A 48,407-nucleotide genomic window follows, 5' to 3' on the forward strand; every position below is an offset into this window, starting at 1 on the left:
GAGTTTCTAGGAGGCGACACTAGACAAGCGTCTCGAGGGGCTAGGAGCTGGATTAAGAATTGTTTATGTGATAATCCACAACTAATCATTTTATCATCTCTTTAATGACGATCAAAATGCCCGGGAAACGGTTCCCGGGCATTTTTTATTGGCATTCATTTTTAGTACCGTTAGAAGAACGGCAATATAAAGATGCCGACTAGAATTGAGATTGTCCCTATCCCAATTGCCCAGCTTCCGATAGCGGATCCTCTTCTGCGAGCCATGAAGCCAAGGACAATTCCGGCAGCTCCGAAAAGAACAGGTAAAATAAACAGCGACAAGATCGATAGGGCAAGAGCTGAGAAAGCAAGCCCTCGTCCACCAGTTGTACTTTCTTCTTCTGACCTTCTTGTAATTGCAGGTGGTGCAGGAGCAGCAATCTCCGCCGCAGTTTCTTCCTGGTACTGTTCCTTACGTCCAGGTCGGCCGATTGCAGTCATCTCCTGGTAGTGCTCATCACGCCCAGGGCCAGCGATTGCAGTCATTTCCTGATAGTGTTCCTCACGTTCAGGTCCGGCTATTGCAGTCATTTCCTGGTAGTGCTCATCACGTGCAGGAGAGTACAGTTCAGTTGCTGTTTCTTCCTGGTAAATTTCATCACGCGCATCCCTGATTGTGATGACATCCTGCTTAGGTTCAGTGATATATTCGGTACCTCTCTGTTTTCGCTCTTGGTCTGCCACTTTAATCCCTCGCTTTCTTAAGTGGAGCATTTATTATTGTTTACGAGTAGTGAGGATTTCATCATGGCAATGTTTGACTAACTTGAGAAAGTAAATCTTTTGCGGGCCTTCCATATTTGGTAAGATTAAAGAAAGATCAATGTTTAAGGAGCAGATTGATGAGAAAACGTTTTGGAATAGACATCGATGGTACAGTCACTTGTCCGACTACATTTGTACCCTATTTAAATGAAGGATTCGACTTAGACATTACTCTTGATGATATTAAGCAATATGATTTTATGCCTCTAGTATCTGTATCTGAAAGAGAATTCGCTGCCTGGTTCAAAAAAATGGAACCAGTAATTTACTCCAACTCACCTTTAGCAGAAGGAGCTAAGGAAATTTTAAAGAACTGGGAGAAACAGCACGAATTATATTTCATCAGCGCAAGGGGAACACATTTACTAGATCTGACTAAAGAATGGTTTTCTGTCAATGAACTTAAATATCATGACATCCATCTGATTGGCTCACATGATAAAATCGATGCTGCTCGTAAATACGAAGTGGATATATTTTTCGAGGATAAACACGATAATGCAGTCAACCTGCATGAAGAGCTAAGGATTCCGGTCATCCTTTTCAATACTCCTTACAATCAGGAACCGATTCCTGAAGGAGTTATCCGCGTGAATAACTGGCAGGAAGCAAATCAATGGGTAGAAAACTGGTTTAAAAATAGTTAAAAACGGCCACTTGCATGGCCGTTTTTTTTTAGCGCTATTTTTTATATCTTTGATTTAATGAACACAGTCAGGACAGCGACCGTATATTTCGAATTTATGCCCGGAAATATCATAGCCTTTGAAGCTTGCTTCAATATTCCTCATTGGACAAGTCTCAATTTCCTTCGTTTTGCCACAGTCAAGGCAAATGAAGTGATGATGGTGCTCCTTATGCGAGCAGGTGAATCGGAAATGCTTTTCACCTGATAACTCTGTCATTTCGAGAATACCTAGATCGGCAAAAACACTTAAGTTCCGATAGATGGTATCGAAGCTCAAGCCAGGATAATTCCCCTTCATCTGTTCAAGTACATCGCGAGCAGTCAAGTACTTGTCATTATCGGAAAACAGCTGGAGCATATCTTCGCGTTTTCCGGTATGTTTATATCCTTGTTCCTTCAACAAGTTCATTGCTTCATTCACATTCATGATATCACCCCGTTAGATGGATCTTGTTGCTGCGCGTTTTTTTAGCCAAATGGCCAGCACAAGGATGAGCACTGCAATCATCACAATCGTTCCGCCTGGAGCAAGGTCCAGGTAGTAGGACAGGAACAAACCGCCCAATACTGATACCTCACCGAACAGAATTGAAAAGAAGATGGTTTGCTTGAAACCTTTTGCGAACCGGATGCTTGCTGCAACTGGCAGGGTCATCAAAGATGAGACCAGCAGGATACCAACAATTCTCATCGATGCTGCAATCACTAATGCCACCATAATGATGAAAATGAAGTGAAGTGTCTTTGCGGCAATACCAGTTGCTCTTGCATATTCTTCATCAAATGATAAAAGGAAAAGTTCTTTATACAACAATACAACAAGTGCTATAACCAGTATGCTAATAATCAGGATTGTCCATAGGTCAGCCCTGCTCACCGCACTCACGCTGCCAAATAAATAACTGAACAAATCTGTATTGAATCCATCAGCGAGCGAAATGAAAATTACCCCGAGGCCGATTCCGCCAGAGAGGATAATCGGAATCGCCAATTCCTGGTAATGTTTATAAACAGTACGCAGCTTTTCGATGAACAATGAGCCGCCAACTGAGAAAGCCATTCCCATGTAAAGTGGATTCAGGCCGCTGAAAATCATAAACTTTTTCTCAAGGAGCAGGCTAGCGGCAATTCCCGCCAATGTAACATGGCTGAGGGCATCAGCTATAAGCGAAAGTCTTCTGACTACGATAAAAACTCCTAGAAGCGGAGCGATTACGCCAATGATCATACCGGTCAAAAAAGCATTCTGCAAAAATTCATATTGCAACAGTCCGCTAATCATGAAGGTGCCCTCCTCCGTGATGGTGATGATCGTGTGTCAATACATGGACATCATGACCATAAATCTCCGACACATCATTTATCTTCAGTTGTTCGAATTCCTCGGCACTTCCATGGAAATGCATGTTTTTATTCAAACAAGCAACATTTGTGACCTTTTCTGAAATCGTACCAATATCATGAGTGACCAAAAGCAATGTGATGCCCTTCTCCTTATTTAGTGTTTCGAGCATCCCATAAAAGGAATTGACGTTTTGAACGTCTACACCTACCGTTGGTTCATCCAAAATCAGCAATTCAGGCTCACTGACTAGAGCCCTCGCGATGAATACCCTCTGCTGCTGTCCGCCGGATAGTTCCCCTATATTCCGGTCGAGGAACTTCCCCATCCCGACGGACTCGATCGCTTGCTTTATTTTTACATGGTCAGTCTTCCTCAAAAAATTGAAGAGTCCGAGCTTCTTCGTCAGTCCACTTGCCACTACTTCAAAAACGGTAGCAGGGAAGCCTGTATTGAAAGAGTTGGCCTTTTGGGATACAAAGCCAATTTTATGCTGTTCCTTAAATTTGTTAATATCTTGTCCAAACAGGCGGATCAAGCCTTGTTGCGGCTTGATCAGCCCAAGCATAAGCTTAAGCAATGTTGACTTGCCGGAACCGTTTGGGCCGACAATCGCTAAAAAGCTACCCTTCTTGATAGACAGATTTATATTCTCAAGAACATTTTCTTTATCATATCGATAATAAAGATCCTGCACCTGGACGATGTAATCATTCGTGTCCATTATTATCACCCGCAAAAATAAGAATCATTCCGATTTACTTTTAGTAGTATATCTCTTACTGACGATAATGTAAATAAAAGAACTCGTAATCCAAGAAAATTGTCACGAATCCAGTACTGGGCACATACCCTACTATGAAGGAGTGATGATCTTTGGCTATTTTTGAAAACATCATTAACCATAAAATAGGCAACATCTCGGCAGATGAACTGCTGAAATACGCCTCTCAATTTAACATTTCCATTACAAAGGGGCAGGCAGAGAAAATCGCCGGATACTTACGCGGTAAAAAAGTGAACATTTTTATTGATTCAGAGAGAACGGCACTGGTCAAGCAAATCGCCAGAATCACCAGCCCTGAAACAGCAAAAGAAGTTAATAAGTTATTTGTTAAATTCACTAAATAAAAGGTGTGTCCGTCATGATTTATGACGGACACTTTTTCCTTTTTCCCGGCTATTTCTGTCCGTCAACACACCCATGACGGACACTTTCTCCTTTTTCTCTGCCATTTTTGTCCGTCATGAATCTTATGAGGGACACTTTCTCTTCGTTTCCGGCCGTTTCTGTCCGTCATCACACCTATGACGGACACTTTTTTCTTTTTCCCAAGCCATTTCTGTCCGTCATGACTCTTATGACGGACACTTTTTCCTCTTTCCCGGCTTATTTCTGTCCGTCATGCCTGTAACTATCATTCCACCTAGGGGTCACTCATAACCGGTCACCTATTTTTACCGCAAAAAAAGCTGTGGAATGTTCCACAGCTTCTGCTTTGTGATTTAATTTAGCTATTCCTAATGATATCAAGTAAGTTCTCTTCGAATTGTTTGCTTTTCAGCATTTCGATTTCATGTTTGTAAGGCGCCTTTTTATTGTTCTTGTCTTCACCGACAAATGGAGTTTCGAGAATTTTTGGAACATGTGTCAATTGCGGGTGGTGGACAATGTAGCTTAATGCGTCAAAGCCGATATGTCCGAATCCTATATTTTCATGACGGTCTTTCCTCATCCCGACCTCATTTTTGCTGTCATTGATGTGAAGTACCTTCAGTCTATCAAGACCGATGATCTTATCGAATTCATTCAGCACACCATCAAAATCTTCAACGATTGGGTATCCTGCATCATGAGTATGGCAAGTATCGAAGCAGATGGAAAGCTTGTCGTTATGGGTTACTCCATCTATGATCATTGCGAGTTCTTCGAAAGATTTTCCGCATTCCGACCCTTTTCCAGCCATCGTTTCAAGAGCGATTTGGACCTTATCTTCGCTGCTTAGAACCTCGTTCAGGCCCTCAATGATTTTTTCAATCCCTTTTTCTGTCCCTGCTCCTACATGTGCACCCGGATGCAGCACGATTTGTCTGGAACCAATTGCTTCAGTCCTATCAATTTCACTCCGTAAAAACCTTACTCCTAAATCAAAGGTATCAGGATTTTGCGAGTTCCCGATATTGATGATATAAGGAGCATGGACGATGATTTCATTGATACCGTTCTGCTCCATATGCAGGCGTCCTGCTTCGATATTCAGGTCCTCGATTTTTTTCCTTCTTGTATTCTGAGGTGCCCCTGTATAGATCATAAAAGTATTTGCACCATATGAGACAGCTTCCTCACTAGCAGAAAGCAGCATATTTTTTCCGCTCATGGAAACATGTGATCCAATTAACATCTTGATCTCTCCCTAAACATTTACAATTTGATTATTTTCTCTTGTTCAAACGATTTTCACGCTTTTTTATTTTGTCCATTTCCCACTGCATCTTTTTCTTGTATCCTGGTTTTACCTTCTTAGGTTTGGAAACGAGCGACTTTGCCTTTGCCTCGCCAGTAGTTTCTTTTTTCTTTCTGTTCTGGCGTCTGTTCCGCTCTTCGATTTCGGTGAATTCACCTTTTTTCAGATCAATGTTTTTAAAAGTGATGCCCATTTTTTCAAGACGGATCAGTGCATCTTCATCGCGCTGCTCATAAACCGTCAAGGCAATACCTGAAGAACCAGCACGTGCCGTCCTTCCTACCCTGTGAATATAAAAATCAAGATCGGTAGGCAGCTCATAGTTGATGACATGGCTGATTCCCTGAATATCAATTCCTCTTGCAGCCAGGTCAGTAGCTACAAGATACTGGAATTCAAGATCTTTGATTTGCTTCATGACACGTTTACGTTCACGTGGGCTCAGGTCTCCATGGATACGGCCAACCTTCAGTCCTTTTTGGATTAAACCATCGGCTATTTCGTCAACTTTCTTCTTCGTGTTAGCAAATACAATTCCCAAATATGGGTTGTATGCAACAAGAGCCGAATGAACAAGCCCGATTTTATCGCGGTGCCTTGCCGGTAAAAGGATATGTTCTATTTTTTCTGCCGTAGCCTGTTTAGGGTCGATTTGTACATATTTTGGGTTTTCCATGTACTTTTTCAAGAATGGTTTTAATTTTTCAGGAATTGTCGCTGAAAATACAAGCATTTGAAGCTTTTCTGGCATACGGGAAGCAAACTGGTCAATGTCCTCGATGAATCCCATATCCAGCATTAAGTCTGCCTCATCGATCACGAGCATGTTCGCTGTATGCACAAATAGCGCGTTCTCCTTGACCAGATCATTAATCCTCCCTGGAGTGCCGATAACGATTTGCGGCTGTGTCTTCAGCTTTTCAATCGTTCTTTGCTTGTCAGTCCCGCCAATATAGCAACGAGCTGTGATTTGCTTTCCGTGCGGAGCGTGTTCAGCAATTTTAAGAACTTCATGGTAAATCTGATTGGCAAGCTCACGTGTCGGTGCAGCGATTACTGCCTGCACCTCATTGCGTGATGAATCAAGCTTATCCATAATTGGCAGTACATAAGCATGCGTCTTACCTGTACCGGTCTGGGATTGACCTATGGCACTCTCACCCTTCAGGATTGTAGGAATAAGACGTTCCTGGATTTCAGTCGGCTCATGAAAACCTAGTTTATTGATAGCATCTATAATGAACGGTTTCAATTCATAACGATTAAATTTTGTTTCACTCATTGAAAATCTCCTTCTTTCGCCCTGTTTCCCTGGATAATCGGGGATTACAGCTCGTTCCGTAAGCTGATCTCTTCAGGTTCATCCTGTAATTATAATAAAGATTGCAGAAAATCTCCAATCAGTACTATCTTAACCTTTCCTTATAAAAAAACAAACCTGTTTCGCAAACATACTTTTTTCTTAAACCAATCCTGATGATATGCATACTCTAGTAAGAGATGAAATATTGGGAAAGGAGGGGTCACGATGCTACAAGGACCCCGTATGAACTCACGCGGGATGCGGAACCGGTTTTATGGTCCTGGCATGATGGGAGGTCCCGGCATGGGACATCGCCAAATGTATTCCAACCCATTCGGTCCTGGACCCAGAATGCCACATGGCCAAATGCCAAGGATGATGGGTAGAAATCCGCAATCAAGACAGGGTGGAGGATTGCTATCAAAAATCCTTGGAAAAGGAAGCAGGGGACAGGGAAATGGTATCTCAGGTTTATTAGCAGGAGGAAGTGCGCCAGCGCGTGGAGCCTCAGGCGGAGGAATCCTGAAAACGCTCGCTGATCCATCTGCGTTAAATGGATTTCTCTCCAACACGCAAAAAGTTCTTAACACCGCACAGCAATTCGGACCGATGATCCAGCAATACGGTCCTCTCGTCCGCAATCTCCCTTCAATGTGGAAACTGTACAGAGGATTGAAGGACCTTCCGGATGCTGATGAACCCACAGCAGAAGAAGAAAAGAACAATACGAACGAAACAATCGAGAAAAAGAAGAAACCAAATAAAAACAGAAAATCTGGTTCCATTTCCCCAACACAAAAAAAGCCGGTCAAAAAGCAACGCAATAACGCAGCTACTTCTCCAAAATTGTTCATATAAATAGGCTCTTTTCTCAAACTTTGTTGCTATTGACTACAGAATAGGATTGAATTACCTGAGATTCTCCACAAAATTCACGCTTATTATGAGAAAAGAGCTTGCAAACTGAGTACCGACTTACAAAATGGCTTTTATCACGTTAAAATCGGCTTTAGGATTTTAACAACAATTTTTACGTAAACAGACCTATAAATACGATAACAGTTAATTCATTCCTTTTGGAAAGTCGCTTTTGTATTCTTTCTACAAGTCTTATATAATAAAAGAAAGAATCAGAGGTACTCTTAGGAGGATGACTCAATGAATGTAATTAAAATATCGCCACGCGGTTATTGCTATGGTGTTGTCGATGCCATGGTCATTGCACGAAATGCTGCATTGGATAAAAGCCTGCCGCGTCCAATATATATACTTGGGATGATTGTCCACAATAAGCATGTCACTGATGCATTTGAAGAAGAAGGCATCATTACTTTGGATGGAAACAACCGCAAGGAAATTCTTGAAAAAGTTGAAGGTGGAACAGTTATTTTCACAGCACACGGCATTTCACCAGAAGTCAGGGAGCTTGCCAAGCAAAAAGGGCTTGTCTCGATTGACGCGACATGCCCTGACGTAACAAACACCCATAACCTAATCAGGGAAAAAGAAAAGGAAGGTTTTGAGGTTATTTACATCGGTAAAAAAGGGCATCCCGAACCTGAAGGAGCAGTAGGTGTCGCACCAGGGATTGTTCATCTAGTTGAAACGGCAGCGGATGTAGAGGCATTGAATCTGCAAGCTGAAAAATTAATCGTAACCAACCAGACAACGATGAGCCAGTGGGACGTTGCTGATATCATGAAGAACGTAAAAGAAAAGTACCCTCACGCGGAAGTTCATAGAGAAATCTGCATGGCTACACAAGTCCGCCAGGAGGCTGTCGCCGAGCAGGCTAAGGAATCAGATGTGCTAATTGTGGTTGGCGACCCTAAAAGCAATAACTCAAATCGTCTAGCACAGGTATCAGAAGAAATAGCCGGAACAAAAGCATATCGAATTGCCGATATTAGTGAACTTGATATCGAGTGGATAAAAGATGCTGACACAGTCGCAGTCACATCTGGAGCATCGACTCCGACACCAATCACAAAAGAGGTCATTACCTTCCTCGAACAGTTTGACAAGGAAAATGAAGAAACATGGGTGAAAGAGAAAAAAGTACCTCTTCATAAAATCCTGCCAAAGGTTAAGAAGACCGAGGCAAACGTATAATATGAAAGCAGCCTGAAATTCAATTCAGGCTGCTTTCTTGTTTTCTTCGAATAAACTTATATCACACTCGGTTTCTAAATAAAGGTGAACGGATCTGTCCCTATTTCAGATGGAATGAACTTTACATCGTACCCTTTCTCTTTACATAGTCCTTCCATCACCGTGGCGACTCCTTTTTTCATGATCTTCTCGACATTATGTCCTGGATCAACCATATTCAATCCTGCCATGAGCGCGTCGTGTGCTGTGTGATAGTAAATATCCCCGGTAACGTAAACATCTGCGCCGCGGAATTTCGCCTGCGAGTAATACTTATTTCCATCACCGCCAAGGACAGCTACCTTTTTCACCTTAGCGTTTAAGTCTCCGACAACACGGATTTTATCCACTCCCAAAGCTTCCTTAACTACTCTGGCATATTCAGACAAGGTGGTCTCTTCGACTTGCCCGATTCTTCCAAGTCCAAGTTGTTCTCCGGTATTTTCAAGCCGATATATATCATAGGCGACTTCCTCATAAGGATGGGCCTTGATCATAGCCTGGATGACCTTTTTTTCGATACTCTGCGGGAAAACAGTTTCTACACGCACTTCAGTGACTGCTTCAAGCTTTCCTTGTTCGCCGATATGAGGATCCGTATTTTCCCCCGGCAGGAAACGTCCCTCTCCCGCGCCTGAGAATGTACAGTGGCTGTAATTGCCGATTGCACCGGCTCCAGCATTACCTAACGCATTTCGCAGACCCTCAGCATCTTCCTCAGGTACGAAAACGACAAGCTTTTTCAACTCGTCCTCATAAGTTGGCACCAGCACTTGAGGGTTCTTTAAACCGAGTGCAGCAGCCAGCAGGTCATTTACGCCTCCTTTTGCCACATCGAGGTTCGTGTGCGCTGCATAAACGGCAATATCATGCTTGATCAGCCTGGCAATCATTCGTCCGGCAGGAGTGTCAGTTGCGATCTTTTTCAATGGTCGGAATATCGGCGGATGATGCGCAATGATTAATTGAACATTATTGGCAATTGCCTCCTCCACCACTTCTTCTGTTACATCAAGAGCAACCAGGACGTTTTCGACCGATTGGTTCAACGCACCTATTTGCAGGCCAACCTTATCGTCTTCCATCGCAAATGCCTTAGGCGAAAATTGTTCAAAAAGCTGAATCACTTCATGTCCATTCACTTTTTTCACCGTAACGCCTCCTCTGCCATCTTTAGTTTCGTTTTCAGTTCCTGTCTCTTGCTTTCTGTATCCTCATTCTGCACAGCCTCATCGAGCTGCTTTAAGATACGCTCCCAATTTCGCTTTTCAGCATTCCACTTTTCTTTGAACACCTCAGGCTTTTCCTTCAGCAAAAATGGGCCAAACAATATTCCATTTTCAAAATTGATATGCTGATACGGCTTCATTGGTTCACCCTTCTCAGCGACAAGGATTTCGTAAATTTTCCGATCTTCTTCAAGGATCTCTTCTTTGATCAGTTCCCAGCCATTGCCAATCAACCACTTGCGCACCGCAAAGCTTCCAACATTAGGCTGAAGGACAAGCCTGCTGACTCCTTCTAGTTTCGATTTCCCTTGTTCAAGAATCGTTGAAATCAATGTGCCGCCCATACCAGCGATGGTAACGCAATCAACCTCTCCAGGTTGAATTACTTCAAGTCCATCACCTTTTCTGACTGATATTTTATCTATGAGACTTTCCTCCCGAACCTGCTCAAGTGCAGATTGGAATGGTCCTTCAGCGACCTCGCCTGCAATCGCCATTGAAACAGTACCCTTCTTTACAACATTACAAGGAAGGTAGGCATGGTCGGAACCGATATCGGCCAGCCTTGTACCTTCAGGAATATTATTTGCAACGGCTTCAAGCCGGTGTGATAGTTTTTCAGCATTCATACAAGTCACCTACTAAATCTTATTTTGCTTTTATAAGTATATGAAAACAGCGGGCCTCTTGTCCAATTATGGAACAAAAAGCGCAAGCGCCTCGTTCAGCCCCGACAAGCGCTGGAGGGCCGACCGGTGAAGTCGTTCTTTGACTTCATTGGGCGGACCGAAGCGACTCGAGGGGCTAGGCGCTGGAGCTAGATTAAGAAGACTACATGTAGTTAACCACAACAAAATAAATTTTATAATTTCCTAAAAGATAAAAAAGCTCTTTGCAAAAGCAAAGAGCCTTTCAATATTACTTCAATTCATTAACGATCCATTCTGCCATTTGATCTTCCTTGCCAGCAGCCAGACCAGGAGGCATAGCTCCTTTACCATTAACCAAAATGTCTTTGATCTCATCCTGTGAGTACTTGCTGCCTACGCCTTTCAATGAAGGACCTGAAACGCCTTCATACTGGTTTCCGTGGCACATTGCGCAGGATTGCTGGTAAAAATCCTCAGGGTTTGCTTCAGCAGTTTCTTCCGTCTTCTCACCGCCGCCTTCTTTTTCCTTTGCAAGATCCTTGGAATCCCCAACACCCTTGAAAGAAAGCAGGAACATCAAGCCGATCCCCATTACCATGATCAATACGAACGGGATAATTGGATTACGATTCATCATATACCCTCCTTTATGTACAACATCTACTTAAATAATGATTTCACACAGATATTATTTTACTTGAAAAACGTTTACAGGGAAAGTAAAAAAGCAAACTTTGTCACACTTGTTCACAATTTAGACAAAAAACTTCATCGTATGATGAAGTTTTTGCGGACAAAGCATATTTAGGATACCCTTTTAGCAGCCAATTAATCTTGCAATAACCATTCTTTGGACTTCTGATGTGCCTTCACCAATTTCCAGAAGCTTTGCATCCCTCATGTAACGTTCCACTTCATATTCCCTCATATAGCCATATCCGCCATGTATCTGGACTGACTGATCAGCTACTTCCATCGCAATTTCAGAAGCATAGAGCTTGCACATTGATGCTTCCTTTGAGAATGGACGTCCCTGATCCTTCAGCCAGGCGGCCTTATAGACCATATTGCGGGCAAGTTCAATCTTCATTGCCATGTCAGCAAGCTTGAACTGGATAGCCTGAAACTGTGATATTGGTCTGCCGAACTGCTGTCTTTCTTTGGCATACTGTAAGGCTTTTTCATAAGCGGCCTGAGCCACTCCTACAGCCATTGCGCCTATGCCGATCCTGCCGCCGTCCAATGTCACAAGGAATTGCTTGAAGCCCTCCCCTTTCTTGCCAAGCAGGTTTTCAACCGGAACATGTACATCCTCCATCACCAGCTGAGTAGTATTCGATGCATTTAATCCCATCTTTTCATAATTATCAATGACAGAAAATCCTGGTGCATCGGTTGGCACTATAATCGCACTGATTTCCTTTTTCCCGTCGACATTACCTGTGATCGCCGTCATTGCGAGATGTTTGGCATAGCTTGCATTCGTGATAAAGTTTTTGCTGCCATTGATGATGTATTCTCCATCCACTTCTTTGGCAGTCGTCTGGGTACCTCCTGCATCCGAGCCTGCATTCGGTTCGGTCAGTCCGAAAGCTCCCAGTGATTCTCCTGAGCAGATTGGTGCGAGGTATTTTTGCTTCTGCTCCTCTGTGCCGAATAGATTGATAGGCGCTCCTCCAAGAGATATGTGGGCAGAATATGTAATCCCTGTTGAGGCGCAAGCCTTGCTCAATTCCTCGGTGACAATCGCAAAACTAACCGTATCAGCTCCAGCTCCGCCATATTCCTCGGGGAACGGCAAGCCCAGCATTCCTAGTTCTCCCAGTTTTTTGAAGATTTCTGTCGGGAATTGTTTTGTTTTATCTCTTTCAATCGCTCCTGGAGCAACTTCTTCCTCCGCAAACTCTCTAATTGTCCTTTTAATCATTGCTTGTTCTGATGTTAAATCAAAATTCATTTCCATCCCCCTTAAAACATTGAATACGTTTACATTCTTCATTATAAAGGGGAATAAACAATTTTCTCAACATTTAAAACCTTTTAAATTGTTAAAAATTATATAAATATAGTAATTAACAGGACGAGAAACCCTATGATACCTGATATTTTGAAGCTCACCAACTTCCACCTAGTCCCTACTGTAACCCACAATAAACAGTTTAGGCCCGCTACGATATAAAGCATGCCGGGATGGTCTGGAAATATTATTTCAGCTGCCTGAACAGATGTGATTAATAAAAGAAGTGCAGAAGCGAGTAATGGGATCAAATCAAAAAAAGATTTTTTTAACATGTAAAAGGCTACTAAAAGGCTAATTACTCCAAAAAAAATAATAAGGGCAGTTTGCAAAAAGAGCGACAATTCAGTAAAATAAAATAAAAAAACTGAAAGCGATAACAATCCAATTAGAATTAAACCTAATATTCCCTTAGTGCGGCTATTTCTTCGAGTCGAGTCATCTTCAGAGCTACCCTCTGTATACAGGTTCAAGAGGAAATCACAATAGTGCTCAGGCAACAGCCTGTTTTGTTTCCAGTACTTAATCTCATTGGTGATGATTTTCTTGCGATGGTCATCCATAGGTAGGCACATCCTGTCTTATTGGTTATCCGTGTTAATAGTCGGCGGAAAGAAAGTAAAAAAGGAATAATTTACTTTTATTTTAAAAAGTAAATTATTCCTTGGCAATCCTATTCTAAAAAGTCTTTCAATCTTTTGCTGCGACTTGGGTGTCTCAGCTTACGAAGTGCCTTTGCTTCAATTTGGCGAATACGTTCGCGCGTAACGCCAAATACTTTGCCCACTTCTTCCAATGTGCGAGTGCGGCCATCATCAAGACCGAAACGGAGTCGAAGGACGTTCTCTTCACGGTCAGTAAGCGTATCAAGGACATCTTCAAGTTGTTCCTTCAAAAGCTCATATGCAGCATGTTCAGAAGGAGAGGTAGCATCCTGGTCCTCAATGAAATCACCAAGGTGGGAGTCATCTTCTTCCCCTATCGGAGTTTCGAGGGATACCGGTTCCTGGGCAATCTTAAGGATTTCGCGCACTTTCTCAGGTGACAGGTCCATGTCTTCACCAATCTCTTCAGGCGTTGGTTCGCGGCCTAAGTCCTGAAGGAGTTGTCTTTGTACACGGATCAATTTATTGATGGTTTCCACCATATGGACAGGGATCCTGATAGTTCTTGCCTGGTCAGCGATAGCACGAGTGATAGCCTGACGAATCCACCAGGTAGCATAGGTACTGAATTTAAAACCTTTGCGGTAATCGAACTTTTCAACAGCTTTGATCAAACCCATATTCCCTTCCTGAATCAGGTCAAGGAATAACATACCACGGCCTACATAGCGTTTCGCAATACTTACTACGAGCCGTAGGTTTGCTTCGGCAAGACGTCTTTTGGCTTCTTCATCGCCTTGTTCGATTCTTTCTGCCAGGTTGATCTCTTCTTCTGCTGAGAGCAAGTCAACTCGGCCAATTTCCTTTAAGTACATCCTTACAGGGTCGTTGATCTTGACTCCCGGCGGGACACTTAAGTCATTCAAGTCGAATTCTTCATCGTCTTTTGCAAGCTGTTTGATGTCAGGGTCTTCTACTTCATCGCTTTCACCTACGAGCTCAATCCCTTGTTCACCGAGGAACTCATAGTATTCATCCATCTGATCGGAATCAAGTTCAAAGCTTGATAGCCTTTCCGCGATATCATCATAGGCAAGGACACCTGTTTTCTTGCCAATTGCCGTTAACTGGTCTTTCACTTGTTCAACTGTCACTTCATTTTCAGTGACTTCTTTAGAACGGGCTGACTTTTCAGCCATATGTCCCCCTCCTTCCAAAAATCAAAAACAATCAGCATAAGCTTTATAAGGTCTTGCGCAATTGGATAATTTCCGTTGCGATAGCCGCAGCGCGCAAGAAGTCGTTTTGTCGTTCTGCCTGTTTTTGTTCTGCCATTTTTTCCTTTATTTTTAACATTTTTTGATAATTCAAGACCTGCTTGATATAATCAGATAATTCCTGGTCACTGATCTCCTCGTTAAGAGGCATCATCTCTATATCAGCAACAACCCTTTTTAGCTTATTATCCAGGAGATAATTTAAGAACGCGCTTGGGTCAGGATCATGTCCTTTTTCATAGTATGCAAATAAATAAGTAATAATAGCCTGATGTTCATCAATGTTCAGTGTACTTCCTGCAAGCATTTCCTGTACCTTATATGCGACATCGGCGTCTCTCATCATATGAAAGATCATTCGCCTTTCCGCAGTGTGGTATGCAGGCTTCAGTTCTGATTTCCTAGCGTAGCTTACAGGTTTTGATTCCGCTCGAGGTTGATTTTGCCTCTTTGGGCCCGACGCATGAACCAGCTGATTGAGCTGTTGGGCTAATGCATCTAGTGATAGCGAAAACTCATTCGCAAGCTGCCTCAAGTAAAGGTCTTTTTCTACTGCTTTATCGAGCGTGCTGATTTCTTTAAGTACTTCTTCGATATATTGAAGGCGATCTCCTTCATTCTGAAGGTTTTTCCCTCGACGATAATATATTAATTTAAAAGCCATCAAGGTGGCGCTGGAGCCAATAATATCGTTCCTGAATTTCTCCTCGCCATGCACCTTTATGAAATCATCAGGATCCATGCCATCTGGCATTGTTGCAACCCTGATAGCGAATCCCGCTTTTGACAGCATGTTAGATGCCCTGAAAGCCGCTTCAATACCGGCTCTGTCCGAGTCGTAGCAAATCGTTACAGCTTGCACATTTCTTTTCAGCAAGGAGATATGTTCTTCAGTCAACGATGTCCCCATCGTGGCGACACCGTTTTCTACGCCTGCCCGGTTAGCCGAAATAACATCGGCGAATCCTTCGAAAAGTACAGCTTGCTGCTGCTTACGGATCACGCCACGAGCAAGGTGAAAATTATATAGAATTTTACTTTTGTTGAAGATTTGCGTTTCGGGACTATTTAGATATTTGGGTTCTTCGCCCCCTAGCGCCCGCCCTGAAAACGCAATTGTATTTCCCTGATGGTCGAGGATTGGAAACATAATCCTGTTCCTGAACCTGTCAAAGTATGTCCCATCGTTTTCCCGCTGGATGACCAGTCCTGCTTTCGAAATGAGGTCCAACGAGAACCCCCGTTTTTCAAGCAGTTTAACTGCAAAGTCCCATGAAGGCAGTGAATAGCCTATTTGGAATGTGTCAATAGAGTCCTGTGTAAATCCCCTGTTAAGAAGATATTCCAGTGCCTCTTGACCCTCTTTTGTGTTTACAAGCAAATGATGATAAAATTTACGCAATAGTTCATGCGCTTCGATCATTTGCTTCGAGCCTTCAGGCAGTTGTGGGTTTTTACCCGAAGCCGTTCCTTCCAGCTTCAGTTCGATGTTTGACCTATCAGCAAGCTTCACTGCAGCTTCTTGAAACGACAGGCCATCAATATCCATCAGGAATGAAAATACATTCCCGCCGGCACCACAACCAAAGCAGTGATAAATCTGCTTTTCAGGTGAAACTGAAAATGATGGAGAGTTTTCCCCATGAAATGGACAAAGCCCAAAATAATTTCGGCCTTGTTTTTTCAATTGGACGTAATCACCAATGACATCGACTATTTCAACCGCCTGCCGGATTTCATTTACTTTTTCCTCGGCAATCCTCTCTGCCATAAGCATGACCTCTAATTAGTTGTGATTACTTGAACATATCTTAAAATTCGACAAAAGCATGTTCAATTCCTTTATAAACTTTTCCCTGTCTTTTTCTGTAAAGGGTTTTGGTCCCTTTCCATAGGATCCCTGCCTTCTAGCCCTGGCAGAAAGATACCTTAAGTCAAGGGCAGTCTGAATGTCCTTTTCTTCAAATAAATTTCCCCTTGGAGAGATGGCATAAACCCCTTTCGCAATGAGGGTAGATGCAAGACCGATGTCCTGCGTCACCGCAAAATCACCTTTCTTAACGTGATTCATTAAATAAAGGTCTACAGCCTCCTTATGAGAATCGACAAAAACCCAGTTCTGCCCTTGAAGGTCGTTCTTCATATGGGCATAAGAAGCCACAAAAACAGCTTCGATGGAAAACTTCGAAGCAATTTCGACAATTTCCTTAATGACCGGGCAAGAGTCTGCATCAACAAAAAGGGTCTGACTGTTGATTTTACTAGTATTAATTCTACATCACTCCGCATATTCCTTCTTAAGGATTGTATTTTTTTAAGGGAATTTTGTCGAATTTTTTCGCGGTCAACATCTTGACAACTGATAGTAAATAGTTTATTCGTAATCTGTCCAGTCTAAACCTAAACAGATACATTTTTATCACAATTTTTTATTATAGTATAAGAAAGCCTATTTTTCCATTATTATTTCTCGACTAATGCATTAATTTGCAAAAGAACTGTCAAAAAGAAAAGCACATACAAAATATGTGCTAATCGTCCATTTTCTTATTTCGGACCATATTCAGAATGACATTTGCGGTTTCTTCCACCGCTTTATTGGTTACATCGATGACTGGACATCCTATTTTTTCAACAATTCCATCAAAATATTCTATCTCTTCCTTGATTCTTTCGATATTGGCATATATCGCCTGATCGTTCAATCCAAGTGAGATTAACCTCTCACGGCGTATTTGGTTCAATTTATCCGGAGTTATCCTGAGGCCGAAGCATTTTTCCTTGGGAACAAGGAATAATTCTTCTGGTGGGTCGACTTCAGGCACTAGAGGTACATTCGCAACCTTATATCGCTTGTGGGCGAGGTATTGTGATAATGGTGTCTTGGATGTTCTCGAGACACCCACAAGGACGATATCCGCTTTCAGTATGCCTCTTGGATCGCGGCCATCATCATATTTTACTGCGAATTCGATTGCTTCAACTTTTTTGAAGTAATCTTCGTCCAGTTTACGGACAAGGCCAGGTTCGTATAGTGGTGTTTCACCACTGAGTTGTTGAACCTGCTGCATGAGCGGCCCGATGATGTCACATGCATAGATCCCCTCTTTGGAAGCACATTCTTGAAGATAGTTGCTTATATCTGGCTTGACCAATGTGTAGGCGATCATCCCGCCATCATGCTTAGCAAGTGAAATGACTTCATCAATATGTACTTTATCCTCTACGTAAGGAAACCTTTTAAGTGAAACATCCAAGTGTTCGAATTGGCTGATGGCAGCCTTCGTAACGAGCTCTGCTGTCTCGCCGACAGAGTCAGAAACCACATAAATAATAGGTGTTTTATTCATCTTTTAACCAACCCCTTCTCTATTTGCTTCTTATTCCTCTGCCAAGGCTACAAAAGCCTTTGTAATGTTTGTCTTGGTCAATCTTCCTACTAACTCGTACCCATCATCTGCATCTTTGATGATTGGAAGGGCATCAATCTGCTTTTCAATTAATTCCTTGGCAGCATCAATGAGCAGGTCATCCCGACGGCACACGGTTATATTTGGCATCCTTGTCATGATGATATTAACTGGCAAAGTAGTCAGCTCCTGCTTTCCAATGCTTGCTCTCAATAAATCTTTGCGAGAAAGGACACCTACTAGCCTTGATGCTTTATCGACTACAAATAAAGTGCCTACATCTTCAAGGAACATCGTAACGATTGCATCGTAGACAGATACATTTTCAGGAACAACAACAGGAATGGATTGATAATCCCTGACGAGGATTTTTTTAAGATTCTCAGAAAGCAGCTGATTCCCAGATTTTCCTGTGTAGAAATAACCCACACGAGGTCTGGCATCCAAATACCCCGACATCGTCAGGATGGCAAGGTCAGGCCTGAGGGTAGCCCTTGTCAGATTTAATTTTTCAGCAATATGCTCTCCAGTGATCGGTCCGTTATCTTTTACGATTTGCAGAATATGCTCCTGGCGTTTATTCAGTTCGATTGTCCTCACCACCCATCGGGAGATTTTTTAAAAAAACTGTTCTCGCATTGGTATTAAGTATGAAGCTATTTATCTCTTTCACTATTTGGATCATGTTGCTCATGGTTGTACTGATCCATGGAAGCATTAATCCAGTAAGCAGCCTCTATGTAAAAAACCTAATAAAAATATTATATACTACACGAGGTAATAAAAAGGAATAAATATTCTATACTTATTACCATTTCATGAAGATTTATGAGCGTATGTTTTGCCCATGCATAAAGTACTTGCTTAAGTGCCTTCCTGTGGAGGAAGGCACTCAAATCAAACATTCTATGCTACTGGTGCTTACTTTACGACGATATCATTTACTTTCGCAAGCTTCATGATCAAAGCTGCCAGTGCAGCCATCTGATTTAGGCGGTTTTCACGGACATCCTGTTTATCAGACATGACCATTGTATGCTCAAAATAATCATTGATTTCAGGTTTAATGTCAACCAAAAGCTGATAATATGAAGCGGCATCCATGCCGTCCTCGGCCTTCTTTCCGAGTTCAAGATACTTTTCATACAACCTTTGCTCATACTCGTTTTCGAATCGTTCTGGATCGATATCGCCCTGCACGTCTTTCTTGCTAGCGATATTAAGAACCCGGCTCAATGCTTCCATGCTTTCTTTAAAGCCCTCATCACTACTGGCAGCCTGGAGCGCTTCTGCTTTTTCAATCAGTCCGGATACAACACTGATCTCTCCTCCAAGTACGGCATCAATTAAATCGTAACGGATTCCACGTTCCTGTAACAAGTGCTTGATTCTCAATTTAAAGAATTGGATAAGGTCATGGTAAACTTCTTCGTCAGTGCGCTTTGTAATTCCTGCTTCTGATATAAGGTTAAGTGAAAGGCCGACTAGATTTTCAAGTGAGATGTTCCATTTCTTTTCAATCAGGGTCTGCACGATTCCAGTCGCCTGTCTTCTCAATGCATATGGATCCTGAGAACCGCTAGGAATGATGCCGAGCGAGAAGAACGCAACAATTGTATCGAGTTTATCGCCAATTGCAACCAACGCACCCGCTGGTGATCCTGGGATTGAATCGTCTGCATTACGAGGCATATAATGCTCATTGATAGCCACTGCCACTTCTGGGCTTTCACCTTTTTGCAAGGCGTATTTTTCTCCCATTATTCCTTGTAATTCCGGGAACTCGTATACCATCTGTGAAACAAGATCGAATTTGCTGATTTGGGCCGCCCGATCTGCAAATTTTATAACATCAGACGCGAATTCCAATCTTTCAGCAACCAAGCCCACAAGCTTGCGCACCCGTTCTGATTTTTCAACAATTGTTCCGATCTCTTCGTGGTATACAACATTCTTCAATTTTTCCAATGCTGCATCTATCTGCATTCTCTGGTCTTCCTTATAGAAAAATGCCGCATCCGCCAGTCGCGCTCTTAAAACTTTTTCGTTTCCGCGGGCAACCTTTTCAATATGGAGATGGTCACCGTTCCTTACTGTGATGAAATGAGGTAACAAGGCTCCGCTTCTGGATTTTACAGGAAAATACCTTTGGTGCTCCTTCATGGAAGTAATCAGGACTTCGCTGGGAATTTCCAGGAACTCTTCTTCGAAACGGCCATATAACGCAGTTGGATATTCAACCAGGTTATTGACTTCTTCCAGCAAATCTTCATCCACCGGAATTACCCAGCCGTTCTCTTCCTCGATTTTTTCAAGCTGAGAAGTAATTGCGTTCTTTCGCTTTTGCGCATCAGCCACTACATATTGCCCTAACAATGCTTCTTCATATCCCTGTGGATTAGATAATTGTATTTCACCTTCTCCAAGGAATCGATGTCCTCTGGTAACATTGCCAGTTTGTACACCAGCAATCTCGAATGGAATGATATCATTTCCGAACATCGCAACAAGCCATTTGATTGGCCGGACATAGCGAAGATCAAGGTCCGCCCAGCGCATGTTTTTCGGGAATGTCAACCCAGAAAGGATTGCTTTCAATTCAACGAGCAGCTCAAAGGTTTCCTTGCCTTTGAAGAATTTCTTTACGTGAGCATATTCAACACCGTTGATTTCTTTAAAATAAATATCCTCCACCGTCAGCCCCTGGCCGCGTGTAAAGCCGATCGCTGCTTTGGACCATTCTCCGTCCTCAGCAAGAGCGATTTTTTTGGCAGGACCTTTCGCTTCTTCCTCGCTGTCTTCCTGACGCTCATCAACATTCAGGACTAGCAACGCAAGCCTGCGCGGCGTGGAATAAAGCTTGATATCTTCGAAACCAATATTATTCGTTTTTAGCCAATTCTCCACCTTGGAAGCCAGCTGGTTAATGGAATCAGTAATAAATCTTGCAGGCATTTCTTCCAAACCGATTTCAAGCAATAAATTCCGTTTAGTCATTTTCCACCTGCTCCTTCCGTTTAATGATTGGGAAGCCCAATTTTTCTCTTTCTCCGTAAAACGTTTTCGCTACTTTCTTGGCAAGATTACGGATACGGGCAATATATCCTGTCCGTTCGGTTACGGAAATGGCTCCTCGTGCATCAAGAATGTTAAAAGTGTGAGAACACTTCAGGACAAAGTCATATGCAGGGTGGACAAGCCCTTCTTCCATCTGTCTATTTGCTTCTTTTTCATAAATATTGAAAAGGTTGAAAAGCATGTCTTTGTCAGACGTTTCGAAAGTATACTTTGAATGTTCATATTCTGGCTGCCCAAAAATGTCCCTTACGGTAAAACCGTTTGTCCATTCAAGATCAAAGACATTTTCTTTATCCTGAATATAAGACGCCAGTCTTTCAATTCCGTATGTAATTTCAACGGAAACTGGTTTGCAGTCGAGTCCGCCTACCTGTTGGAAATAGGTGAATTGCGTGATTTCCATGCCATCCAGCCATACTTCCCACCCTAGTCCTGCGCAGCCAAGGGATGGATTCTCCCAGTTGTCCTCTACGAAGCGAATGTCGTGCTCAAGTGGGTCAATTCCTAATGCTTTTAAAGAATCCAGATAGAGTTCCTGAATATTGTCAGGGGAAGGCTTCATGATTACCTGGAATTGATGGTGCTGATAAAGCCTGTTTGGATTTTCTCCGTAGCGACCGTCAGCTGGGCGGCGTGATGGCTCAACATAAGCGACATTCCACGGTTCAGGGCCAATCGCCCGTAAAAACGTATATGGACTCATTGTTCCTGCACCTTTTTCGGTGTCATAAGCCTGCATGAGAACGCATCCTTGTTCAGACCAGTGTTTTTGCAAAGTTAAAATCATGTTTTGGATATTCATCTTTACACCTCCGAAAATTTTAAATCGATTGTTACTTACTTCTTTTATTAAGTATTGGCTTTCTTGCGCACTGGCAAATTCATTTCGAAATCACCAAACAAAAAATCCTAATTTAAAATCAAAAAACTCCCGCCCCCTATGCATCTTTTCATGCATAGGGACGAGAGTTTACCCGCGGTTCCACCCTATTTGCTGCAAATAGCAGCCTCTTTAAAAGTGATGTCGCTCCGGAACGCCTTCCTTAATTTCTGCAATCCGGCTCACACCATTCCCGGACTCGCTTATACAGAGGGATTTAAGTACTCTTTTCCTTCAACGCAACATATGTAATTTCCATCAACCCTTTCAGCGATGCGAATGCTTTCCGCATATGGGTTGAAAGCTACAAGCTTTTGATTTTGATAATAGCGAAAAGAAGTAGCAATGTCAATAGTTACAGTTGGTCCCTGAATGAATCCATTTGATCAAGAAATTTTCTTGTTTTTAAATACAATCCTGAGTACTCATCATAATAAGCCGAAATCACCTTTTTCAGCTCAAGCTTTGTCTCTGGCTTCACTGAAATATTGCCAAGACGGCTTAGGTCGAGTAAATAAAATAATCGAAGCAGCCTGACCGTTCCTGGCGAGGTTTTAATCCTGTACGGATCCATTCTGAAGCATCGATGGCAGAGCAGCCCGCCCTCTCTGATCGAGAAGTTGAAATCACCCTCTGTACTCCCACAGTTTGCACACTTGTCCAAAACTGGATACAGCCCCTGGACATTCAGCATTTTCATTTCATAAATAAAAGTGAGAATCTCCATATCGTAGCCTTCATTCAAAAGTTTTAGCGTCTGGAGTAGCAATTCGAACAAAAATGGGTTGGACTTCTTGTCCTCTGTCACTTTATCAGTCAAATCAACAACATAGCTGGCATGGGCTGTAAGGAAGATATCCTCTCGAATCGACCTCATCGAAGAAATCATATCCCCCTGCTGAAGACCGCCGAGCCCAGAACTTGACTGGAAAAGGAACTGTCCATAAGTAAAAAGCTGGGTGACAGCAGCAAGCCTGCTATTAGGCTTTTTAGCACCTCTTGCCATCACACCAACTTTTCCGAATTCCCTGGTATATAAGGTAACAATTTTGTTGTTTTCGCCATAATTAGTCGTTCTAATGACAATGCCTTCGCATTTCTGCAGCATCTTCTGTCACCATCCATTACTACAGACAAACCTATGAGATTGGAAAATCAATTCCTGCTAGTTCTTCCTCCTGATAACCGGGTATTTCTTGATCGTCTTTCTCTAATTCCTTAAAGAGAAGATATGTGTCAATGTTACCTGTCTGAGAAAACACCTTCCAGGTAAAATCCAACATCGAAAACCCCACCTTTCAATTTTTCACTAGCAATTTATTTATCCCAAATCCTTATGAATATCATAGCCTGTCAATCAGATTTTCATGTTATATAAAAATTGTTAATCCTTTTAATGAATAATATTTGCAACCCATTAATATGTTAATGAGGGAGCATTTGCCAAACAGGCTTAATACTCATCTTCCCTGAAACCAAAATCACGAAGCTGTGTGGCTTTGTTTCTCCAATCCTTCTGAACCTTCACCCATAATTCCAGAAACACTTTTGTACCGAGCAGATTCTCGATATCATGACGTGCCCTCTTGCCAATTTCCTTCAACATACCGCCCTGCTTGCCGATGATGATGCCCTTTTGCGAATCCCTCTCGACAATGATTGTAGCCATGACATGCACCATTTCTTTTTCAGGCTGGCGTTCCATTTTTTCAATTACAACAGCAAGTGAATGTGGAATTTCTTCCCTCGTCAGATGCAGCGCTTTTTCTCTGATCAGTTCGGAAACAATAAAACGTTCTGGATGGTCCGTTACCTGGTCAGCGGGATAAAACTGTGGCCCTTCCGGCATTTTCTCCTTGATTTGCTCCAGGAGCTTTTCGATATTGTTTCCTTCAAGAGCAGATATCGGCACAATTTCAGCGAAATTGAACTTTCTATTGTAGGACTCAATTAGTTTTAGCAACTCATCTGGGTGGATCAGGTCGATTTTATTGATGACAAGGAAAACCGGTGTTTTTACATTTTGAAGTTTCTCAATGATAAATTCTTCCCCGCGTCCATATCCTTCCTGAGCATTGACCATAAACAAGACCAGATCGACTTCTTTTAAAGTATTCTGTGCAACCTTCATCATGAAATCGCCAAGACGGTGCTTTGGTTTATGGATCCCTGGAGTGTCAATGAAAATTAGCTGTGAATCATCAAGTGTTAGGACACCCTGAACCTTATTCCGGGTCGTTTGCGGCTTATCGCTCATAATCGCAATCTTTTGCCCGATTACCCTGTTAAGAAAGGTTGACTTTCCTACATTAGGCCTTCCAATGATTGAGATGAAGCCAGATTTGTGAGATTCGTTGTTATTACCTTGATTATTAATGTTCATACTGTATTTCCCTTCTCCACTTTATTTTAACTTATTTTCAGTGTTATTTCACCGTTTGTAGCAAAAATGAAATATAAAATTTTAAATTTTCTAAAAACATACAAGCACTGTTTATACACTGTGATGATATTTTACTTAAGTTTTCCCCTGTTTTCAAATTGGTTCAAACATAAGCGCCGATTTTGTATTGTCTTCTTGCTGATAGCTCGCCTCTAATCGTGCTTCTCATGGATGAAAAAACAAACAAATTTAATAAGTCCATTCCAAAAAAAAGTTGCCCTGTATGGACAACTAACTAAACCACGCAAATATTCTTGGCAGAAAAATAATTATTCCTATCATGACACTGGCTATCGCAAACACCAGGACGGCACCGGCCGCGATATCTTTTGCCTGTTTTGCAAGCGGGTGGTATTCTTTCGTGTACATATCAACCGTTCTTTCAATTGCCGTATTTATCATTTCCATTGAGACCATTCCGCCAATGGATAGGATAATTGCAATCCATTCGTACTTATTAATCGAAAAAATAAACCCTGATAAAATGACGATAACGGAGATAGCCAGATGGATTTGCACATTTCGTTCCTTTGCTGCCGCTGCCGCAATTCCCTCGAAACCAAATTTGAATGAGGAAGCAAGTGGATGCTTCCTCTGTTTATCAGCGGCCAAGCCCATATCCATCCAGAATTTCTTTTTGTCTGTCAAACATCTGTTTTTCGTCCTGCTCATTCATATGGTCATAGCCTAATAAATGCAGGAGACCGTGTACAGCAAGGAAACCAAGTTCCCGCATGAAGGAATGGTTATATTCTTCAGCCTGCTCCCTTGCTTTTGGAATGGAAATGATGATATCACCAAGAATCCTCGGTATACCATCCCCGACTATTTCAAGCTCCCCTTCGCCCATCTCCTCCAGTGCGAAAGAAATGACGTCCGTTGGGCGATCCTTGTCACGATATTCACGGTTTATCTCCTGTATCCTTTCATTCGACACGAAGGTAACGGATAGTTCGCTCCCCTCCTGGACATTCTCTTTCTCTGCCGTATAGTTCAACAGTTTTTCTATTTCATTTATTTCTTCCTGTTTTAGTTCATTTATCTCATCCAAAAAATCGATCTCTATACTCATGCCTGCTTCACCTTCTGCTTATTCATTTCTGGATATTCAATTCTCGAGTGGAATATTCCCTTTAGCGTTTCACAAAGTGTATCAGCGACGGTATCCAGCTCCTTCAACGTGATATCACACTCACCCAGCTGCCCATCCTGCAGCCGGTCCCCTATAATATTGTGTACTAGATTTTCAATTTGCTCATGTGTTGGGTGCGCCATTGATCTCACAGCGGCTTCCACACTATCCGCAATCCCAATGACAGCAGACTCTTTTGTTTGCGGCTTTGGCCCCGGATAACGGAAATCCTCTTCTTTAACCTCATGCCCGCTTTGCTTTGCCTTATGGTAAAAGAATTTTAATAACGTTGTGCCATGGTGCTGTTCTGCGATATCAATGATCTCTTTTGGCATCCGGTGCTTACGGAGCATTTCGGCGCCATCGGTAGCATGGGCGATAATAATGTTTTTGCTGGTCAACGCCGGCAATTTATCGTGCGGATTATCCATGTTAATCTGATTTTCAATAAAGAATTGCGGACGTTTTGTTTTTCCGATGTCATGGTAATAGCACCCAACCCTGGCAAGAAGCCCGTTAGCCCCGATCGCCTCACATGCCGCTTCTGATAAATTAGCCACCATGACACTATGATGGTAAGTTCCTGGAGCTTCCGTAAGTATCTTCCTTAAAAGCGGGTGGTTTGGGTTGGATAGCTCGATTAACCTTAAAGTTGAAAGGATGCCAAACCCTGCTTCAAAAAATGGCAGCAAACCGATCGTCAGGACTGCTGAAACGATCCCTGACACAAACGCTGCGATAAAATAAAAACCGTATTCAAGTCCGGAATATTGACTGTTCCTTAAAAACAGAATCGAAAGGATAACAATCAGATTTACGACCGACACACTCAGACCCGCCTGCAGGATCTTTGAGCGTCTACTCTGTTTCTGTAAAAATAAAATTGCCGCCAGTCCACTGATTAAAATATAAACTCCTATGGTGACATTCAAGGTTCCAGTAATGCCTTCATTAAAGATGATCGTCCCGCTGACCGCAAGGATTGCCATCTGAAACAAAGCCAGTCTTTCATTTATTAAAATCTTGATCAACATCGCTCCCATTGCTGCAGGGAAGATATAGCCGATTTCCGAGTATTCGAATTCGTCAAAAAGACTGACCATCTTCATCAACAATATGGAGGTAATAAAAATGATGCTGAACATCAAAAGGTTCTTCTGCTTTTTATCGGCGTTTTCCATTTCATTGAATATAACAAACAGCGCAAATAGTATTAACGCCACAAGCATAGCCAGCCCGATAAAAGGTTTATAGGAATTTTCACTTTCTAACAGTCCGACCAGCTGGAGTTTTTTAAAGACGTCCCTGCTGATCAACTGACCCTCATCCACCAGAATTTGTCCCTCGAGAATCCTTACTGGTTCAACATTGTCCATAGCCTTTTGCCGCAGGTCTTCAGTAGCTTCTGGATCATAAAATTCATTCTGGACGACTGCATATCGGCCGATATCAATGACTGCTTTCTTTAAACTGCTGCTTAAACTTGTATACTTTAATTCCTCCTCTACATTCAGTTTTGCATTCTCTACTTCATCTGCAGGAACACTTCGTTTCATCGTATTGTTGATCGCTGTAACAGTGAGGTCTTTAGCAACCAGCAGCTCTTCCTTCGGAGCTTGAAGTAAAGTAATGAATACTTCGTCAGAAAGACTTTTCGTTTCATTCTCAGTCAATTTCGTTTTTAACTGTGCCAGCTTTTCCTCAATTGTGGGCTCTTCAGGGGCGGGTGCATCTTCCACTTCTGCCTCTTCTGCTGTTTTTTTCTTTTGGTCGATCTCTTCCTGCACTTCCGCATTGACTTCTGAAACTGAACCGAATATGGAAGTGACTAAATCAACCCTGTTCTGTGCATATTCACTCTTGACTCTGTATACATCGTTGACTTGCTCGACCGCTTTCCTGCGGTTTGCTTCTGTGCTTTCTTTATCCTCTATCGTAATAGGCGACCGGATGGTTCGCTCTGCCACAGAGAATAGCTCCAAATTAAGCTTTTCAGGCTTTACATTACTGTACATCGCAGAATACATCACGACACCAATCAGCAAAAATAATAAAACCCGAAAGATTTTTATATTCAACAAGTTCAAAATGGCAGTTAATTGGACCTGCAGCTTATCCATTTACAACCCTCCTATTTGAAAAGCGTAAGCGCCTCGTTCAGCCCCGACAAGCGCTGCCCGCCTATAACGCCACATCGTGTGGCTGGCGGGTTGGCACGTCGTGTTCCTCAGAGGGCCTGACAGTGAAGTCGTTCCTTTGACTTCATTGGCAGGACCGAAGCATCTCGAGCTGCTAAAAGCTGACGCTTATCGCAAGATATTCGAGGAAGCATTCTCGGGGATGAAAACTGGCTAGGCGCTGGAGCTAGACATTAATCTAATTTCAAAAAAACACACTTTTATAAAGTGAAAAGCGCAAGCGCCTTGACATAAATATTTATTAAACAAATCGAGCCAGTTTGAGAATAACTGGGAAATACACCTAACTTTATGTACCATCATATCAGTTTTTCTCTAAACTTTCACCTCTATTTAAAATTAGTCCCACCTGCTGGAAAAGCCAAGATAGGAATCCAAGAGTCTTAGATTCCTTTTATTGCTTTCATACACCTTCGGAAGCAAAAGTCCGCTCTCGTTTACCAAGAGCGGACTAAGATGTTTATTCATTTTTACCATATGCTTCAATAATCCGGCCGACAAGCGGATGCCGCACAACATCAGCTTGTTCGAGGTGCACCATGGAGATTCCAGAGACATCCTTCAGTATTTTTTCAGCCTCAACCAATCCAGATTTTGCACCTTTTGGCAAATCAATCTGGGAAGTGTCTCCAGTAATGATCATTTTTGATCCAAATCCCAGGCGAGTCAGGAACATCTTCATCTGGGCCTGAGTCGTATTCTGCGCCTCGTCCAGGATCACAAATGCATCATCGAGTGTCCTTCCCCTCATATAGGCAAGAGGTGCAATTTCAATTGTCCCTCTCTCAATCAGGCGCAATGTATGTTCAGTACCAAGGATATCGTGCAGGGCATCATATAATGGGCGGAGATAAGGGTCTACCTTCTCCTTCAAGTCCCCTGGAAGGAAGCCAAGGCTTTCTCCTGCCTCTACTGCTGGTCTGGTTAAGATAATTTTGGACACTGTACCACTTTTAAGTGCCGTGACTGCCATAACGACCGCAAGATACGTTTTACCAGTACCAGCAGGCCCAATGCCAAAAACAAGATCTCGGCTTTTAATGGCATTAACATAGTGCCTTTGGCCAAGAGTCTTGACCCTGATCGATTTACCCTTAACGTTTTTACTGATTTCTTCATCATATAAATCCTTGAAATATTCCAAGGTACCCTTTTCGGCCATTTGTATCGCGTAAACAGCTTCTCTCTGGCTGACGCTGATTCCTTTCCGGATAACAGCAAGCAGATTGTCCAAAACAGCCTGGGCTAACTCAACCTTGTCCTCAGGTCCTGAGATTCCTACTGCCTCTCCCCGGGTCACGATCGAGACACCCAGCTCCTGTTCAATCAGCTTAAGGTTCATATCTGCATTGCCGAATAATGAAATGGCTTCAGTTGGGTTCGCTAGTTGTATTTCCATCGTTTTTAAGTCTTCTGTCATTCTCAGTCTCCTTGATAATTGGTTGTCCTTCTGCTATATCTTCAATGATTGTAAAATGTGTGGTTAGCTTTACTTTATCATTCTCAATTGACTGATGTAAAATTTTTTCCCCTTTAATTATAGCATTTTCAGGAAGGTAGTTTTTTATATCCTTTCTCGCTAATTCTTTTGCACTTTCTATTGCTTCTTTCCTCGAATAGATGCGTGTTACCTGTTCCCTCTCCCTGATGGTCTTTTTTTCAACCTTTACAGGAAGTTCCCAATTGAAAAATCTTACAGGCTGTTCAGTCACTTCGAGTTCATATTCACTGAAATCAGGTTTTCCGAATCCCCAGACAGGTAAGGCTTTACCGGCGATCATGAGGGAATATTTCTTTTTTTCATTGCCATTGTAGACCTGGAAGGTACTCTTCAAAGGCAACTCCACCTTTGTTGAATACCAAGTCTCTCCAAGGATTTCACCTTCAGCCGCCACAACTTTCAGATCATCTTCTTTTCCATACAGACCGGAAACAAGAAGCTGGCCTGGCATAACATAATCATTCACCTCAACAACCGGTTCCCCTTTTTCCACAAAGATTTTGACGATGGCTGCTTTCCTTTTTGCTACCAGGTTCCTCGGCCCAATTACTTCTGCTTTTTCCGGTTCACTCTTTTCAACTGCCTGAAAATGATAGGTCGTCCCTTTCAGCTCCACACCTATCCAGGTCAGGGCTCCTACTTTATCTGTCAGTTCCTTTTGGATACTCTCCACACTATCTATAGAAAATTGCAATTTCCCGACGCCAATCCCCATCCTGTCCAATTCCTTGCGAATCTGGTGTTCGGTCGCCGGGCTCGCCCCTTTTATTTCTATACCCCAAACCATGTTTGAAAGAAGCATCATTAAAGCAAAAAATAAAAATGCACCCGCCAAAAAACCACTGTTTGTCCATAATTTCCTTAAAAAGAAAGGGCCACCTGCCCTCTCTAAAAACCTGATTTTGCAATTGCTGTCCCTTGCTGGAATTCTCAGCTTTTTTACATCCTGAAGATTAACATAAAAGGTGACGGCCTCGGATCCATGTTTTTTCACGTTCCATATCGAAACACCACTACGCGTCAACTGATTTAAAAATCTTTCAATACCCTTTCCAGTCAATTTCACTTTGACTGTGCCAGAAAAGGTGTGAATCCATTGGTTTTTCATTCGTCTCCCCCTCAATCACTCATTTATATAAATAACCTGATCTATTTTTCCTTCGAGTAAGATTTCTTCAGGCAATATCGTCTTGATCACAAATGCTTTTCCCTTGACGAGAAGCTGGCCCCCTTTAATCATCAATCGCACTTCTCCATCTGAAAAAGCAAGCAGACCTCTGTGATTCTCTATATAAATATGGACATGCCCAATCATCGTGATTCTAGGGAGATCCATCATGACATCTTGAGGAAGATCCATTTTTTGCGTCATCCATTTGCGTACATACTGGCCCCATTTTTTTGCCATAAAAAAAAGAACCCCCTTTCATCTCATATGTATGAGAAAAAAGGAGGTTCTAGCACCATTTTTAACTTTATGGATACGCATTCTTCCAAAACGATAGCCAATTACTATGCCTAATATCTTCTGAGCGGGTTGTATGGTCTTTTGGCCCTCGGTTTACCAAGGACTTCAGCCCAAATCAAACCCTCTATTAGGGTGTCCCTGTCTGGCTGGAAGACGACTTCTGGTTCTTTGTGTTCCCTTTTTTGCTTTAATCGTCCTGATGATTCACCAGCAGACATGCGCCCTTTACTTGAGCTCTGTTTGTTCATCTGCTCCTCAGACTGAAGCTTTCTTTCCAGATAAACCTTCTGAAGATCATTAATGATTTCAACTCCGGTTTCACCTGGGTCGTGCTTCGCTGAACCCCGGCTTCGTTGTGTGTCCCTGCCAGTATCATAACGAGGTATGGGATTTACTTCGATTTCCTGCCAAGGCTCAACCCTGGCCTCTGCTGGCTGCCTACTGGCAGGAGCAGGACGAGGTTGCCTTGCTGGTCCAGGCTGTTGCTGTTGCATCGGTCCGGGCGGTCTTACCGGACGGCGCTGCGGCGGCTGGCCGTCCGACTTCTTTTTATTAAATAGACTGGAGATAACCCCGATTAGAATAAACAGGGCTATAGGATTACTGAACAATTCAAATAAAATTTCCATGAGGAGCCCCCCTTTCTTTTAACGGGTTCTCGCATCAGTTATTATTTTTGTCATCTTTTTTATTGTTTGAAAGGTTGCCAATGGATCCTCTCATATCTGTGTCCGCTTCGATATTCTGGATATTCATATAATCCATCACACCAATATTTCCTTCACGCAGCGCTTCCGCCATTGCCAATGGTACAGTTGCTTCGGCCTCGACGACCTTCGCTCTCATTTCCTCGACGCGGGCCTTCATTTCCTGTTCTTGAGCTACGGCCATAGCACGACGCTCTTCGGCTTTTGCCTGGGCAATTTTCTTGTCCGCTTCCGCCTGCTCTGTCTGAAGCTCGGCACCGATATTTTTACCGATATCAACGTCCGCAATATCAATCGACAGAATTTCAAAAGCTGTACCTGCATCCAGTCCTTTAGAAAGAACCGTTTGTGAAATCATATCCGGGTTTTCCAACACTTTTTTATGGTTGCCAGAAGAACCGATTGTTGATACAATCCCCTCACCTACACGGGCAACGATCGTTTCTTCACCAGCACCCCCGACAAGTCTGTCGATGTTTGCTCTTACGGTAATTCTTGCTTTAGCTTTTACTTCGATTCCATCCATAGCAACACCTGCGATGAATGGTGTTTCAATTACCTTTGGATTTACACTCATTTGTACCGCTTCCAATACATCACGGCCGGCTAGGTCAATTGCTGCCGCTCTTTCGAATGAAAGCTCAATATTCGCACGGTGTGCAGCAATAAGGGCATTTACCACCCTGTCTACGTTACCTCCAGCAAGATAGTGGCTTTCAAGCTGGTTCGTTGTAACATTCAACCCCGCTTTGTGCGCCTTGATCATCGGATTGATGACCCTGCTTGGGATAACCCTTCTTAACCTCATACCAATCAGCGTGAAAATACTGACCCTGACACCTGCCGCTAATGCTGAAATCCATAGCATTACCGGTACGAATGTCAGCAAAACACCAAGGAAAATGATTCCAAGTGCGATTGCTACTAAAACAAATGCTGTACTTGCATCCATATGAACTGCCTCCTAAAAAATATTATTCCATGTTCTTTGAATCATCTTTATTTTACCAAATAAACTCAAAGACCATTGGTATTTATCTCTACTTGTTGCTTCATCGATTCGTCTTGGCAAGAATACCTCAATGAACAATACAATGAAAGAACAAATTAGATCTCTGTAATCTCTCTAACCACAATTCTCGAGCCTTCCGTTTTTACAATTCTAACTTTCTTGTCTTTTGCAATAAATCCACCTTCACTGACTGCATCAATGCGTTCGTCCTCGACAACGATGGTTCCTGAAGGTCTGAGGGGAGTCAATGTGATACCTTCTACGCCAATCAGTTCAAGGCGGTTTTTATTGGATACATAACCCTTTTCAGTGCTTGTTGAATCTGTCAGTATGATTCTTCTGAAAAATTTCATCTTTTTTCCAAACACCCTTATCATTAAAATAGATAATACGATCGACGCAGTCAAGGCGATCAGTAACGAAATCCCCATATGCACCACATTATCAGATGCCATAAAAAAGCTTGCAAAGATAGCTAATAAACCAATACTTCCAGCTATTCCTCCTGGGATGAATAACTCCAGCAATATAAGCCCAACGCCAAGCGCGAACAAAATCAGCGTTTCAAACCCAGCAAGACCAGCAACCATATGTCCGTAGAAGAATAGGAGCAAAGCTGACAAGCCTGCAATTCCTGGTAGACCAAATCCTGGAGAGTACAACTCAAGCACCAACCCTAAACTTCCAATCGTCATTAAAATCGGGATAACGACTGGATGCGTTATGAATCTCGCTAGCTTTTCAGCGAAAGTTTCATTCACATTCCTGATTTCGGCATTCTCATAGCCCAGTTTTTGCAGCAACTCATCGAGATTTTTAACAGTTCCCTCTGAATAACCAACTTCAAGAGCCTGCTCAGCCGTCAGTGTAAGAAGTTTTCCCTTGCCTGCATCCAGCTCTGGAAGATCGATGCTTTCATCGGCCATTGCCTGGGCATATATCGGATCCCTTCCACTTTCAACGGCTGCTGCTTTCATGGCGGCAAACCAATAAGATTCCGCTTTTTTACCAGCGGTATTGCCCTGCTGGTCTATGATCGCAGCCGACCCCATGGTAGCTCCGGGAACCATATAAATCTCATCTGTATTCAGGGAAATATATGCACCCGCGGATAACGCTTTTTTATTGACAAAGGCAACTGTTTTTAAATCAGTGCCTGTCAAAAGTTTTCCAATCCCGTCAGCGGCATCAACGACTCCACCGGGTGTATGCACATCAAAAATGATTGCTTCCGCACCAGCCTCTTCCGCCTCCTCCACCGCTCTTCCCAGGAAGGCAAGCAAGCCCTTTTCGACTGTTTCTGCAATCGGTACCACGTAGACAACTTTTTCATCCGCATCTGCAGTGAACGGATTGATCAGACTGGCCAGTGACAAGAGGATGATGATGCTCGCAATCACTGATTTGATTTTCAATTCGGCACCTCCATTCTATAAAATAAGGCCATAATGGTAATACGCATTTGTACACCAAAAGGTTTCATTGATTTTTTACAGATTTCAAAAAGAATCCTTCTGAAAGTGTAAAAAATTATGTATTTAATTTCAATGAAACACAAAGTACTATGTGAAGATACTTTTATTATACGCTAAAAAGGCCGCAAGAATATCCCGCGGCCTTCGAGCTTTTTATGAAAGGTGTTGTTGTACAAGTTTATTAACGAGAGATCCGTCTGCTTTACCTTTTACTTTAGGCATAAGGACAGCCATTACTCTACCCATATCGGCTTTCGATGCCGCACCGGTCTCCGCGATAGCTTCTTTGACAATTGCCGTCACTTCTTCTTCGCTAAGCTGCTGGGGCATGTAAACTTCGACATGCTTTAATTCTGTTTGTATCTTTTCAACGAGGTCTTGTCGACCTGCTTTTTCAAATTCCTGGAGGGAATCTTTGCGTTGCTTCACTTCACGAGAAAGTACAGTTAACTCTTCTTCTTCGGATAATTCCTGCTTGCCGAACTTGATTGCTTCGTTCTGCAGGGATGCTTTGACCATCCGAATCGTCGTGAGTCTGTCCTTTTCTTTGTTCTTCATCGCTTGTTTCATATCAGTATTTAAACGCTCGAGTAGGCTCAAGTAGATTCCACCCTCTCTTAGAACTTGCGTTTTCTAGCAGCTTCAGACTTTTTCTTACGCTTCACACTAGGTTTTTCGTAGAATTCGCGCTTTCTAGCTTCTTGGATAGTACCTGATTTAGATACAGTACGTTTGAAGCGTCGAAGAGCATCTTCAAGCGATTCGTTTTTACGAACGACAGTTTTAGACATTCTCTTTCCCTCCCTCCGAGCACAACACACTAACACCAAAACACATGGAAACCATGTACCTTGCAATTATAATATAACACTGGCATGAGGTCAACTGTAATTAGCCCTTATTTTTACATTATGTACTTTTGCAGGATAACATACAGGCAACAAATTTTGTTAGCATGTCCTGCCCACCTTTTCATACATTTAAATGGGAGGGGGAGTCCAATGGTCTATCTATTATTTTTCCTATTATTTCTCGCTGTTTTCATCGGCGGCATGACATTGCTTCGAAAAGGCTTGTTCGAGCTTTCCGCCAGCAGAATGAAGAACTGGTTGGCCGTCATGACAGATACACCACTAAAAGGGTTGATTGCCGGAGCGGTGGTGACCGCACTATTGCACAGCAGTTCAGCTGTCATGGTCATCACGATCGGATTGATTTCTGCCGGCCTGCTGAAATTCTCGCAATCAATCGGAATCATTCTTGGATCAAATATAGGGACAACCTTCACTCTTGAGATCATCACTTTCAACATCGACGCTTTTATCGTGCCGTTTGCTATTATTGGTGCAATTTTAATGGTATCAAGAAACAGAACATGGCAAAACATCGGTGCAATTTCTTTTGGGATGGCTGCTGTTTTTGCTGCAATGCGCGGCTTCACCTTCCTCGCTGACCCTGTGACCAGCCTGCCAATTGTGGAACTAGCACTTACCAACCTGAACAACAGCCATTTAATCAGCATTTTTACAGGCACAGTTGTGACCGCTATGATCCAATCCAGTACAGCGATGACTGGAATCATCATGGGCTTTCTATCTGAAGGAACATTAAGCATGGATTCAGCAATTGCTGCGATGCTTGGTGCCAATATAGGAACTTGCATTACCGCCATGCTAGCATCCATTGGTGCAGGCAAAGGAGCCAGGCTCACAGCGTTTGCTCACGTATGGCTGAATATCGCAGGCGCGGCAGTCTTCTACCCTTTCATCGAGCACATAGCTGCACTCGCTCCGATGACAGCCGCAAGACCAGAAGTCCAGCTGGCGCATGTCAGTGTCGTATACAACATCATCGCTTCGTTGCTGGTACTTCCTATGTCCGAGAAATTCGGCAGGATGATTGAATTCATTCATGGGAAGGAAGAACATAGTTAGTGGTCGAAAAGCGGAAATGTGGTTGAAATAATTTGAAATGCGGTCGAATTATCTTGAGATGTGGTCGATATATCTTAAAGTGTGGTCGATATATTGTAAACCCTGGGTCGATATATTTTATTTTCCGATGATATACTCTAAAACATGGTCGATATCTAACTAAATCGACCCTTAGATTTAAAAAAAGAGCTGGCATTTTGCCAGCTCTTTCACATTTAACTACATAACAGCTTGTTCAGCAACAATTTCATCCTCAAGTACTCGGACAAATTGCCCTTTGTTGTACGGATAGCCTGCTTTAGTAATCTTGACCTTCACAATTTTACCGATCATTTCTTCAGTAGCAGGGAAAACAACTTTCAAATAGTTGTCTGTATAACCTACATAAAGTCCGCTATCTGGCTCTTCCTTGTAGACTTCTTCAGGAATCACTTCAAGCACTTCATTTTCAAACTGGGAAGCATATTCCTTTGCAAGCTGGTTGGAGAGCTCAATCAATCTGTGAACGCGTTCGTTCTTCACGTCTTCGTCCACCTGGTCCTCCATTCTTGCAGCAGGAGTGCCTGTCCGTTTTGAATATGGGAAGACATGCAGCTCTGAGAATTGGTGCTTCTTGATGAAATTATAAGTTTCTATGAACTCATCTTCCGTTTCACCCGGGAAACCAACGATAATATCAGAAGTAACCGCGAGACCTGGCAATACTTCCTTAAGCCGATCAAGACGCTCACCGAAAAACTCCATCGTGTATTTGCGGCGCATACGCTTCAACACTGTGTCAGAACCAGATTGAAGCGGGATGTGCAAGTGGCGGACGATAATATTGGATTGATCAATTACCTCGATTACTTCGTCCGTAATCTGGCTGGCTTCGATAGAAGAAATGCGCAGACGCTTAATGCCTTTAACTTGTGCCTCTAGATCCCTAAGCAGTGAAGCAAGGTTGTAGTCTTTCATATCTTCACCGTAGCCACCTGTATGGATGCCTGTAAGAACGATTTCCTTATAACCCGCATCAACAAGCTGCTGAGCCTGGCGAATTACTTCCTGTGGGTCACGGGATCTCATCAAACCGCGTGCCCAAGGTATGATGCAGAAAGTACAAAAGTTATTGCAGCCTTCCTGTATTTTCAATGAAGCCCTTGTACGGTCTGTAAATGCAGGTACATCTAGCTCTTCATATACACGGTTCTTCATGATGTTGCCAACAGCATTAATTGGCTGGCGCTCTTGCTTGTACTGTTCGATATACTGTAGCATTTTTACGCGATCCTGTGTCCCGACAACAATATCAACTCCAGGAATCGCCATGATTTCTGCTGGCGACGTTTGCGCGTAGCAGCCGGTAACACAAATAACAGCGTCCGGATTCTTACGGACAGCCCGGCGGATGACCTGACGGCTTTTTTTGTCCCCTGTATTCGTTACCGTACATGTGTTAATGACGTATACATCTGAAGTAGATTCGAACTCTACTCTTTCGTATCCTTGTTCCTTAAATAACTGCCAAATGGCTTCTGTTTCGTAATGGTTAACCTTGCAACCTAATGTATGAAAAGCAACTGTAGGCATTATCTTCACCCCAATAATTCAAAATGATAGGAAACAGCAGACAAGGCATATAGCGGTGCTGTTTCTGTACGCAAGATGCGCGGCCCGAGACCACAAGCTAAAAATCCATTCTTATATAAAAGGTCAACTTCCTCCGAGGTAAGTCCTCCCTCGGGACCAAATACAATCAGGAGGCTGTCGCCTTTCCCCAATTTCGCGAGAGTAGAAGAAAGGACCGAAGCTTCGCCTTCCCTCGCTTCTTCCTCATAAGCAACCAGCTTGTAAGTATAATCATCGCTTGCTTGGATCAGTTCTTTGAGACCGACCGGTTCTTTCACTTCTGGAACATAGCTCCGATGGGACTGCTCAGCAGCTTCCTTCGCAATCTTCTGCCAGCGTTCAACCTTTTTGGCAGCTTTTTTCCCGTCCCATTTAACGATTGAGCGGGATGCGGTAAAAGGGACAAATTCATAGGCACCGAGTTCGGTACCCTTCTGAATAATCAATTCGAGCTTATCCCCTTTGGGCAGACCGCTTGCTATCACGACATGGACCGGAAGCTCCGTAGTCCCTTCCTCCCATTTTACAACGTTTGCCACAACGGTTTCATCGGTAATTTCTTCAATCTGGCAAACAGCACTTTTGCCCTTGGGCGTGACACAGATGATTTCGTCCCCAGCCTTCATCCTCATAACACGAACAATGTGATGGTAATCGTCGCCGCTAATATTGAATTGTTCCATATTTCCATGTTCATCAATAAAATAACGCTGCACCACAGCACCTGCTTTCGAATAAAGCTGTTTTTTTAAAAAAAGACAGAAAAAAGGGGTTATGCTCTTCCCCTTTTTTCCACATTATTTCTTTTTACTGATGATTGCAACCCAGTCTTCCATAGAAATAATCTCTTCTATTTCAAAACCTGCATTGATCATTGCATCTTTGACGACTTCTTTCTTCTGCTGAATGATTCCAGATGTAATGAAATACCCGCCATTTTTCACGACCTTGCCTGCATCGTCAGCAAAACGCAAGATAACTTCCGCCAGGATATTCGCAACCACAATATCCGCTCCTTCTGCAACACCATCCAGAAGGTTGTTTTGTGAAATGGTTGCAACATCGTGGACTTTGTTCAGTTTGAGGTTGAGTTTTGCAACCTGCACTGCTACATCATCCAGGTCCATCGCTTCCACTTTTCCCGCACCCAGCTTAGCCGCTGCAATACTGAGTACACCTGAACCTGTTCCAACATCCACGACGCGATCGCCAGGCTGGACTTTTCTTTCCAGCGCCTGGATACACATTACCGTTGTTGGGTGAGTTCCTGTACCGAATGCCATACCAGGGTCAAGCTCAATGATCAATTCATCCGTGTTGACTGGAGTGTAATCCTCCCAAGTTGGCACGATCGTGAATTTCTTGGAAATTTTAACAGGATTATAGTATTTCTTCCAGGCAGTTGCCCACTCTTCTTCATTCACTTCACTGATTGATACTTTATTCAACCCGATATCAATATTATAGATAATCAGGTTATTGATCGCTTCTTTTATTTCATCTACTGTCTCACCAAGGAAACTATTTACCGATAGATAAGCTTTTACAATGACTCCTTCTTCCGGATAATCGTCTGGATTAAGCTGGTATATTTCTCCGAACTGGTCCTCTCTCTCCTTTTCAAGCTCTAGCGGATCTTCGATAACAACTCCGCTCGCGCCTGCTTCGTGCAGGATATTGGAAATCGGCTCAACCGCTTCATTTGTAGTTAAAATGCTGATTTCAGACCATTTCATTTATACCAACTCCATTCGATTAATCACCTTTAAAGGCACGTTTTACTTTTGAAAAAAAGCTTTCCTCCTGTTCTCCAATAGGAGACTGTCCGCTTACTTCGGCAAACTCGCGCAATAGCTGCTTTTGCTTTTCAGACAGCTTTGTCGGAGTAACGATTCGAACCAGAACATGCTGGTCTCCAGTACCATATCCCCGGACATTCGGAACACCTTTGCCCTTCAGGCGGAATTTTGTACCTGTCTGTGTCCCCGCAGGAACTTTTAATTTTACTTTGCCATGCAGTGTAGGGACTTCAACTTCATCACCAATCGCTGCCTGAACAAATGTGATTGGCATTTCACAATAGATATCATCGCCGTCACGCTCAAAGAATTCATGCGACCTTATATGGAAGACAATATAAAGGTCACCTGCAGGTCCGCCATTGATACCGGCTTCTCCTTTTCCTGCTACTCTCAGCTGCTGGCCATCATCGACACCAGCCGGGATTTTAACATGAATCTTGTTCCTTCTGGTAACCTTCCCAGTACCTGAGCATGTTGTACATCTTTCTTTGATTTCTTTACCAGTTCCATTACAGTAATGACACACACGGCGGTTCACAATACGTCCAAAAGGCGTATTTTGTTCTACACTTATCTGGCCGCTGCCATGACAATGTTTACATGTATCGACTTTAGTACCTGGTTTTGCACCAGTTCCGTCACAAGTGTCGCATTCTTCTTCTCGAGGAATCTCGATATCTGTTTCCTTGCCGAACACAGCTTCCTCAAACTTCAATGTCATTGTGTACTGAAGGTCGGCACCCTGTCTTGGTGCGTTTGGATCACGTCGTCTGCCGCCCCCGCCGCCAAAGAAGGAATTGAAAATATCTTCAAAACCGCCAAAACCGCCGCCGAAATCGCCTCCGCCGCCAAATCCCTGATTAGGGTCGACATGGCCGAACTGGTCGTAATGAGAGCGCTTTTGATCGTCACTCAATACCTCATACGCTTCTTTTACTTCTTTGAACTTTTCATCTGCTCCCGGATCTTTATTGATGTCCGGATGGAATTGTTTAGAAAGCTTGCGGTAAGCCTTCTTTAATTCATCCTTCGTAGCCGAATTACTGACTCCGAGGACTTCATAGTAATCCCGTTTACTCATGATTACCACTCCCGAATCTTTTCACATAAAGATAATTCTAACATTCCCGTACATTCATACGCAATATTTAAAATATCTGGATATGCGTTATTTTGTTTCTCTAACGAACGTTTTCATTACCGCTCATACAAACAAAAAGCCAAAGCCAAGTATGACCTGACTTTGACTTTTTGGTGTTATGATTGTTTATTTATCGTCATTTACTTCTTCGAATTCTGCGTCTACGACATTGTCGTCTTTCTTCGTTCCTTCTTGACCTTCAGCGCCTTGCTGTGCCTGCTGTTGCTTGGCAGCTTCTTCGTAAAGCTTCACGCTCAGGTTTGTAACGATCTCTTGAAGAGCATCCTTCTTAGTGCGGATTTCTTCAATTTCACCTTTTTCGATTGCAGCCTTCAGCTCATCTTTAGCTTCGTTTGCCTTCTTGACTTCTTCTTCATCTACCTTGCCTTCAAGGTCCTTCAAAGTCTTTTCAGCAGTGAATACTAACTGATCAGCTTCGTTGCGAAGTTCTACTTCTTCTTTGAGTTTTTTGTCGGCTTCAGCGTTTTCTTCCGCTTCTCTTACCATGCGGTCGATTTCATCATCAGACAGACCTGTAGATGACTTGATTGTGATTTGCTGTTCTTTGTTTGTGCCAAGGTCCTTCGCACGTACGTTTACGATACCGTTTTTATCAATATCGAATGTTACTTCAACCTGAGGTACTCCACGTGGAGATGGTGGAATATCAGTCAATTGGAAACGTCCCAACGTCTTATTGGCAGATGCCATTGAACGCTCACCTTGAAGCACGTGAATATCAACAGCAGTCTGGTTGTCAGCAGCAGTTGAGAATACCTGTGACTTTGAAGTAGGGATTGTTGTATTGCGATCGATCAGCTTTGTGAATACGCCGCCCATTGTTTCGATACCAAGTGAAAGCGGAGTAACGTCAAGAAGAACTACATCCTTTACATCACCAGAGATAACGCCGCCCTGGATTGCTGCACCCATAGCAACAACTTCATCAGGGTTTACGCCTCTGTGAGGGTCTTTTCCAGTTTCTTTTTTGATTGCTTCTTGTACAGCCGGGATACGTGTAGATCCGCCGACAAGGATGACTTTATCCAGTTCTGATGGGCTTAAGCCTGCATCTTTAAGCGCCTGGCGAGTTGGGCCCATTGTACGTTCTACCAAACCTGCAGAAAGCTCTTCAAATTTAGCGCGAGACAGGTTCACTTCAAGGTGAAGCGGTCCAGCTTCTCCAGCAGTGATGAATGGAAGGGAAATCTGTGTAGAAGTTACGCCAGAAAGATCCTTCTTTGCTTTTTCAGCAGCATCTTTTAGACGCTGAAGAGCCATTTTATCTTTTGAAAGGTCAATGCCATTTTCTTTCTTGAATTGATCTACCAAGTAGTCAATGATCACCTGGTCAAAGTCGTCACCGCCAAGACGGTTGTCACCTGCAGTTGATTTAACTTCGAATACGCCATCGCCAAGTTCAAGGATGGAAACGTCGAAAGTACCGCCGCCAAGGTCATAAACAAGGATTGTCTGGTCTTCATCCATTTTATCAAGGCCGTAAGCAAGTGCTGCAGCTGTTGGCTCGTTGATGATACGCTCAACTTCAAGACCTGCGATTCTTCCAGCATCCTTAGTTGCCTGACGTTCTGCATCGTTGAAGTAAGCCGGAACAGTGATTACCGCTTTTGTCACAGGCTCACCAAGATAGTCTTCAGCATAAGACTTCAAGTATTGAAGAATAACTGCTGATAGTTCCTGTGGTGAATATTCTTTGCCTTCTGCTTCAACTTTATGGTCTGTACCCATGTGACGCTTAATAGAGATGATTGTGTTAGGGTTAGTGATTGCCTGGCGTTTTGCCACTTCACCTACCTGGCGCTCACCATTTTTGAACGCGATAACAGAAGGAGTCGTTCTGTTTCCTTCTGGATTTGGGATTACCTTTGGTTCGCCGCCTTCTAGTACGGCAACACAAGAGTTAGTTGTTCCTAAGTCAATACCGATGATTTTACTCATTTTCAAATACCTCCTGGTTCATTTATGTAGACTCTTTACTGTTATTGGTTCACTTTCACCATTGCCGGACGAATAATGCGGTCCTTTAGCATATAGCCTTTTTGGAACTCTTCAACAACAATGTTAGGGCCGAAATTTTCATCTTCAGCCTGCATAACAGCCTGGTGAAGATGCGGATCAAATTCCTTTCCAACAGCTTCTATTACTTCAACGCCTTCATTTTTAAGGGCATCAAGCAAGCTGCGGTACACCATTTCCACTCCCTGTTTAAGGGATTTAGCCTGTTCATTATCTACATCCATCTTCAAAGCACGCTCGAAGTTGTCGATTGCTGGAAGCAGATCGGAAATAATGTTTTGGGCTCTATATTTAGCGCTCGCTTCAAGTTCAATTCTTGATCGGCGGCGGAAGTTGTCAAAATCAGCCTGAAGGCGCAAGTAACGGTTTTCGGCTTCCTCAAGCTTCCCTTGCAGTTCAACCATTGGATCTTGTTCTCCCTCTTGAGCTGGCTTCTCTTCAGTATTTTCAGAAGCTTCATTTTCAGCAAAAACTTCCTCAACCGTTTCTTCTTCCGTCTGGCTGTTCAATTCTTGCTCAGTATTTCTCTCTTCTGTCACGTTAACTCACCTCCCTCAAAGTAACGCGGCAACTAATGCCACACTGTTCCAGAATGCCTGGATGGGTTTTATATTTCAACGAAGCAAACATGCTTCAGTAGAAAACACATAACTATTCAGGATGGAACAGGCTGCTCCACCCTTAATCAATATTTCCATGCCTATTTATTTTGATACAGGTCAGTCAGCACCTTGGACAAATCTGTGCTGATCAATTGCAGCAAGCTGATGACACGTGAATACTCCATACGTGTTGGACCTAAAACCGCAATTGTTCCCAATTTCTCTTCGCCAATTGCATAGGTTGCAGTTATGAGGCTGCAATTTTCCATCGCTGAGTTATCATTTTCCGTGCCAATCCTTACGTTAATCCCTGCCGGATTTTGTTTGATCAGTTGATATAAACCGTCCTCATGCTCAATCATGTTCATAAGGCTGCGGATTTTCTCAACATCGTTGAATTCTGGCTGGCTTAGGATATTGGTCTTGCCGCCAAAAAATACTTTTTCATGCGAAGGCAGATTGAGTGTGTCCGCAATCGAGTGCAGGAGAGTATCATAGCTGCTAATATGCTGGCGCAACAGCATTGCGATCTCCTTGTAAATCTTTGAGTTAAGACTTGTGAGTGGGACTCCTGCCAAGCGTTCGTTCAGGATGTTGACCATTTTCTCAACATCAGAAGGATCGACACTCGTAGGGAAATTGAACATCCTGTTTTCAACATGCCCAGTGTCTGTCACGATAATGGCTATCGCAGTGTCCTTTGTCAACGGAACGATCTGAAGCTTCCTCAATCTATTGTCCTTAACAGCCGGACCTAACACAATTGAAGTATAATTCGTCATTTCAGACAGGATTTTTGCTGACTTCTGCACGATTTTTTCTAGCTCGTATATCCGTTCGGCAAAAATCGATTTAACCGCCGCCATATCTGAATGATTTACTTTTTGCGGCAGCAGAAGGTTATCCACATAGAAACGATATCCCTTTTCGGACGGAATCCTTCCTGAGGATGTATGGGTTTTTTCAATGAATCCCATATCCTCCAAATCCGCCATTTCATTTCGGATTGTCGCCGAACTGAAATTAATTTCTTCCTTTTTCGACAAGCTCCTCGAACCTATCGGTTGAGCTGAACGAATAAAGTCATCAACAATCACCTGCAAAATGAGCACCTGACGATCTGTTAACAACATCATCACCTCTGTTAGCACTCTATAAGAACGAGTGCTAATTCTAAAAATAATTTATCAATAAACGCTGAGGATGTCAATGATTTGATACCCCGATGAATGATTGAAAAACTTCATTACCGAGAAGGCGCCCTTGTCTTGTTAGTGAGATTTTATCTCCATCACTTTTCAGAAGGCCTTTCTCAGACCAATCCTTGATTTGACCCGCAAATAAACTCAGCGGATTCTGGCCAAATTTTTCCTCAAAGTGTCGAATCGAGACACCTTCAGTCTTACGTAGTCCGAGGAACATTTCCTCTTCCATTTTTTCCTCAAGGGTCACTTTATGCGCATCCATGATCGGAAGTTCCCCTTTAGATAGAGGCTCCATATATTTTTTTAATGGTCCAAAATTGGACTGCCTGATTCCATCGACATACCCATGAGCCCCGGCACCGAATCCGTAATACTCTTCGTTGTTCCAATAGGTAAGGTTGTGTCTGCTTTCGAACCCTTGGACGGCGAAATTGCTGATTTCATATTGCCTCAGACCGGCGATTTCCATTTGCTCCATTAGTGTTTCATACATTTCTGCTTCCGCATCCTCTCCTGGCAGTGGGAGCTTGCCTTTTTGAAGTAAGTTGTAGAACACTGTTTTCGGTTCAATGATTAACGAATACCCTGAATAATGAACCAGTCCTAATCCGAGGGCTGTTTGGATTGATTCTATGAAATCTTGCTTTGTCTGGCTCGGAAGGCTGTATATCAAGTCGATGCTGATATTATCGAAACCTGCTGTTTTCGCATTTTCAATTGATTCAAATACATCCTTCGCCCGATGGCTGCGGCCGATTTTTTTCAAAAGTTCATCATTAAAGGTCTGTACTCCAAAACTCAGACGATTCACACCAGCATTCTTTAGGATGGCCAGTTTTTCTTTTGACAGGTCGCCCGGATTCGCTTCAAAAGTATATTCCGTATTGGTGTCTATATTAAGCTGTCTGTTGATGGCTGAAACTAGCTTATCCAATTGTTTTTCATTCAAGGCAGTTGGTGTGCCACCACCGACAAATACCGTCTCCATTACCTGTTTGTTTAACGGCAGGCTCATTTCCTTTTCTAGCGCCTTCAGGTATTCATCGACAGGCTGTCCCTTCATGAATACCTTGTTGAAATCACAGTAATGACAAATATGGTGGCAGAAAGGAATATGGATATATGCTGCTTTCACTTTTGTTCACTTCCTAAGTGGCTTTCCAGACCAGGATTTAACTCCAATTATCTAAAGAAGCCTTGAGTTTATTGAAAAAAGAGGCCAGAATCGCTTGCTTTAACAAGCACATCCAGCCTCCCCTGCTATTTTACTTCTTCGTATTGTTGTCGTCCATTTTCAAGACTGCCATGAAGGCTTCCTGTGGAACTTCTACTGAACCGACTTGCTTCATGCGCTTTTTACCTTCTTTTTGCTTCTCAAGAAGCTTTCGCTTACGAGAGATATCTCCACCGTAACATTTTGCCAATACGTTTTTACGCATTGCCTTGATTGTGGAACGGGCAACGATTTTCTGCCCGATTGCTGCCTGGATTGGCACCTCAAACTGCTGGCGTGGAATAAGGTCCTTGAGCTTATCTACAATAACCTTTCCGCGCTCGTAAGCAAAATCATTATGGACAATGAAGCTCAAAGCATCAACTTTTTCAGCATTAAGCAAGATGTCCATCTTCACAAGCTTCGAAGTCTTGTACCCAATCAGCTCGTAATCGAAAGATGCATAGCCTTTCGTGCTTGATTTTAGCTGATCGAAGAAATCATAAACGATTTCTGACAGCGGAATTTCATACACGATGCTGACACGTGTTTCGTCCATATATTGCATATCGATGAAGATGCCGCGCTTTTCCTGGCAAAGCTCCATGATCGCCCCAACATAGTCATTCGGAGCCATCATTGTAGCTTTTACATAAGGCTCTTCAACACGGTCTATTTTTTGAGGATCAGGCATGTTAGAAGGGTTATCTACCTTCAATTCAGTACCATCAGTCATGATTACATCATAGATTACACTTGGCGCTGTCGTGATCAAATCAATCTTGAATTCACGTTCGATACGCTCTTGGATGATTTCCATATGAAGAAGTCCCAGGAATCCACAGCGGAAACCGAAGCCTAATGCTTGTGATGTTTCCGGCTCGAATTGAAGCGCTGAATCGTTAAGCTCAAGCTTTTCGAGCGCTTCCCTCAGGTCGTTGAATTTCGCTGAATCAATTGGATATAATCCGCAATATACCATAGGGTTTAGGCGGCGATAACCTGGAAGCGGTTCAGTCGCGCCGTTTTTCGTATTGGTAATCGTATCACCAACGCGTGTGTCGCCAACATTCTTGATTGCAGCTGTCAAGAAACCAACATCCCCGACGGTTAGTTCCTCTGCAGGAGTCGCCTTTGGAGTGAATACTCCAACCTCTGTTACTTCAAACTCTTTGCCTGTCGCCATCATCCTGACCTTGTCGCCAACTTTTACGGTGCCATCGACGACACGGATATAAGCGACTACGCCGCGGTATGCGTCGTACAAAGAGTCGAAAATCAAAGCTTTTAAAGGAGCTTCAGGGTCCCCCTGTGGAGCAGGAACCTTCTCGACGATTTGCTCAAGAATATCTTCAATACCGATTCCCGCTTTCGCAGACGCAAGAACAGCCTCTGAAGCATCCAGCCCGATCACTTCTTCAATTTCATTTCTAACACGCTCAGGATCCGCACTTGGCAAATCGATTTTATTGATAACTGGCACAATTTCAAGATTGTTATCAATTGCCAGGTATACGTTAGCCAAAGTCTGCGCTTCAATACCCTGTGCAGCATCAACAACTAGAACTGCACCTTCACAGGCAGCAAGGCTTCTGGATACCTCATATGTGAAATCGACGTGTCCAGGAGTATCAATCAAATGGAAAGTGTAAATCTCTCCATCCTTCGCCTTGTACTTCAATTGCACCGAATTCAATTTTATCGTTATTCCGCGCTCACGCTCAAGGTCCATCGAATCCAGAAGCTGATCCTTCATTTCACGCGCAGTCAATGCATTCGTCTTTTCGAGGATCCGGTCAGCCAGCGTCGACTTACCATGGTCAATATGGGCGATAATCGAAAAATTTCGTATTTTACTCTGTCTATTAAGTCTATCTTCTCTGTTCATTGCGTTCACTCCTACTATACTCGCGCATGTACACTATTGTTGATTATATCAGCAGGAATATCAAGATTCAATAAATAATAGTGGAAGTGTGGTGGGATGGCCCGTAAAGCCAGCTAGACTGCGTCCTTGAAATGTTCACAGAAAATTGGGAACTTATTAGGTAAAATAAAATCTAGAAAGGATGTGGATTATGTTTATAAAAAATCGCTCTGAATCAGAAGAGTTGAGAGTGCTGAAGGCACTGAACCCCCGGATGACTCTGGAGGAAAAAGACAAACAATACCTTACCAACCTGACAAAGGGATTTGAAGGAGAGGTGATGTTTGATGGGTATCTGAAACGAATAGTCATTCAGTCACTTATCCTTAATGACCTGCTGCTTGAACAGCATCATTCACATTTTCAAATAGACTCACTGATGATAACTCAAAGTCTCAGCTACCTATTTGAAGTGAAAAATTTTGAAGGTGAGTATTATTTTGACGGTGACACTTTTAGGAAATTTAATGGAACCGAAGTTAAGAATCCACTGCTTCAACTGGAAAGAAACTTATCTCTTTTAAGACAATTCTTCAATTATTTCGGATTTAATATCTCCATAGAACCCTACCTCGTATTTGTCAATCCCGCTCCTCTAAACAGGAGAATTATACTCCCAACAAACCTTAACCGCTTTATCCATCAACTGAATAGCAATAAGTCAACTTTGAATAATCAACATTCCAAACTGTCAGATAAATTACTATCATCTCATTTGACGAAATCTCCATTTACCAAAGTACCAAAGTATGAATACTCTCAACTGAGAAAAGGTGTGTTCTGCCATTCATGCGGGAAGGTTATGGAGGAATATAGCGGAAGGGTATTTATGTGCAATAACTGTTCAGTGAAAGAGAATACAAAGAGTGCGCTTATCAGAAGTGTTAAGGAGTTTAACCTCTTAAACCCTCTTGAAAAGATGTCTACTAATATTGTCTATGAATGGTGTGGTGGTGTTTTTCCGAAGAAAACAATCAGGCAGGTAATGAAGGAAAATTTCATTACTTCAGGTTATGGACAATGGTCATACTATGAATAAGGATGTTGGTCACCAATGTGGGTTATTGGTGACCTCTTTTTTTCGAATACTGATTTTTT

General features: G+C 42.8%; 48 protein-coding genes and 1 other annotated feature. Of the genes, 7 read left to right on the forward strand and 41 right to left on the reverse strand.

Annotated features, from left to right (window positions below; translation table 11 throughout):
- Positions 1-170 precede the first annotated feature (170 nt).
- Positions 171-725: a DUF4190 domain-containing protein gene (locus tag TY49_RS25595; protein ID WP_439646174.1), complete on the reverse strand. Its 555-nt coding sequence runs from the start codon at positions 723-725 to the stop codon at positions 171-173.
- A gap of 158 nt (positions 726-883) precedes the next feature.
- Here TY49_RS25595 and TY49_RS15775 point away from each other — a divergent pair, with 158 nt between their 5' ends.
- Entirely contained in the window at positions 884-1,453 is a 570-nt protein-coding gene (locus TY49_RS15775) for a 5' nucleotidase, NT5C type (protein WP_041966869.1), read from the forward strand.
- A gap of 54 nt (positions 1,454-1,507) precedes the next feature.
- On the opposite strand, the gene zur is transcribed toward TY49_RS15775, so the two are convergent.
- From zur to TY49_RS15790, 3 genes are read right to left on the reverse strand one after another with little or no spacing between them, the layout of a single operon-like run.
- Complete coding sequence (zur, locus tag TY49_RS15780; RefSeq protein ID WP_041966870.1) at positions 1,508-1,921, reverse strand: zinc uptake transcriptional repressor Zur; 414 nt, start codon at positions 1,919-1,921, stop codon at positions 1,508-1,510.
- 12 nt (positions 1,922-1,933) lie between these two features.
- Positions 1,934-2,776: a metal ABC transporter permease gene (locus tag TY49_RS15785; RefSeq protein WP_041966871.1), complete on the reverse strand. Its 843-nt coding sequence runs from the start codon at positions 2,774-2,776 to the stop codon at positions 1,934-1,936.
- The gene (locus TY49_RS15790; RefSeq protein ID WP_041966872.1) at positions 2,769-3,560 is read right to left on the reverse strand and encodes a metal ABC transporter ATP-binding protein; all 792 of its coding nucleotides are present in this window, start codon (positions 3,558-3,560) and stop codon (positions 2,769-2,771) included. The genes TY49_RS15785 and TY49_RS15790 overlap by 8 nt, the downstream gene beginning before the upstream one ends.
- 152 nt (positions 3,561-3,712) lie before the next feature.
- Here TY49_RS15790 and TY49_RS15795 point away from each other — a divergent pair, with 152 nt between their 5' ends.
- Positions 3,713-3,967: a DUF2624 domain-containing protein gene (locus TY49_RS15795; protein WP_041966873.1), complete on the forward strand. Its 255-nt coding sequence runs from the start codon at positions 3,713-3,715 to the stop codon at positions 3,965-3,967.
- 380 nt (positions 3,968-4,347) lie between these two features.
- Here TY49_RS15795 and TY49_RS15800 read toward each other — a convergent pair whose 3' ends face one another.
- Together TY49_RS15800 and TY49_RS15805 are read right to left on the reverse strand one after the other, a co-directional pair.
- A complete protein-coding gene (locus TY49_RS15800) occupies positions 4,348-5,238 on the reverse strand; it encodes a deoxyribonuclease IV (RefSeq protein WP_041966874.1) in 891 nt (296 codons plus the stop codon).
- Positions 5,239-5,269: 31 nt separating this feature from the next.
- A complete protein-coding gene (locus TY49_RS15805) occupies positions 5,270-6,583 on the reverse strand; it encodes a DEAD/DEAH box helicase (protein ID WP_041966875.1) in 1,314 nt (437 codons plus the stop codon).
- A 246-nt stretch (positions 6,584-6,829) separates the two neighbouring features.
- On the opposite strand from TY49_RS15805, the gene vrrA reads away from it, so the two are divergent.
- Both vrrA and TY49_RS15815 read left to right on the forward strand, forming a co-directional pair.
- Positions 6,830-7,462, forward strand: coding sequence for a VrrA/YqfQ family protein (gene vrrA / locus TY49_RS15810; RefSeq protein WP_052442210.1), 633 nt, complete (start codon positions 6,830-6,832; stop codon positions 7,460-7,462).
- Positions 7,463-7,762: 300 nt separating this feature from the next.
- Positions 7,763-8,716: a 4-hydroxy-3-methylbut-2-enyl diphosphate reductase gene (locus TY49_RS15815; RefSeq protein WP_041966876.1), complete on the forward strand. Its 954-nt coding sequence runs from the start codon at positions 7,763-7,765 to the stop codon at positions 8,714-8,716.
- Between the two features lie 74 nt (positions 8,717-8,790).
- On the opposite strand, the gene TY49_RS15820 is transcribed toward TY49_RS15815, so the two are convergent.
- The 18 genes from TY49_RS15820 to TY49_RS15900 all read right to left on the reverse strand — a co-directional run bounded on the left by TY49_RS15820 (position 8,791) and on the right by TY49_RS15900 (position 27,596).
- Positions 8,791-9,906, reverse strand: a complete 1,116-nt coding sequence (locus TY49_RS15820; protein WP_041966877.1) for a Nif3-like dinuclear metal center hexameric protein — start codon at positions 9,904-9,906, stop codon at positions 8,791-8,793.
- Positions 9,903-10,613 (reverse strand): tRNA (adenine(22)-N(1))-methyltransferase, encoded by a 711-nt coding sequence (locus TY49_RS15825; protein WP_041966878.1) that lies wholly within the window; start codon positions 10,611-10,613, stop codon positions 9,903-9,905. Before TY49_RS15825 ends, TY49_RS15820 begins: the two co-directional genes overlap by 4 nt.
- A 289-nt stretch (positions 10,614-10,902) precedes the next feature.
- Complete coding sequence (gene cccA / locus TY49_RS15830) at positions 10,903-11,268, reverse strand: cytochrome c550 (RefSeq protein WP_041966879.1); 366 nt, start codon at positions 11,266-11,268, stop codon at positions 10,903-10,905.
- 183 nt (positions 11,269-11,451) lie between these two features.
- Positions 11,452-12,591, reverse strand: coding sequence for an acyl-CoA dehydrogenase family protein (locus tag TY49_RS15835; RefSeq protein WP_041966880.1), 1,140 nt, complete (start codon positions 12,589-12,591; stop codon positions 11,452-11,454).
- Positions 12,592-12,689: 98 nt separating this feature from the next.
- On the reverse strand, positions 12,690-13,214 hold the full coding sequence (locus tag TY49_RS15840) for a hypothetical protein (protein ID WP_041966881.1): 525 nt from the start codon (positions 13,212-13,214) through the stop codon (positions 12,690-12,692).
- Positions 13,215-13,324: 110 nt separating this feature from the next.
- Positions 13,325-14,455: an RNA polymerase sigma factor RpoD gene (gene rpoD / locus TY49_RS15845; RefSeq protein WP_041966882.1), complete on the reverse strand. Its 1,131-nt coding sequence runs from the start codon at positions 14,453-14,455 to the stop codon at positions 13,325-13,327.
- Between the two features lie 43 nt (positions 14,456-14,498).
- The gene (gene dnaG, locus TY49_RS15850; protein ID WP_041966883.1) at positions 14,499-16,304 is read right to left on the reverse strand and encodes a DNA primase; all 1,806 of its coding nucleotides are present in this window, start codon (positions 16,302-16,304) and stop codon (positions 14,499-14,501) included.
- Between the two features lie 15 nt (positions 16,305-16,319).
- Entirely contained in the window at positions 16,320-16,805 is a 486-nt protein-coding gene (locus TY49_RS15855) for a YaiI/YqxD family protein (protein ID WP_500778258.1), read from the reverse strand.
- Between the two features lie 259 nt (positions 16,806-17,064).
- Positions 17,065-17,883, reverse strand: a complete 819-nt coding sequence (locus tag TY49_RS15860) for a pyruvate, water dikinase regulatory protein (RefSeq protein WP_041966885.1) — start codon at positions 17,881-17,883, stop codon at positions 17,065-17,067.
- A 30-nt stretch (positions 17,884-17,913) separates the two neighbouring features.
- Entirely contained in the window at positions 17,914-18,543 is a 630-nt protein-coding gene (ccpN, locus tag TY49_RS15865; RefSeq protein WP_102263626.1) for a transcriptional regulator CcpN, read from the reverse strand.
- Between the two features lie 321 nt (positions 18,544-18,864).
- Entirely contained in the window at positions 18,865-20,940 is a 2,076-nt protein-coding gene (glyS, locus tag TY49_RS15870; protein ID WP_041966887.1) for a glycine--tRNA ligase subunit beta, read from the reverse strand.
- Complete coding sequence (gene glyQ / locus TY49_RS15875; RefSeq protein WP_041966888.1) at positions 20,933-21,823, reverse strand: glycine--tRNA ligase subunit alpha; 891 nt, start codon at positions 21,821-21,823, stop codon at positions 20,933-20,935. The genes glyS and glyQ overlap by 8 nt, the downstream gene beginning before the upstream one ends.
- A gap of 153 nt (positions 21,824-21,976) precedes the next feature.
- Positions 21,977-22,148: a binding site (T-box leader), on the reverse strand.
- Positions 22,149-22,256: 108 nt separating this feature from the next.
- A complete protein-coding gene (recO, locus tag TY49_RS15880) occupies positions 22,257-23,009 on the reverse strand; it encodes a DNA repair protein RecO (RefSeq protein WP_041966889.1) in 753 nt (250 codons plus the stop codon).
- 31 nt (positions 23,010-23,040) lie between these two features.
- Positions 23,041-23,184 (reverse strand): YqzL family protein, encoded by a 144-nt coding sequence (locus TY49_RS24330; protein WP_084135511.1) that lies wholly within the window; start codon positions 23,182-23,184, stop codon positions 23,041-23,043.
- A gap of 170 nt (positions 23,185-23,354) precedes the next feature.
- On the reverse strand, positions 23,355-24,284 hold the full coding sequence (era, locus tag TY49_RS15885) for a GTPase Era (protein ID WP_041966890.1): 930 nt from the start codon (positions 24,282-24,284) through the stop codon (positions 23,355-23,357).
- A gap of 291 nt (positions 24,285-24,575) precedes the next feature.
- Complete coding sequence (locus TY49_RS15890; protein ID WP_232310466.1) at positions 24,576-24,962, reverse strand: diacylglycerol kinase family protein; 387 nt, start codon at positions 24,960-24,962, stop codon at positions 24,576-24,578.
- Positions 24,946-25,416, reverse strand: coding sequence for an rRNA maturation RNase YbeY (ybeY, locus tag TY49_RS15895; protein WP_041966892.1), 471 nt, complete (start codon positions 25,414-25,416; stop codon positions 24,946-24,948). The genes TY49_RS15890 and ybeY overlap by 17 nt, the downstream gene beginning before the upstream one ends.
- Positions 25,413-27,596: an HD family phosphohydrolase gene (locus tag TY49_RS15900; RefSeq protein WP_041966893.1), complete on the reverse strand. Its 2,184-nt coding sequence runs from the start codon at positions 27,594-27,596 to the stop codon at positions 25,413-25,415. Before TY49_RS15900 ends, ybeY begins: the two co-directional genes overlap by 4 nt.
- A 100-nt stretch (positions 27,597-27,696) precedes the next feature.
- Here TY49_RS15900 and TY49_RS25435 point away from each other — a divergent pair, with 100 nt between their 5' ends.
- Positions 27,697-27,831 carry a hypothetical protein gene (locus TY49_RS25435; RefSeq protein ID WP_269745754.1) on the forward strand — a complete coding sequence of 45 codons (135 nt, stop codon included), beginning with the start codon at positions 27,697-27,699 and terminating at the stop codon, positions 27,829-27,831.
- A gap of 303 nt (positions 27,832-28,134) precedes the next feature.
- Here the strand turns inward: TY49_RS25435 and TY49_RS15905 are convergent, their stop codons facing one another.
- The 8 genes from TY49_RS15905 to rpsU all read right to left on the reverse strand — a co-directional run bounded on the left by TY49_RS15905 (position 28,135) and on the right by rpsU (position 34,628).
- The gene (locus tag TY49_RS15905) at positions 28,135-29,094 is read right to left on the reverse strand and encodes a PhoH family protein (protein ID WP_041966894.1); all 960 of its coding nucleotides are present in this window, start codon (positions 29,092-29,094) and stop codon (positions 28,135-28,137) included.
- Complete coding sequence (yqfD, locus tag TY49_RS15910; protein WP_041966895.1) at positions 29,045-30,283, reverse strand: sporulation protein YqfD; 1,239 nt, start codon at positions 30,281-30,283, stop codon at positions 29,045-29,047. Before yqfD ends, TY49_RS15905 begins: the two co-directional genes overlap by 50 nt.
- Positions 30,284-30,298: 15 nt before the next feature.
- Positions 30,299-30,583 (reverse strand): sporulation protein YqfC, encoded by a 285-nt coding sequence (gene yqfC / locus TY49_RS15915; RefSeq protein WP_041966896.1) that lies wholly within the window; start codon positions 30,581-30,583, stop codon positions 30,299-30,301.
- Between the two features lie 110 nt (positions 30,584-30,693).
- Positions 30,694-31,272 (reverse strand): YqfB family membrane protein, encoded by a 579-nt coding sequence (locus tag TY49_RS15920; RefSeq protein WP_041966897.1) that lies wholly within the window; start codon positions 31,270-31,272, stop codon positions 30,694-30,696.
- 34 nt (positions 31,273-31,306) lie between these two features.
- Entirely contained in the window at positions 31,307-32,302 is a 996-nt protein-coding gene (floA, locus tag TY49_RS15925; protein WP_041966898.1) for a flotillin-like protein FloA, read from the reverse strand.
- Between the two features lie 155 nt (positions 32,303-32,457).
- The gene (locus TY49_RS15930) at positions 32,458-33,777 is read right to left on the reverse strand and encodes an NfeD family protein (RefSeq protein WP_439646177.1); all 1,320 of its coding nucleotides are present in this window, start codon (positions 33,775-33,777) and stop codon (positions 32,458-32,460) included.
- Positions 33,778-33,990: 213 nt separating this feature from the next.
- Positions 33,991-34,437 carry a GatB/YqeY domain-containing protein gene (locus TY49_RS15935; RefSeq protein WP_041966899.1) on the reverse strand — a complete coding sequence of 149 codons (447 nt, stop codon included), beginning with the start codon at positions 34,435-34,437 and terminating at the stop codon, positions 33,991-33,993.
- Positions 34,438-34,454: 17 nt separating this feature from the next.
- Positions 34,455-34,628 carry a 30S ribosomal protein S21 gene (gene rpsU / locus TY49_RS15940; RefSeq protein ID WP_015595024.1) on the reverse strand — a complete coding sequence of 58 codons (174 nt, stop codon included), beginning with the start codon at positions 34,626-34,628 and terminating at the stop codon, positions 34,455-34,457.
- Positions 34,629-34,838: 210 nt separating this feature from the next.
- Here rpsU and TY49_RS15945 point away from each other — a divergent pair, with 210 nt between their 5' ends.
- Positions 34,839-35,771 carry a Na/Pi symporter gene (locus tag TY49_RS15945; RefSeq protein ID WP_041966900.1) on the forward strand — a complete coding sequence of 311 codons (933 nt, stop codon included), beginning with the start codon at positions 34,839-34,841 and terminating at the stop codon, positions 35,769-35,771.
- Between the two features lie 219 nt (positions 35,772-35,990).
- On the opposite strand, the gene mtaB is transcribed toward TY49_RS15945, so the two are convergent.
- The 9 genes from mtaB to lepA form a co-directional block, all read right to left on the reverse strand.
- A complete protein-coding gene (gene mtaB / locus TY49_RS15950; protein ID WP_041966901.1) occupies positions 35,991-37,343 on the reverse strand; it encodes a tRNA (N(6)-L-threonylcarbamoyladenosine(37)-C(2))-methylthiotransferase MtaB in 1,353 nt (450 codons plus the stop codon).
- Between the two features lie 5 nt (positions 37,344-37,348).
- Positions 37,349-38,098, reverse strand: coding sequence for a 16S rRNA (uracil(1498)-N(3))-methyltransferase (locus TY49_RS15955; protein WP_041966902.1), 750 nt, complete (start codon positions 38,096-38,098; stop codon positions 37,349-37,351).
- Between the two features lie 81 nt (positions 38,099-38,179).
- Positions 38,180-39,118, reverse strand: coding sequence for a 50S ribosomal protein L11 methyltransferase (prmA, locus tag TY49_RS15960; RefSeq protein ID WP_041966903.1), 939 nt, complete (start codon positions 39,116-39,118; stop codon positions 38,180-38,182).
- Between the two features lie 19 nt (positions 39,119-39,137).
- Positions 39,138-40,265, reverse strand: a complete 1,128-nt coding sequence (gene dnaJ, locus TY49_RS15965; protein WP_041966904.1) for a molecular chaperone DnaJ — start codon at positions 40,263-40,265, stop codon at positions 39,138-39,140.
- 186 nt (positions 40,266-40,451) lie between these two features.
- Positions 40,452-42,284: a molecular chaperone DnaK gene (gene dnaK, locus TY49_RS15970; protein WP_041966905.1), complete on the reverse strand. Its 1,833-nt coding sequence runs from the start codon at positions 42,282-42,284 to the stop codon at positions 40,452-40,454.
- A gap of 41 nt (positions 42,285-42,325) precedes the next feature.
- The gene (gene grpE / locus TY49_RS15975; RefSeq protein ID WP_041966906.1) at positions 42,326-42,901 is read right to left on the reverse strand and encodes a nucleotide exchange factor GrpE; all 576 of its coding nucleotides are present in this window, start codon (positions 42,899-42,901) and stop codon (positions 42,326-42,328) included.
- A gap of 161 nt (positions 42,902-43,062) precedes the next feature.
- Positions 43,063-44,094 carry a heat-inducible transcriptional repressor HrcA gene (gene hrcA / locus TY49_RS15980; protein ID WP_041966907.1) on the reverse strand — a complete coding sequence of 344 codons (1,032 nt, stop codon included), beginning with the start codon at positions 44,092-44,094 and terminating at the stop codon, positions 43,063-43,065.
- Between the two features lie 76 nt (positions 44,095-44,170).
- Positions 44,171-45,304, reverse strand: coding sequence for a radical SAM family heme chaperone HemW (hemW, locus tag TY49_RS15985; RefSeq protein WP_041966908.1), 1,134 nt, complete (start codon positions 45,302-45,304; stop codon positions 44,171-44,173).
- A 130-nt stretch (positions 45,305-45,434) separates the two neighbouring features.
- A complete protein-coding gene (lepA, locus tag TY49_RS15990) occupies positions 45,435-47,270 on the reverse strand; it encodes a translation elongation factor 4 (protein ID WP_041966909.1) in 1,836 nt (611 codons plus the stop codon).
- A gap of 190 nt (positions 47,271-47,460) precedes the next feature.
- Between lepA and TY49_RS15995 the strand changes: the two genes are divergently transcribed.
- Positions 47,461-48,348, forward strand: a complete 888-nt coding sequence (locus tag TY49_RS15995) for a nuclease-related domain-containing protein (protein ID WP_041966910.1) — start codon at positions 47,461-47,463, stop codon at positions 48,346-48,348.
- Positions 48,349-48,407: the final 59 nt, after the last annotated feature.

The sequence above is a fragment of the Mesobacillus selenatarsenatis SF-1 genome (assembly GCF_000813125.1).
GTDB lineage: Bacteria > Bacillota > Bacilli > Bacillales > Cytobacillaceae > Mesobacillus > Mesobacillus selenatarsenatis.

Bases quoted from the DNA above. Each gene is read 5' to 3' on its own strand.
- TY49_RS15860 (WP_041966885.1), bottom strand. From the start codon at position 17,883: ATGAATAAAACACCTATTATTTATGTGGTTTCTGACTCTGTCGGCGAG.
- glyS (WP_041966887.1), bottom strand. From the start codon at position 20,940: ATGACTAAACGGAATTTATTGCTTGAAATCGGTTTGGAAGAAATGCCT.
- zur (WP_041966870.1), bottom strand. From the start codon at position 1,921: ATGAATGTGAATGAAGCAATGAACTTGTTGAAGGAACAAGGATATAAA.
- TY49_RS15840 (WP_041966881.1), bottom strand. From the start codon at position 13,214: ATGGATGACCATCGCAAGAAAATCATCACCAATGAGATTAAGTACTGG.
- ybeY (WP_041966892.1), bottom strand. From the start codon at position 25,416: ATGAGTATAGAGATCGATTTTTTGGATGAGATAAATGAACTAAAACAG.
- yqfC (WP_041966896.1), bottom strand. From the start codon at position 30,583: ATGGCAAAAAAATGGGGCCAGTATGTACGCAAATGGATGACGCAAAAA.
- era (WP_041966890.1), bottom strand. From the start codon at position 24,284: ATGAACATTAATAATCAAGGTAATAACAACGAATCTCACAAATCTGGC.
- rpoD (WP_041966882.1), bottom strand. From the start codon at position 14,455: ATGGCTGAAAAGTCAGCCCGTTCTAAAGAAGTCACTGAAAATGAAGTG.
- TY49_RS15945 (WP_041966900.1), top strand. From the start codon at position 34,839: ATGGTCTATCTATTATTTTTCCTATTATTTCTCGCTGTTTTCATCGGC.
- TY49_RS15995 (WP_041966910.1), top strand. From the start codon at position 47,461: ATGTTTATAAAAAATCGCTCTGAATCAGAAGAGTTGAGAGTGCTGAAG.
- TY49_RS15905 (WP_041966894.1), bottom strand. From the start codon at position 29,094: ATGACAGAAGACTTAAAAACGATGGAAATACAACTAGCGAACCCAACT.
- TY49_RS15835 (WP_041966880.1), bottom strand. From the start codon at position 12,591: ATGAATTTTGATTTAACATCAGAACAAGCAATGATTAAAAGGACAATT.
- yqfD (WP_041966895.1), bottom strand. From the start codon at position 30,283: ATGAAAAACCAATGGATTCACACCTTTTCTGGCACAGTCAAAGTGAAA.
- TY49_RS15900 (WP_041966893.1), bottom strand. From the start codon at position 27,596: ATGGATAAGCTGCAGGTCCAATTAACTGCCATTTTGAACTTGTTGAAT.
- prmA (WP_041966903.1), bottom strand. From the start codon at position 39,118: ATGAAATGGTCTGAAATCAGCATTTTAACTACAAATGAAGCGGTTGAG.
- dnaJ (WP_041966904.1), bottom strand. From the start codon at position 40,265: ATGAGTAAACGGGATTACTATGAAGTCCTCGGAGTCAGTAATTCGGCT.
- floA (WP_041966898.1), bottom strand. From the start codon at position 32,302: ATGGATGCAAGTACAGCATTTGTTTTAGTAGCAATCGCACTTGGAATC.
- TY49_RS15825 (WP_041966878.1), bottom strand. From the start codon at position 10,613: ATGAATGCTGAAAAACTATCACACCGGCTTGAAGCCGTTGCAAATAAT.
- TY49_RS24330 (WP_084135511.1), bottom strand. From the start codon at position 23,184: ATGTTGGATTTTACCTGGAAGGTGTTTTCTCAGACAGGTAACATTGAC.
- TY49_RS15775 (WP_041966869.1), top strand. From the start codon at position 884: ATGAGAAAACGTTTTGGAATAGACATCGATGGTACAGTCACTTGTCCG.
- TY49_RS15890 (WP_232310466.1), bottom strand. From the start codon at position 24,962: ATGGGCTTGGCCGCTGATAAACAGAGGAAGCATCCACTTGCTTCCTCA.
- recO (WP_041966889.1), bottom strand. From the start codon at position 23,009: ATGCTGCAGAAATGCGAAGGCATTGTCATTAGAACGACTAATTATGGC.
- TY49_RS15805 (WP_041966875.1), bottom strand. From the start codon at position 6,583: ATGAGTGAAACAAAATTTAATCGTTATGAATTGAAACCGTTCATTATA.
- glyQ (WP_041966888.1), bottom strand. From the start codon at position 21,823: ATGAATATCCAAAACATGATTTTAACTTTGCAAAAACACTGGTCTGAA.
- mtaB (WP_041966901.1), bottom strand. From the start codon at position 37,343: ATGCCTACAGTTGCTTTTCATACATTAGGTTGCAAGGTTAACCATTAC.
- TY49_RS15790 (WP_041966872.1), bottom strand. From the start codon at position 3,560: ATGGACACGAATGATTACATCGTCCAGGTGCAGGATCTTTATTATCGA.
- vrrA (WP_052442210.1), top strand. From the start codon at position 6,830: ATGCTACAAGGACCCCGTATGAACTCACGCGGGATGCGGAACCGGTTT.
- cccA (WP_041966879.1), bottom strand. From the start codon at position 11,268: ATGAATCGTAATCCAATTATCCCGTTCGTATTGATCATGGTAATGGGG.
- TY49_RS15815 (WP_041966876.1), top strand. From the start codon at position 7,763: ATGAATGTAATTAAAATATCGCCACGCGGTTATTGCTATGGTGTTGTC.
- lepA (WP_041966909.1), bottom strand. From the start codon at position 47,270: ATGAACAGAGAAGATAGACTTAATAGACAGAGTAAAATACGAAATTTT.
- dnaG (WP_041966883.1), bottom strand. From the start codon at position 16,304: ATGGCAGAGAGGATTGCCGAGGAAAAAGTAAATGAAATCCGGCAGGCG.
- dnaK (WP_041966905.1), bottom strand. From the start codon at position 42,284: ATGAGTAAAATCATCGGTATTGACTTAGGAACAACTAACTCTTGTGTT.
- TY49_RS15785 (WP_041966871.1), bottom strand. From the start codon at position 2,776: ATGATTAGCGGACTGTTGCAATATGAATTTTTGCAGAATGCTTTTTTG.
- TY49_RS15920 (WP_041966897.1), bottom strand. From the start codon at position 31,272: ATGGAAATTTTATTTGAATTGTTCAGTAATCCTATAGCCCTGTTTATT.
- TY49_RS15800 (WP_041966874.1), bottom strand. From the start codon at position 5,238: ATGTTAATTGGATCACATGTTTCCATGAGCGGAAAAAATATGCTGCTT.
- rpsU (WP_015595024.1), bottom strand. From the start codon at position 34,628: ATGTCTAAAACTGTCGTTCGTAAAAACGAATCGCTTGAAGATGCTCTT.